The organism is Enterobacter sp. UPMP2052, from assembly GCF_053709675.1.
In genome coordinates, this window is sequence record NZ_JBSKJR010000005.1 from 1 (window position 1) to 57,671 (window position 57,671).

Annotated in this window: 48 protein-coding genes and 1 rRNA gene (1 of these 49 running past the window's edge); 30 read left to right on the top strand and 19 right to left on the bottom strand. The window is 57.4% G+C overall.

All coding sequences use genetic code 11. The annotated features are described in order from the left end of the window. Positions 1-44: 44 nt before the first annotated feature. The 3 genes from rrf (at position 45) to birA (ending at position 2,283) form a co-directional block, all read left to right on the top strand. A 5S ribosomal RNA gene (rrf, locus tag ACWKX3_RS14925) occupies positions 45-160 on the top strand. 135 nt (positions 161-295) lie between these two features. After that, positions 296-1,324, top strand: coding sequence for a UDP-N-acetylmuramate dehydrogenase (gene murB, locus ACWKX3_RS14930; protein WP_337285759.1), 1,029 nt, complete (start codon positions 296-298; stop codon positions 1,322-1,324). Beyond that, positions 1,321-2,283 carry a bifunctional biotin--[acetyl-CoA-carboxylase] ligase/biotin operon repressor BirA gene (birA, locus tag ACWKX3_RS14935; protein ID WP_058609731.1) on the top strand — a complete coding sequence of 321 codons (963 nt, stop codon included), beginning with the start codon at positions 1,321-1,323 and terminating at the stop codon, positions 2,281-2,283. The genes murB and birA overlap by 4 nt, the downstream gene beginning before the upstream one ends. 40 nt (positions 2,284-2,323) lie before the next feature. Here the strand turns inward: birA and bcsG are convergent, their stop codons facing one another. Genes bcsG through bcsE form a run of 3 tightly spaced genes read right to left on the bottom strand, consistent with a single transcriptional unit; the run spans position 2,324 to position 5,746 of the window. Next, positions 2,324-4,003: a cellulose biosynthesis protein BcsG gene (bcsG, locus tag ACWKX3_RS14940; RefSeq protein ID WP_006178033.1), complete on the bottom strand. Its 1,680-nt coding sequence runs from the start codon at positions 4,001-4,003 to the stop codon at positions 2,324-2,326. Next, on the bottom strand, positions 3,996-4,190 hold the full coding sequence (gene bcsF / locus ACWKX3_RS14945) for a cellulose biosynthesis protein BcsF (RefSeq protein ID WP_006178032.1): 195 nt from the start codon (positions 4,188-4,190) through the stop codon (positions 3,996-3,998). The genes bcsG and bcsF overlap by 8 nt, the downstream gene beginning before the upstream one ends. Further along, on the bottom strand, positions 4,187-5,746 hold the full coding sequence (gene bcsE, locus ACWKX3_RS14950) for a cellulose biosynthesis c-di-GMP-binding protein BcsE (protein ID WP_454542031.1): 1,560 nt from the start codon (positions 5,744-5,746) through the stop codon (positions 4,187-4,189). Before bcsE ends, bcsF begins: the two co-directional genes overlap by 4 nt. A gap of 172 nt (positions 5,747-5,918) precedes the next feature. Here bcsE and bcsR point away from each other — a divergent pair, with 172 nt between their 5' ends. The 9 genes from bcsR (at position 5,919) to ACWKX3_RS14995 (ending at position 21,807) form a co-directional block, all read left to right on the top strand. Next, on the top strand, positions 5,919-6,107 hold the full coding sequence (gene bcsR / locus ACWKX3_RS14955) for a cellulose biosynthesis protein BcsR (protein WP_006178030.1): 189 nt from the start codon (positions 5,919-5,921) through the stop codon (positions 6,105-6,107). A gap of 11 nt (positions 6,108-6,118) precedes the next feature. Beyond that, a complete protein-coding gene (gene bcsQ / locus ACWKX3_RS14960) occupies positions 6,119-6,871 on the top strand; it encodes a cellulose biosynthesis protein BcsQ (RefSeq protein ID WP_058609734.1) in 753 nt (250 codons plus the stop codon). After that, complete coding sequence (gene bcsA, locus ACWKX3_RS14965; RefSeq protein ID WP_006178028.1) at positions 6,868-9,483, top strand: UDP-forming cellulose synthase catalytic subunit; 2,616 nt, start codon at positions 6,868-6,870, stop codon at positions 9,481-9,483. Before bcsQ ends, bcsA begins: the two co-directional genes overlap by 4 nt. Positions 9,484-9,493: 10 nt before the next feature. Then, positions 9,494-11,938 (top strand): cellulose biosynthesis cyclic di-GMP-binding regulatory protein BcsB, encoded by a 2,445-nt coding sequence (gene bcsB, locus ACWKX3_RS14970; RefSeq protein ID WP_454542032.1) that lies wholly within the window; start codon positions 9,494-9,496, stop codon positions 11,936-11,938. Between the two features lie 6 nt (positions 11,939-11,944). Continuing rightward, positions 11,945-13,051 carry a cellulose synthase complex periplasmic endoglucanase BcsZ gene (bcsZ, locus tag ACWKX3_RS14975; RefSeq protein ID WP_058609737.1) on the top strand — a complete coding sequence of 369 codons (1,107 nt, stop codon included), beginning with the start codon at positions 11,945-11,947 and terminating at the stop codon, positions 13,049-13,051. Then, positions 13,033-16,515, top strand: a complete 3,483-nt coding sequence (gene bcsC, locus ACWKX3_RS14980) for a cellulose synthase complex outer membrane protein BcsC (protein ID WP_454542033.1) — start codon at positions 13,033-13,035, stop codon at positions 16,513-16,515. Before bcsZ ends, bcsC begins: the two co-directional genes overlap by 19 nt. A 119-nt stretch (positions 16,516-16,634) precedes the next feature. Beyond that, positions 16,635-18,641: a biofilm formation regulator HmsP gene (hmsP, locus tag ACWKX3_RS14985; RefSeq protein WP_454542034.1), complete on the top strand. Its 2,007-nt coding sequence runs from the start codon at positions 16,635-16,637 to the stop codon at positions 18,639-18,641. Positions 18,642-18,799: 158 nt separating this feature from the next. Continuing rightward, positions 18,800-20,086 (top strand): dicarboxylate/amino acid:cation symporter, encoded by a 1,287-nt coding sequence (locus ACWKX3_RS14990; protein WP_454542035.1) that lies wholly within the window; start codon positions 18,800-18,802, stop codon positions 20,084-20,086. 227 nt (positions 20,087-20,313) lie between these two features. Continuing rightward, a complete protein-coding gene (locus ACWKX3_RS14995; protein ID WP_454542036.1) occupies positions 20,314-21,807 on the top strand; it encodes a M16 family metallopeptidase in 1,494 nt (497 codons plus the stop codon). A gap of 42 nt (positions 21,808-21,849) precedes the next feature. Here ACWKX3_RS14995 and kdgK read toward each other — a convergent pair whose 3' ends face one another. Beyond that, entirely contained in the window at positions 21,850-22,779 is a 930-nt protein-coding gene (gene kdgK, locus ACWKX3_RS15000) for a 2-dehydro-3-deoxygluconokinase (RefSeq protein ID WP_454542037.1), read from the bottom strand. A 230-nt stretch (positions 22,780-23,009) separates the two neighbouring features. On the opposite strand from kdgK, the gene pdeH reads away from it, so the two are divergent. Beyond that, positions 23,010-23,783 carry a cyclic-guanylate-specific phosphodiesterase gene (gene pdeH, locus ACWKX3_RS15005; RefSeq protein ID WP_006178019.1) on the top strand — a complete coding sequence of 258 codons (774 nt, stop codon included), beginning with the start codon at positions 23,010-23,012 and terminating at the stop codon, positions 23,781-23,783. Positions 23,784-23,849: 66 nt separating this feature from the next. Continuing rightward, entirely contained in the window at positions 23,850-25,892 is a 2,043-nt protein-coding gene (locus ACWKX3_RS15010) for an AsmA family protein (RefSeq protein WP_006178018.1), read from the top strand. Between the two features lie 67 nt (positions 25,893-25,959). Here the strand turns inward: ACWKX3_RS15010 and ACWKX3_RS15015 are convergent, their stop codons facing one another. The 3 genes from ACWKX3_RS15015 to ACWKX3_RS15025 form a co-directional block, all read right to left on the bottom strand. Continuing rightward, positions 25,960-27,282, bottom strand: a complete 1,323-nt coding sequence (locus ACWKX3_RS15015) for an MFS transporter (RefSeq protein WP_454542038.1) — start codon at positions 27,280-27,282, stop codon at positions 25,960-25,962. Between the two features lie 261 nt (positions 27,283-27,543). Next, positions 27,544-28,569, bottom strand: a complete 1,026-nt coding sequence (yhjD, locus tag ACWKX3_RS15020) for an inner membrane protein YhjD (RefSeq protein ID WP_042322260.1) — start codon at positions 28,567-28,569, stop codon at positions 27,544-27,546. Between the two features lie 51 nt (positions 28,570-28,620). Beyond that, entirely contained in the window at positions 28,621-29,520 is a 900-nt protein-coding gene (locus tag ACWKX3_RS15025) for a LysR family transcriptional regulator (protein ID WP_006178014.1), read from the bottom strand. 119 nt (positions 29,521-29,639) lie between these two features. On the opposite strand from ACWKX3_RS15025, the gene ACWKX3_RS15030 reads away from it, so the two are divergent. Beyond that, positions 29,640-30,398, top strand: coding sequence for an SDR family NAD(P)-dependent oxidoreductase (locus ACWKX3_RS15030; protein ID WP_454542039.1), 759 nt, complete (start codon positions 29,640-29,642; stop codon positions 30,396-30,398). A gap of 163 nt (positions 30,399-30,561) precedes the next feature. Continuing rightward, the gene (locus ACWKX3_RS15035) at positions 30,562-31,161 is read left to right on the top strand and encodes a response regulator transcription factor (RefSeq protein ID WP_454542040.1); all 600 of its coding nucleotides are present in this window, start codon (positions 30,562-30,564) and stop codon (positions 31,159-31,161) included. Here ACWKX3_RS15035 and ACWKX3_RS15040 read toward each other — a convergent pair. Together ACWKX3_RS15040 and ACWKX3_RS15045 are read right to left on the bottom strand one after the other, a co-directional pair. Then, a complete protein-coding gene (locus tag ACWKX3_RS15040; protein WP_058609745.1) occupies positions 31,140-31,478 on the bottom strand; it encodes a lysozyme in 339 nt (112 codons plus the stop codon). The two genes, ACWKX3_RS15035 and ACWKX3_RS15040, sit on opposite strands and share 22 nt — an antisense overlap. A 71-nt stretch (positions 31,479-31,549) precedes the next feature. Next, positions 31,550-32,089: a GNAT family N-acetyltransferase gene (locus ACWKX3_RS15045; protein WP_454542041.1), complete on the bottom strand. Its 540-nt coding sequence runs from the start codon at positions 32,087-32,089 to the stop codon at positions 31,550-31,552. A 150-nt stretch (positions 32,090-32,239) separates the two neighbouring features. On the opposite strand from ACWKX3_RS15045, the gene ACWKX3_RS15050 reads away from it, so the two are divergent. Then, positions 32,240-33,829: an STY4199 family HEPN domain-containing protein gene (locus tag ACWKX3_RS15050; RefSeq protein ID WP_454542042.1), complete on the top strand. Its 1,590-nt coding sequence runs from the start codon at positions 32,240-32,242 to the stop codon at positions 33,827-33,829. Positions 33,830-33,886: 57 nt separating this feature from the next. On the opposite strand, the gene ACWKX3_RS15055 is transcribed toward ACWKX3_RS15050, so the two are convergent. The 4 genes from ACWKX3_RS15055 to ACWKX3_RS15070 all read right to left on the bottom strand — a co-directional run bounded on the left by ACWKX3_RS15055 (position 33,887) and on the right by ACWKX3_RS15070 (position 38,555). Beyond that, a complete protein-coding gene (locus ACWKX3_RS15055; protein ID WP_042322257.1) occupies positions 33,887-35,536 on the bottom strand; it encodes an alpha,alpha-trehalase in 1,650 nt (549 codons plus the stop codon). Positions 35,537-35,828: 292 nt separating this feature from the next. After that, a complete protein-coding gene (locus tag ACWKX3_RS15060; RefSeq protein WP_006178000.1) occupies positions 35,829-36,116 on the bottom strand; it encodes a hypothetical protein in 288 nt (95 codons plus the stop codon). Positions 36,117-36,288: 172 nt separating this feature from the next. After that, on the bottom strand, positions 36,289-37,641 hold the full coding sequence (gene gorA, locus ACWKX3_RS15065; protein ID WP_006177997.1) for a glutathione-disulfide reductase: 1,353 nt from the start codon (positions 37,639-37,641) through the stop codon (positions 36,289-36,291). Between the two features lie 71 nt (positions 37,642-37,712). Beyond that, positions 37,713-38,555: a 23S rRNA (adenine(2030)-N(6))-methyltransferase RlmJ gene (locus ACWKX3_RS15070; RefSeq protein WP_006177995.1), complete on the bottom strand. Its 843-nt coding sequence runs from the start codon at positions 38,553-38,555 to the stop codon at positions 37,713-37,715. Here ACWKX3_RS15070 and ACWKX3_RS15075 point away from each other — a divergent pair. From ACWKX3_RS15075 to rsmJ, 3 genes are all read left to right on the top strand, one after another. Further along, positions 38,554-38,676: a hypothetical protein gene (locus tag ACWKX3_RS15075; protein WP_006177994.1), complete on the top strand. Its 123-nt coding sequence runs from the start codon at positions 38,554-38,556 to the stop codon at positions 38,674-38,676. The two genes, ACWKX3_RS15070 and ACWKX3_RS15075, sit on opposite strands and share 2 nt — an antisense overlap. Positions 38,677-38,763: 87 nt before the next feature. Beyond that, positions 38,764-40,806 carry an oligopeptidase A gene (gene prlC / locus ACWKX3_RS15080; RefSeq protein ID WP_454542043.1) on the top strand — a complete coding sequence of 681 codons (2,043 nt, stop codon included), beginning with the start codon at positions 38,764-38,766 and terminating at the stop codon, positions 40,804-40,806. A gap of 7 nt (positions 40,807-40,813) precedes the next feature. Next, positions 40,814-41,566: a 16S rRNA (guanine(1516)-N(2))-methyltransferase RsmJ gene (rsmJ, locus tag ACWKX3_RS15085; protein WP_006177991.1), complete on the top strand. Its 753-nt coding sequence runs from the start codon at positions 40,814-40,816 to the stop codon at positions 41,564-41,566. 90 nt (positions 41,567-41,656) lie between these two features. Here the strand turns inward: rsmJ and uspA are convergent, their stop codons facing one another. Next, positions 41,657-42,094 carry a universal stress protein UspA gene (gene uspA / locus ACWKX3_RS15090; protein ID WP_003861223.1) on the bottom strand — a complete coding sequence of 146 codons (438 nt, stop codon included), beginning with the start codon at positions 42,092-42,094 and terminating at the stop codon, positions 41,657-41,659. Between the two features lie 283 nt (positions 42,095-42,377). On the opposite strand from uspA, the gene uspB reads away from it, so the two are divergent. After that, positions 42,378-42,713: a universal stress protein UspB gene (gene uspB / locus ACWKX3_RS15095; protein WP_006177990.1), complete on the top strand. Its 336-nt coding sequence runs from the start codon at positions 42,378-42,380 to the stop codon at positions 42,711-42,713. A 42-nt stretch (positions 42,714-42,755) separates the two neighbouring features. Here the strand turns inward: uspB and ACWKX3_RS15100 are convergent, their stop codons facing one another. Then, on the bottom strand, positions 42,756-43,193 hold the full coding sequence (locus tag ACWKX3_RS15100; protein WP_400407868.1) for a hypothetical protein: 438 nt from the start codon (positions 43,191-43,193) through the stop codon (positions 42,756-42,758). Positions 43,194-43,365: 172 nt separating this feature from the next. Continuing rightward, positions 43,366-44,865 carry an inorganic phosphate transporter PitA gene (pitA, locus tag ACWKX3_RS15105; protein ID WP_006177986.1) on the bottom strand — a complete coding sequence of 500 codons (1,500 nt, stop codon included), beginning with the start codon at positions 44,863-44,865 and terminating at the stop codon, positions 43,366-43,368. 229 nt (positions 44,866-45,094) lie between these two features. On the opposite strand from pitA, the gene ACWKX3_RS15110 reads away from it, so the two are divergent. Both ACWKX3_RS15110 and ACWKX3_RS15115 read left to right on the top strand, forming a co-directional pair. Next, the gene (locus tag ACWKX3_RS15110; RefSeq protein WP_088209256.1) at positions 45,095-46,288 is read left to right on the top strand and encodes a BaiN/RdsA family NAD(P)/FAD-dependent oxidoreductase; all 1,194 of its coding nucleotides are present in this window, start codon (positions 45,095-45,097) and stop codon (positions 46,286-46,288) included. Between the two features lie 19 nt (positions 46,289-46,307). Continuing rightward, positions 46,308-47,333, top strand: coding sequence for a TerC/Alx family metal homeostasis membrane protein (locus tag ACWKX3_RS15115; RefSeq protein WP_006177983.1), 1,026 nt, complete (start codon positions 46,308-46,310; stop codon positions 47,331-47,333). A 69-nt stretch (positions 47,334-47,402) separates the two neighbouring features. Here ACWKX3_RS15115 and ACWKX3_RS15120 read toward each other — a convergent pair whose 3' ends face one another. After that, positions 47,403-48,062, bottom strand: coding sequence for an HAD family hydrolase (locus tag ACWKX3_RS15120; RefSeq protein WP_006177982.1), 660 nt, complete (start codon positions 48,060-48,062; stop codon positions 47,403-47,405). 240 nt (positions 48,063-48,302) lie between these two features. Here ACWKX3_RS15120 and ACWKX3_RS15125 point away from each other — a divergent pair, with 240 nt between their 5' ends. Then, positions 48,303-48,830, top strand: a complete 528-nt coding sequence (locus tag ACWKX3_RS15125; RefSeq protein ID WP_006177980.1) for an NlpC/P60 family protein — start codon at positions 48,303-48,305, stop codon at positions 48,828-48,830. 5 nt (positions 48,831-48,835) lie between these two features. Here the strand turns inward: ACWKX3_RS15125 and ACWKX3_RS15130 are convergent, their stop codons facing one another. Beyond that, positions 48,836-49,630, bottom strand: coding sequence for an SDR family NAD(P)-dependent oxidoreductase (locus tag ACWKX3_RS15130; RefSeq protein ID WP_101738441.1), 795 nt, complete (start codon positions 49,628-49,630; stop codon positions 48,836-48,838). Between the two features lie 54 nt (positions 49,631-49,684). Further along, a complete protein-coding gene (locus tag ACWKX3_RS15135; RefSeq protein WP_006177977.1) occupies positions 49,685-50,545 on the bottom strand; it encodes a LysR family transcriptional regulator in 861 nt (286 codons plus the stop codon). A 99-nt stretch (positions 50,546-50,644) separates the two neighbouring features. Here ACWKX3_RS15135 and ACWKX3_RS15140 point away from each other — a divergent pair, with 99 nt between their 5' ends. The 6 genes from ACWKX3_RS15140 to arnT all read left to right on the top strand — a co-directional run. Beyond that, entirely contained in the window at positions 50,645-51,151 is a 507-nt protein-coding gene (locus tag ACWKX3_RS15140; RefSeq protein ID WP_006177976.1) for a phenolic acid decarboxylase, read from the top strand. Between the two features lie 324 nt (positions 51,152-51,475). Continuing rightward, the gene (gene arnB / locus ACWKX3_RS15145; RefSeq protein WP_454542044.1) at positions 51,476-52,615 is read left to right on the top strand and encodes a UDP-4-amino-4-deoxy-L-arabinose aminotransferase; all 1,140 of its coding nucleotides are present in this window, start codon (positions 51,476-51,478) and stop codon (positions 52,613-52,615) included. A 1-nt stretch (position 52,616) separates the two neighbouring features. After that, entirely contained in the window at positions 52,617-53,600 is a 984-nt protein-coding gene (gene arnC, locus ACWKX3_RS15150) for an undecaprenyl-phosphate 4-deoxy-4-formamido-L-arabinose transferase (protein ID WP_337285805.1), read from the top strand. Further along, positions 53,597-55,579 (top strand): bifunctional UDP-4-amino-4-deoxy-L-arabinose formyltransferase/UDP-glucuronic acid oxidase ArnA, encoded by a 1,983-nt coding sequence (gene arnA, locus ACWKX3_RS15155; protein WP_040078205.1) that lies wholly within the window; start codon positions 53,597-53,599, stop codon positions 55,577-55,579. Before arnC ends, arnA begins: the two co-directional genes overlap by 4 nt. After that, positions 55,576-56,478, top strand: a complete 903-nt coding sequence (gene arnD / locus ACWKX3_RS15160) for a 4-deoxy-4-formamido-L-arabinose-phosphoundecaprenol deformylase (protein WP_088209253.1) — start codon at positions 55,576-55,578, stop codon at positions 56,476-56,478. The genes arnA and arnD overlap by 4 nt, the downstream gene beginning before the upstream one ends. Next, positions 56,475-57,671, top strand: the 5' portion of a protein-coding gene (gene arnT / locus ACWKX3_RS15165) for a lipid IV(A) 4-amino-4-deoxy-L-arabinosyltransferase (RefSeq protein ID WP_454542045.1). The gene runs 459 nt beyond the window's last position; the window shows 1,197 of its 1,656 coding nt (coding positions 1-1,197); it begins with the start codon at positions 56,475-56,477; its stop codon lies beyond the right edge, outside the window. The genes arnD and arnT overlap by 4 nt, the downstream gene beginning before the upstream one ends.

Below are 57,671 nucleotides of genomic sequence, written 5' to 3' on the forward strand. Positions count from 1 at the left end.
TGAGAGAGACACGATTTTCAGCCTGATACAGATTACAGAATTTGCCTGGCGGCTTTAGCGCGGTGGTCCCACCTGACCCCATGCCGAACTCAGAAGTGAAACGCCGTAGCGCCGATGGTAGTGTGGGGTCTCCCCATGTGAGAGTAGGGAACTGCCAGGCATCAAACAAGTAAAGAGGCCATCCGGAAGGATGGCCTTTTTGCGTTTTTGTACCCCAAAACCTCTCCACAAACTAATCCCCCAATTTCCTGCATATACGGTAAACTATCACCGTTTTTGCATCAGGATAGCGTCTATGAACCACTCCCTTAAGCCCTGGAATACCTTTGGCATTCAACGCAATGCTAATCAAATTGTACGTGCCGAGAGTGCTCAGCAACTGCTGGAAGCATGGCAAAACGCAGCAGAAAACGGTGAACCCGTACTTATTCTGGGCGAAGGAAGTAATGTCCTGTTTCTCGATGATTTTGCGGGAACGGTTATCGTCAATCGCATCATGGGAATTGATGTTAAAGAGTGCGTCGACAGCTGGCATCTGCACGTCGGGGCCGGCGAAAACTGGCACCATCTGGTGCAATACACCCTTGAACAAGGCATGCCGGGTCTCGAAAACCTTGCGCTCATCCCCGGTTGTGCCGGATCGTCACCGATTCAAAATATTGGTGCGTACGGTATCGAGCTAAAACACGTCTGCGAATATGTCGACTGCCTCGAGCTGGCGACCGGAAACGCCCTGCGTTTGACCGCAGAGCAGTGCCGTTTTGGCTATCGGGACAGTATTTTCAAGCATGAATACCAGGATCGCTACGTGATTGTGGCCGTAGGTCTTCGTCTGGCGAAAGCGTGGACACCTGTTCTGACCTACGGTGATTTAACCCGTCTCGATCCCGCGACCGTCACCGCTCGTGAAGTCTTTGATTCAGTCTGCCATATGCGGATGACAAAACTGCCTGACCCGAAAGTGAACGGTAATGCGGGCAGTTTCTTCAAAAACCCGGTTATCAGCGGTGAAACGGCGAAAGCTTTCCTGGCAGGCTGGCCAACGGCACCCCATTATCCACAGGCGGATGGCAGCGTGAAGCTGGCTGCTGGCTGGCTTATCGATCAATGTGAACTAAAAGGCACGTCGGTGGGCGGTGCTGCCGTTCATCGTCAGCAGGCGCTGGTACTGATCAATCAAAGCAATGCGACCAGTGAAGACGTGGTCAAGCTTGCACATCATGTTCGCCAGCGTGTGGGCGAGAAATTCAACGTCTGGCTCGAGCCCGAAGTGCGCTTTATTGGTCGCACGGGCGAAGTCAGTGCCGTGGAGACAATTGCGTGAAGGATAATACCGTTCCCTTAACCCTGATCGGCATTCTGGCTGACGGAGAGTTTCACTCTGGCGAGCAGCTGGGCGAGCAGTTGGGCATGAGCCGCGCCGGTATTAATAAACATATCCAGACGCTCCGCGACTGGGGGGTCGATGTGTTCACCGTGCCCGGCAAAGGCTACAGCCTGCCGGAGCCTATCCAGCTCCTCAATGAAGAGGCGATCCGTAGCCAGATTGGTCAGGGAAAGGTGGCCGTCCTGCCGGTAATCGATTCCACTAACCAGTATCTGCTGGATCGCCTGGGCGATCTCGATTCGGGTGATGCCTGCGTGGCGGAATATCAGCAGGCCGGGCGGGGCCGCCGTGGGCGCAAATGGTTCTCTCCTTTTGGTGCCAACCTCTACCTGTCAATGTACTGGCGTCTTGAGCAAGGGCCTGCCGCCGCTGTCGGCCTGAGCCTGGTGATAGGGATTGTGATGGCCGAAGTGCTTCACGAGCTGGGTGCCGATAAAGTGCGGGTCAAATGGCCGAACGATCTCTATCTCGACGATCGTAAACTGGCGGGTATCCTGGTTGAATTAACCGGTAAAACCGGCGATGCCGCGCAGATTGTGATTGGCGCTGGCCTGAATATGGTCATGCGTAACGTGCAGAGTGATGTGGTGAATCAGGCCTGGACCAACCTGCAGGAAGCGGGGATCACCATCGATCGTAATACTCTCGCCGTACGCATGATAAAAGAGCTGCGCAGTTCCCTGACGCTCTTTGAGCAGGAAGGGTTAACGCCGTTCCTGTCGCGTTGGGAAAAGCTGGATAACTTTATCAACCGTCCGGTCAAACTGCTGATTGGCGAACGCGAGATCGTCGGAATTTCCCGGGGTATCAATGCACAGGGCGCGCTGCTCCTCGAACAAGACGGCGCGATCAAGCCCTGGGTGGGCGGTGAAATCTCGCTGCGAAGCGCAGAATAAAAAAAGGGAGCCGGTTGGCTCCCTTTTTAGTTTTACGTCGTTATTGCGGATAAGGGACCCAGTCCCCGCCGTTGAGACGAACATACGGTTTTTTCTGGTACTGGATCACCACCGCGTTGGCGTTCTCCGATACCTCAGCCGTCTGCGGCAGATTGCTGGTAAGCTGATCCCAGTTCACGCTATCTTCCACAAACAGCTTGCCGTCAACCGCGCGGGCAACGATTTCTGAGATCGCCAGGTAGCTGCTTGGCTGGGTGATCTCAACCGGTGCACCCTGGTGCGGTGCCTTCATGCCGATGAACTTAATCCCGGCAGGCACGTTGGTGATGGACGGGCTTGGGATATCGCGCAGGCCGGACACCTGCATTCTGTCGCCCTTCAGCGCACCGCCGTGTTCTGGCACCACAACCACCATCACCTTACGGCCTGATTTTTCCAGCTCGGTTAAGAACGCGTCCAGCTCGTCAAAGAGCTTCTGCGCACGCACTTTATAATCCGCCGTTTTGCTCACGCCCGGGAAGTGGTTCCCGTCGTGCAGCGGCAGGGTATTGTAGAACGTGGCGCTGCGTGGGTTTGTGTCTTTATCGATGGTCTGTAGCCAGCGCTGCAGCACGGCGGCGTCGTCGTATACCGGCGAACCGTCAAAGCCCAGCAGTTGCACCGGCAGGCCGGTTTGATCCATCAGCGGGGCCTGCATTCCCCCTTGCTCACGAATCTCTTTCAGGAAGTTACCAAACTGACCGTTATGGCCGAGCATCAGGTGCTGCGTGAAGCCCAGCTTAGCCAGATTATCAAACAGGTAACACTGGTTGCCCGCTGGCTGGTAAAGGTTTTTGTGCGATGGCTGACCGCAGCTCGCACGCAGCAGACGAATGGCTGCCGGGCCGCTGTACGACGTGGCAGAGTTAAAATCTTTAAACTGGATGTCAAAGTGTGACCACAGCGGGTGCGACATCAACCCGGCGGCATCCACGTCGGCCCAGGACAGGGAACAGATGTTGATCACCAGCAGTTCAAACGGCTGAGCATCGGCAGGCAGTGCGTCCGGGAATTTGGTCTGACGCTTGTCTTCAGCCGTATAGAAACTTGAAAGCCAGTTATTCAGGTTCGCCGAGGTCGGCGGTGCCGTTTGCGCAGGGATATCACCTACCACCGGCGTGTCGCCCGCTGTCGCCACGGTAGCCGCCGCAGAGCCGCCAGTGGTGGTGACCGTGGTGGTTGGCTGACCGGCTGGCCACAGGGAGAAGCTCGGGCCTGTCAGCGTCAACACGTTAAGCCAGACCATAATCGCGACCACAAACACCGTGACGCGGATCCATTGTGACAGGAACAGCCAGGCGACCAGCAGCACGAACACTGCCCCAATCATCTCCCAGTTAATGAAACGCTCGGTCAGATCGAGAATATAGTCGGAACTAAAGCCCGCAACCTGCGAGCCCTGACTCATGATGCTTTCCGGGCCAGGCAGCCAGGTGTCATGCCAGAACAGACCAAACCCTATCGGAATAGCGATCCAGTGGCGTATACGGTGCAGCCTGACGTTCGGAATGGGCATCAGCAGGAATGCCATAAACACCAGGTTCAGCAGAGGGTGGAAATTAAGATAGCCTGCCCACAGCAGACCAAATTTCACCAGAAAGTAGAAGTTCCAGCCGGAAAGGCCGCGCCAGTATTGCCAGAGCGGCGATGGCGCCGACGTGGTATAGGTAGAATTAGTCATGTTTTCGGGTTGCCTTGACGTTCGGAGCTCGTGTCAGTGTTCCGGCGGGTTTAACGTAGCGAGGTTTTACAAACAGTATTCTGGCCGTATCGCGCATCCGACGCAGCGAATGACGCGCATAGTAGCCAAGCGGGAAAAATATCAGCGCACAGAGTATGACCAGCTGAAGGATATCGCTGATGCTCATTTTGATCCCTCCGTCTGCTCAGACAACAGACGCAGGGGTTCGGGAACCCGACGCCAGGTATGTCCGTCATGCTGCGCATTGAGGATCGGTTTGACACTCTTCGTCATCGGGAGCGGTTTTGACCATTGTTCCGGTTTCAGGGTACGCATCTGCACCAGTTCTGCGTTGATAAGATTATCTTCGAACCAAATCATGCGGTTAGAGAAAATATCCCCGGTTGGTAGCGGGAAGATGTGGTTAAGGGCCGTATCGAGATCGTTCACCCGACAGAAGGATAAAAACAGCACCAGGCGGTTATCCCCAATCGTCATGATGTCCCCCGTGCGGTTGGGCCGGCACAGGGTCAGCGCCTGTTCAACACGAATACCCGGCACCGGGCGCAGCGCGACCATCACGCCTTTGCCATCTGCCGGAAGCAGCGTGTTGCTCATCATATTGCTGACCGCATCGCAGAAGGTATCCCACTTTTGATAGCCACGCAGTTTCATCGGCTGGGTCATGGAAAGCAGGGTGCTGATATCTTCCGGAACGTGGCGGTTAAACTGCTGGCCCTGAATGCTTTCGATAAGCGTCAGGCAGCGTGAGAGCGGCGCATTCCAGGGCACGACCATATTGGCACCGCAGCCCAGAAGCAGCCGCTCATCGGTGGCGCGCAGGCTGGTATTGTTCTCACGTACGACGATTTTCAGTGCGCTTCCGCGCTGGCGACGCAACGTGTGTATGTGTCTCGCCAGCGTTTCAATCTGGTTATTCTGCATTAATGAAAAAACAATGGTCGCTGCCTGCGTCGTGCGGGCTTCATTAAAGACCGCTTCATTTGTATCGTAGAGGGACCAGTTTTCCGAGAGCGCAGGCGCACCTTCTAATACCGCAACATGGCTGAGAATGCGTTTTTCATCGCTGCGCGGCTGCACCACCGCCGTTTCTTGTCGGGAGAGATGCCACTGACCGTCGATCTGTTTCAGGGTAAGTTGTTGGCGGGCGCTCACCCCTTTTTCGTTGCACCAGAACGCAATATCGTAAAGATAACTGTCGGTCTGGTCACGGATACTTGCGAGGCCGAAAAGGGAACGATATTGCGCCATTAAAAATGAAAAAAGCTTGTCGTTATTACTGCCGGGGTTAATGACCAATACTGAACAGTTTCGATTTTTCGCCCATTTGTTGATTTTTTCTATCCACTGCACAATTTTTTGTGGGGATATATTTTGCAGCACGTTATTTGCGCATTTAAGTATCAGTAAATAGTGATCCGGATCAATGGAGCACTGAATATCACGGGGCAGGAAGTTCAGGCTTTCGGTTTCGGATGACATCGTAAATAGCCTTACCGTCTGTGGGCCATTATTTTCATCGAGCCTGATAACCTGTTTAGGATCGTCGCCCATGGTGATAACGGCAACGCGGGAATCCCCGCCCTGTGCGGCTACGGTCTGGTTTACCAGGCTTAAGGCGTCCTCATTGCGCTCCGTATTAATCCACCAGACTCCACCGACTGGCATGTGGCTCAATTCGTCCCATAATGACTGGATGCCAATAGAAAATATGGAGTCCACGGTGTCCCTCTATCATCGAATTTATCTGTATCTCAGTTTACTAGCGAAAGCGTAGAAATAAACCTAACATTGAAATTAAAGAACATCAGATTTAGCATGTAAATGAAAATTCGCAGGTAGGAGGCTTCGCTTCATCTGATCCCGCGACTTTAATCAACGTGATGGAATAAAAATGCATAATAATGAACCCGGAACGCCGGTCGACAGTAGCCTGGGTTACACATTCCAAAATGATTTTCTGGCGCTCTCGCAGGCTTTTTCTTTGCCTGAAATTGATTACACCGATATTTCCCAGCGGGAACAACTGGCAGCGGCGATTAAACGCTGGCCGTTGCTGGCTGAGTTTGCCCAACAACAATAAGGGAGCCATTGATGGCCATACTCGGATTACAGGGCGTCCGTGGCGGTGTGGGTACAACATCCGTCACCGCGGCGCTGGCGTGGTCATTGCAACTACTGGGTGAATCGGTGTTGGTCATTGATGCCTGCCCCGACAATTTGCTGCGCATGTCGTTCAACGTCGACTTCCGCCATCAAGACGGCTGGGCGCGGGCATTCCTCGACGGTAAAGAGTGGCAGGACGCGGGCCTGCGTTACACCTCCCTGCTGGATTTGCTCCCCTACGGGCAACTGACCGTTGCAGAACGCGAGAACGAAAATGCGCATCAGCCCCTGCTTGCGCAGTTCAGCAACGCTTTGCAGCGTTTGAAAGAGCAGGGCCATTACCGCTGGATAGTGCTCGATCTGCCGCACGGTAGCGATCCGCTGACGCGCCAACTTATTACCCAGTGCGATCACGTGCTCTCCATTGTTAACGTTGATGCGAATTGCCATATCCGCCTGCATCAGCAGGCTCTGCCGGCGAATGCCCACATTCTGATTAACGATCTGCGCCTCAGCAGCCAGATCCAGGACGATCTGTACCAGATTTGGCTGCAAAGCCAGCGACGCCTTTTGCCGATGGTCATCCATCGTGATGAAGCCATGGCGGAGTGCCTTGCTTCCAAACAGCCGCTTGGCGAATACCGGAGCGATTCACTGGCGGCGGAAGAGATCCTGACGCTGGCGAACTGGTGCTTGCTGCACTACGCCGGGCGCGGGGAATCTGCCGGGAGTCCTGCATGATCCGCGTGTCCACTTGGCTACTTATACCGCCGGTCAGCGCGCGGTTGAGCGAGCGCTATCGTCATTATCGTCACCACGGCGCGTCGTCGCTAAGCGCTGCGCTGGGCTGTTTCTGGACGATCCTGGCCTGGCTGTTCATTCCGCTGGAACACCCCCGCTGGCAGCGCATTCGCGCGCGGCACGGGGAGCTTTATCCGCACATTAATCCTGACAGGCCGCGCCCCCTGGACCCGGCGCGTTACGCCATTCAGGCGCTCTGGCTGGTGGCAACTTCGCCCGTATCAGATAAGAAAACGCCGCACTGGCGCAGCTTTAGCCGGGTGCAGAATTTCCGCGAGCGCTATCACCGCTGGCTGGACAGGCTGCCCGAGCGCGTGGGCGACAGGACCAGCCATCTGGACGATCATAAAGAGCTCGGGCATCTGCATCCGGGCTTGCGTCGTTTTATCCTCGGCTTAATTGTCGTCTTCTCGCTGATTCTGGCACTGGTCTGTATTACGCAGCCCTTTAACCCGCTGGCGCAGTTTACCTTCCTGATCCTGCTCTGGGGCGTGGCGCTGCTGGTCCGGCGTATTCCGGGGCGGTTCTCGGCCCTGATGCTGATCGTGCTGTCGCTGACCGTCTCCTGCCGCTACATCTGGTGGCGCTACACCTCAACGCTTAACTGGGATGACCCGGTAAGCCTGGTGTGCGGCCTGGTGCTGCTGTTTGCTGAAACCTATGCGTGGATTGTGCTGGTGCTGGGGTATTTCCAGGTGGTCTGGCCGCTGAATCGTCAGCCGGTACCGCTGCCGAAAGACACGACCCAGTGGCCATCGGTCGATCTCTTCGTGCCGACCTATAACGAAGACCTGAGCGTGGTAAAAAATACTATCTACGCCGCGCTGGGTATCGACTGGCCGAAGGACAAGCTCAAAATATGGATCCTTGATGACGGCGGCCGGGCGGAGTTTCGTCAGTTTGCGGAAGAGGTGGGGGTGGAATACATCGCCCGTACTACGCACGAACACGCCAAAGCCGGGAACATCAACAATGCGCTGAAATATGCCAAAGGGGAGTTTGTCTCCATCTTTGACTGCGACCACGTCCCGACGCGCTCGTTCCTGCAGATGACCATGGGCTGGTTCCTGAAAGAGAAAGAGCTGGCGATGATGCAGACGCCGCACCACTTCTTCTCGCCGGATCCGTTTGAACGCAACCTCGGGCGCTTCCGTAAAACCCCGAACGAAGGCACCCTGTTCTACGGCCTGGTGCAGGACGGGAACGATATGTGGGACGCCACCTTCTTCTGCGGCTCGTGCGCGGTTATCCGCCGCAAGCCGCTGGATGAAATTGGCGGCATTGCCGTTGAGACGGTCACCGAAGATGCTCACACCTCGCTGCGCCTGCACCGTCGCGGCTATACCTCGGCCTACATGCGTATTCCGCAGGCGGCCGGCCTGGCAACGGAGTCGCTTTCTGCGCATATCGGCCAGCGTATCCGTTGGGCGCGCGGCATGGTGCAGATTTTCCGCCTTGATAACCCGCTAACGGGGAAAGGGCTGAAGCTGGCGCAGCGCCTGTGCTACGTCAACGCCATGTTCCACTTCTTATCCGGCATTCCGCGGCTCATCTTCCTGACCGCGCCGCTGGCGTTCCTGCTCTTGCACGCCTATATCATCTACGCGCCTGCGCTGATGATCGCGCTCTTTGTGCTGCCGCATATGATCCACGCCAGCCTGACCAACTCGAAGATTCAGGGCAAATACCGCCACTCGTTCTGGAGTGAAATCTACGAAACGGTGCTGGCCTGGTATATCGCGCCGCCCACCATGGTGGCGCTGATTAACCCGCACAAAGGCAAGTTTAACGTCACCGCCAAAGGCGGGCTGGTGGAAGAGGAGTACGTCGACTGGGTGATCTCCCGTCCGTATATCTTCCTGGTGCTGCTCAACATCGTTGGCGTGATTGCCGGTATCTGGCGTTACTACTACGGCCCGGAAAACGAAATCCTGACGGTGTTCGTCAGCGTGGCATGGGTGTTCTACAACCTGATTATCCTTGGCGGCGCGGTGGCCGTTTCGGTCGAGAGCAAGCAGGTCCGTCGCGCGCACCGCGTCGAGATCAGCATGCCGGCAGCCATTGCCCGTGAAGATGGTCACCTCTTCTCCTGTACCGTGCATGACTTCTCTGACGGGGGACTCGGGATCAAGATCAACGGGCAGGCGAAAGTGCTGGAGGGGCAGAAGGTCAACCTGCTGCTCAAACGCGGCCAGCAAGAGTATGTCTTCCCGACGCAGGTAGCGCGTGTGTCAGGAAATGAAGTCGGTCTGCAGCTGATGCCGCTGACCAAGAAGCAACACATCGATTTTGTGCAGTGTACGTTTGCTCGCGCGGATACGTGGGCGCTCTGGCAGGACAGCTTCCCGGAAGATAAACCTCTGGAAAGCCTGCTGGATATTCTGAAGCTGGGGTTCCGTGGCTATCGTCACCTTGCAGAATTTGCCCCGTCGTCGGTGAAATTAATTTTCCGGTCACTTACTTCGCTGATTTCCTGGGTCGTGTCGTTCATTCCGCGTCGACCCGAGCGAAATGAAGCGAAGCAGGCGGACCCGGTTATGGCTCAACAATGATGATAACGCGATGAAAACTAAACTTTCCTGGTTATGTGCAGTGGCAATGGGGATGAGTGCGCTTCCCGCAACAGTGGCTAACGCCGCGCCGGATAATGCTGCGGCGACGCCGGCTCCCACGGTTCCCGTCGTCGCGCAGGCGACCGACCCCGTCGTGACCGCGGCGCCAGGGCAAACGGAAAACGTTGTCCCGAATCAACCGACCGAGGGGAACACCCTGCCGGTAAACCAGAACGGGGCGCAGGCTGCAACGCCGGTGGTCGGGCAGGTGATGCCGGGCGTACCGGGTGCCAACGCGCCCGTCGTGGCGGATAACGTTCCGTCACGTGACGTGAAGCTGACCTTTGCGCAAATTGCGCCGCCTCCGGGCAGCATGGTGCTTCGTGGCACCAACCCTAAGGGTGGCGTTGAGTTCGGCATGCGCAGCGATGAAGTGGTCTCTCAGGCGGTGCTGAACCTTGAGTACACGCCGTCGCCCTCGCTGCTGCCGGTACAGTCACAGCTGAAAGTTTATCTGAATGACGAGCTGATGGACGTTCTGCCGGTCACCAAAGAGCAGTTGGGTAAGAAAACCCAGGCTCAGGTGCCGATCAACCCGCTGTTCATCACCGATTTCAACCGCGTGCGTCTGGAGTTTGTCGGCCACTACCGCGACGTCTGTGAAAACCCCTCCAGCAGTACCCTGTGGATGGACGTGGGGCGGAACTCATCGCTGCAGATGACCTACCAGTCACTGGCGCTGAAAAACGATCTTTCTGCTTTCCCGGTCCCGTTCTTCGATCCGCGCGACAACCGTCAGCTAACGCTGCCGATAGTCTTTGCCGGTTCCCCGGACGTGACGGAACAGCTGGCGGCGACCATTGTGGCCTCGTGGTTTGGTTCCCGCTCCGGCTGGCGCGGTCAGAGCTTCCCGGTCATGTACGATAAAATGCCGGACAAAAACGCCATCGTGTTTGCCACTAACGCTAAACGCCCGGCCTTCCTGCGTGACCACCCGGACGTAAAAGCCCCGACGGTTGAGATGATGAACCACCCGGATAACCCTTACGTGAAGCTGCTGGTGGTGTTTGGTCGTGATGACAAAGACCTGGTGCAGGCAGCCAAAGGGATTGCCCAGGGGAACATCCTGTTCCGTGGCAGCAGCGTAGTGGTGGATGAGGTGAAGCCGCTGCTGGCGCGTAAGCCATACGATGCGCCGAACTGGGTGCGTACCGATCGCGCCATCACCTTCGGCGAGCTGAAAACCTATGAAGAGCAGCTGCAGTCCTCCGGGCTGGAGCCGTCGCCGGTCAATCTGTCGCTGAACCTGCCGCCGGATCTCTATCTGCTGCGCACCAACGGTATTGATATCAATCTGAAATACCGCTACACCGCGCCCGCGACCAAAGACAGCTCGCGCATGGACATCAGCCTGAACAACCAGTTCCTGCAGTCCTTCAGCCTGGCCAGTAACCAGGAGACCAACCAGCTGATGCTGCGCCTGCCGGTGCTGCAGGGGCTGTTGGATGGCAAAACCGACGTCTCGATTCCGGCTCTGAAGCTGGGCGCGATCAACCAGCTGCGCTTTGACTTCCAGTACGTGAACCCGATGCCTGGCGGCTCGGTGGAGAACTGCATTTCCTTCCAGCCGGTGGAGAATCATGTGGTGATTGGCGACGAGTCAACCATCGACTTCTCGACGTTCTATCACTTCCTCGCCATGCCGGACCTGCGGGCCTTCGCCAACGCCAGCTTCCCGTTCAGCCGGATGGCCGATCTCTCTGAATCCATTGTCGTTGTGCCAAAAACGCCAAACGAAGCGCAGGTCTCCACGCTGCTGGACGCCATGGCGACCGTGGGCGCACAGACCGGCTTACCGGCGATAAACGTCACCCTGACCGACGATGGCAGCCAGCTGCAGAACAAAGATGCTGACATCATGGTGATCGGCACCATCCCGGACAAGCTGAAGGATGACAAACGCGTCGACCTGCTGGTGCAGGCCACCCAGTCCTGGGTGAACACCCCGCTGCGTCAGACCGACTTCCCGAGCATTATGCCGGATGACAATGGCCGTCAGGCTGGGGCGCAGACCGCCATTACGTCGCAAGGCCCGATGGCGGCAATTGTGGGCTTCCAGTCGCCGTATCACGACCAGCGTAGCGTGATTGCGCTGCTGGCGGACAGCCCGCGCGGGTATGAGCTGCTCAACAACGCCATGAACGACAGCGGTAAACGTGCTGCGATGTTTGGCTCGGTGGCCGTCATTCGTGAGTCCGGCGTCAACAGCCTGCGCGTCGGGGATATTTACTATGTCGGGCATCTGCCGTGGTTTGAGCGTCTGTGGTATGCGCTGTCGAACCATCCGGTGCTGCTGGCCATTCTGGCCGCCGTCAGCGTCGTGCTGCTGGCGTGGGTGCTGTGGCGTCTGCTGCGTATCATCAGCCGTCGTCGCCTGAACCCGGATCGTGAGTAAGTTGTGATGAAAGCCTTACGCTGGTACGTATTCGCCGCGATGATGCTGGCGGTGACGGATCTCCGTGCCGCCTGCACCTGGCCCGCCTGGGAGCAGTTCAAACAGGACTACATGAGCGAAGGCGGGCGCGTCATTGATCCCAGTGACGCGCGCAAAATCACCACCTCGGAGGGGCAAAGCTACGGATTATTCTTTGCCCTTGTCGCCAACGACCGTAAAGCGTTCGACCAGCTGCTGGCGTGGACGCGCGACAACCTGGCCGAAGGCGATTTAACGCAGCACCTGCCCGCCTGGCTGTGGGGGCAGAAGAACAAAGAGACCTGGGCGGTCATCGACGATAACTCCGCGTCGGACGCCGATATCTGGATCGCCTGGTCGCTGCTGGAGGCGGGGCGGTTGTGGAAAAATCCTGACTATACCCGCACCGGCAACGCGCTGCTTGAGCGCATCGCCCGTGAGGAAGTGGTGAAAGTGCCGGGGCTTGGCTCCATGCTGCTGCCGGGAAAAGTCGGCTTTGCCGAAGAGAACGCCTGGCGTTTTAACCCCAGCTATCTCCCGCCGCAGCTGGCAAGCTACTTCACCCGTTTTGGCACCCCCTGGACGACACTACGTGAAACCAACCTGCGCCTGCTGCTGGAGACAGCACCCAAAGGCTTCTCCCCGGACTGGGTGCAGTACCAGAAAAGCAAAGGCTGGCAGCTAAAACAGAGCACCTCCCTTGTGGGGAGCTATGATGCGATTCGCGTTTACCTGTGGGCAGGCATGATGAACGATAAAGACCCGCAGAAAGCCCGGCTGCTGGCGCGCTTCCAGCCGATGGCGGCGACAACCGCTAAACAGGGTTTGCCCCCGGAAAAAGTCGACATCGCGACGGGGAAACGAACGAATGACGGCCCGGTCGGGTTTTCGGCCGCGCTGCTGCCCTTTTTGCAAAATCGCGATGCGCAAGCGGTTCAACGTCAGCGCGTGGCCGATCATTTTCCCGATAACAACGCCTATTACAGCTATGTACTGACCCTCTTCGGACAAGGGTGGGATCAGCACCGTTTTCGCTTCACCGCACAGGGTGAATTAATACCGGATTGGGGCCAGGAATGCGCAAGTTCACAGTAAATCTACTCAGTTTATCGCTTGGCCTGGCGCTCATGCCGATGGCCCAGGCCGCCAACTCGCCGCAGCAGCAGTTGCTGCTGGAGCAGGTGCGCCTGGGTGAATCGATGCAACGTGAGGATCTGGTCCGCCAGTCGCTGTATCGCCTCGAGCTTATCGATCCCAACAATCCGGATGTCATTGCCGCCCGCTTGCGTTACCTGCTGCGACAGGGTGATACCGGCGCTGCGCAAAAAGCGCTGGACCGCCTGAAGGAGATCGCCCCCGGCTCCGGCGCCTACCAGTCTTCCCGCAATGCGATCCTGCTCTCCACGCCGGACGGGCGTCAGGCACTCCAGCAGGCCCGTCTGCTGGCCTCGACCGGCCATACGCAGGAGGCGATTGCTGCCTATGACAAACTCTTTTCCGGTAACCCGCCGGGCGCCGAGCTGGCTTCCGAATACTGGAACGTGGTGGCGAAAGATCCGGCCCGCCGCAATGCGGCCATTAACCAGTTGAAAAAAATCAATACCGATAATCCGGGGAATACCCAGCTTCAGGCCACGCTGGCGCAGCTGCTTTTCCAGACTGAACGCCGGGACGAAGGTTTCGCGGTCCTCCAGGAGATGGCGAAATCCAACAGCGGTCGCGGCCAGGCGTCGGATATGTGGTATGAGCAGATCAAAGATCGGCCCACCAGCGCGGCCAGCGTCAGCGAGCTACAGAAATACCTGAGCGTGTTTAGCGACGGCGACAGCGTCACGGCTGCGCGTTCTCAGCTGGAAGCCCAGCAAAAACAGCTCGCGGACCCGACCTTCCGTGCCAAAGCCGAAGGGCTGGCCGCCGTAGATGCCGGGCAGGGCAGTAAAGCTGTTGCCGAACTGCAAAAGGCCGTCAGCGCGAATCATACTGACAGCGAAGCCATTGGCGCGCTGGGGCAGGCCTATTCCCAGAAAGGCGATCGCGCCCGCGCGGTGGCGCAGTTCGAAAAAGCGATTGCGCTCGACCCGCAGAGTGATAACCGGGGCAAATGGGACAGCCTGCTGAAAGTCAACCGCTACTGGCTGCTGATCCAGCAGGGCGATGCCGCCCTGAAAGCTAACGATACCGCGCAGGCGGAGCGCTTTTACCAGCAGGCGCGTAACATCGACAATACCGACAGCTATGCGGTGCTGGGCCTGGGCGATGCCGCCACGGCGCGTAACGATAACGCAGCGGCTGAGCGTTACTATCGCCAGGCGTTGCGCATGGACAGCGGGAACAGCAACGCGGTGCGCGGTCTTGCCAGGCTCTATCGCGCGCAGTCCCCGGAAAAGGCGGCGGAATTTATTCAGTCTCTCTCTGCCAGCCAGCGTCGCAGTATTGATGATATCGAGCGCGGGCTGACCAATGACCGTTTGTCCGCCCAGGCGGAGCAGCTGGAAAACGAAGGGAAATTCGCGCAGGCTGCGGACATTCAGCGCCGTCGTCTGGCGCTCTCGCCGGGCGACGTGTGGATCACCTATCGTCTCTCACGCGATCTCTACAGCGCCGGGCAGCGCGGCCAGGCGGATAACCTGATGCGCCAGCTCGCCAGCCAGAAACCGGGCGACCCGGAGCAGGTGTACGCCTACGGCCTGTACCTCTCCGGTAACAATCAAGATCGCGCCGCGCTGGCCCATCTCGACACGCTGCCGCGTGATAAATGGAACGGAAACATTCAGGAGCTGGCGGATCGCCTGCAAAGCGATCAGGTGCTGGAAACGGCAAACCGCCTGCGCGACAGCAGAAAAGAGCAGGAGGCCGAGACCCTGCTTCGCCAGCAGCCGACCTCCACGCGTATCGATCTTACGCTGGCAGACTGGGCGCAGCAGCGCGGCGACAACGCTACAGCAAAAACCGCCTACGGCACCGTTTTACAACGCGAGCCGCAAAACGAGGACGCACTTCTGGGGTTGACCGAAGTGTATATTGCCGAAGGCGATCGGCAGGCAGCGCGCGCCGAACTGGCAAAACTGCCTGCCACAGAAAACGGCCAGCCGCGCTCGCTTAACGTGCAGCGTCGGGTCGCTATGGCGCAGGCAGGGCTGGGTGACACCGCGGCGGCAGACCAGACCTTCAGCAAATTGATCCCGCAGGCGACGTCTCAGCCGCCGTCAATGGAGAACGCGCTGGTGTTACGTGATGCCGCGCGTTTTCAGGCGCAGAACGGCCAGCCTCAGCAGGCGCTGGAAACCTATAAAGATGCGATGGTCTCATCCGGCGTAACCACCACGCGCCCGGCGGACAACGACAGCTTTACCCGCCTCACGCGTAACGACGAAAAAGATGACTGGCTGAAGCGCGGCGTGCGCAGCGATGCCGGTGATTTATACCGTCAGCAGGATCTTAACGTGACGCTGCAGCACGACTACTGGGGCTCCAGCGGTACGGGAGGCTATTCCGATCTGAAAGCGCATACCTCCATGTTGCAGGTTGATGCGCCGTTGTCAGACGGCCGGATGTTCTTCCGAAGCGATCTGGTCAACATGGACGCCGGTTCATTTGCCACCACTAACGGCACCTACGATCCCAAATGGGGTACCTGTGCCGAAACGCCGTGCAGCGGCAATACCAACCAGTCGGCAAACGGGGCCAGCGTGGCCGTGGGCTGGCAGAATAAAACCTGGGCGTGGGACATCGGCACCACCCCGATGGGCTTCGACGTGGTAGACGTGGTCGGCGGCCTGAGCTACAGCAGCGATCTGGGGCCGATTGGCTACACCCTGAATGCCCATCGTCGCCCGATCTCCAGCTCGATGCTGGCCTTTGCCGGGCAGAAAGATACCAACACCGGCACCACCTGGGGCGGCGTTCGCTCAACCGGCGGCGGCGTTAGCATTAGCTATGACAAAGGCGAGGCGAACGGCGTCTGGTCGAGCCTGAACGTCGACAGCCTGACCGGCAAAAACGTTGAAGATAACTGGCGCGTGCGCTGGATGACCGGCTATTACTACAAATTAATCAACGAAAACAACGAGCGCCTGACGGTTGGCGTCTCTAACATGGTATGGCATTACGATAAAGATCTGAGTGCCTATACGCTGGGACAGGGCGGTTACTATAGCCCGCAGGAGTATGTCTCGTTCGCGCTGCCGGTGACCTGGCGTAAGCGCACCGAGAACTGGTCCTGGGAGCTGGGCGGCTCTGTCTCCTGGTCGCATTCGAAAACGGATGATGTGATGCGTTATCCGCAGCAGGGGTTAATCCCCACCAATGAGCCGGGCCGCTATACTGACCGGGGCGAGATGGAAACCGGGAGCAGCTCCTCCGGCACGGGTTATACCGCTCGCGCCATTATTGAGCGCCGCGTCACGTCCAACTGGTTCGTCGGTATGGGCGTGGATATTCAGGAAGCGAAAGACTATACCCCGAGTCATGCACTGCTTTACGTGCGCTATTCTGCCGCAGGCTGGCAGGGCGATATGGACTTACCGCCTCAGCCGCTCACGCCGTATGCGGACTGGTAATCGGATTTTACTTAATCCATTTGTAAGTCTCTCTTAAAAGCATAGCAATCGGGTATACTCAGGCGCACCGGGTTCACTCCCTGGTGCGCCCTGCGCTTCGAGTTTTGTGGAGAGTCATTTTGCGTGTCAGCCGTTCACTAACGATCAAACAGATGGCGATGGTTTCTGCCGTCACATTGCTGTTTGTCTTCCTTTTTTGCGTCATTTTGCTGTTTCATTCCGTACAGCAGAATCGCTATAACACGGCTTCGCAATTAGAAAGCATCGCCCGCTCGGTACGCGGCCCGCTCTCCTCGTCGATTCTGAAAGGGGATATCCCCGAAGCGGAAACCATTTTAAAACGCATTCAGCCTGCCGGTATCGTCAGCCGGGCGGATGTGGTCTTGCCGAACCAGTTCCAGGCGCTGCGGATGAGCTTTATCCCTGAACGTCCCGTCCCGATGATGGTGATGCGCATGTTTGAGCTGCCGGTCCAAATCTCGCTGCCGATTTACTCTCTCGAACGCCCGGCCAACCCCCAGCCGTTAGCCTATCTGGTACTGCAGGCGGACTCCTACCGCATGTATAAGTTCGTCATGAGCTGGGTCGCTACGTTAGTAACTACTTACTTACTTTTGACGCTGATGCTGAGTGTGGCGCTGACCTGGTGCATCAACCGGCTGATTGTGCACCCGCTACGCCGCATTGCCCGCGAGCTTAACGATTTATCCCCACAGGAGCAGGTCGGGCACCAGCTTGAGCTGCCGCGTCTTCACCATGACGACGAGATTGGCATGCTGGTGCGCAGCTACAACATCAACCAGCAGCGCGTGATGCGCCACCAGGCCGAGCTGAACAGCAGTGCTACTCGCTTCCCGGTCTCTGATCTGCCGAACAAAGCCTTCCTGATGGCGATGTTAGAGCAGACGGTGGCGCGCCAGCAGACGAACGCGCTAATGGTCGTGGCCTGTGAAACGTTGCAGGACACCGCGGGCGTGCTCAAAGAGAGCCAGCGTGAAATGCTGTTGCTGACGCTGGTGGAGAAGGTGAAATCGGTGCTCTCGCCGCGCATGGTGCTGACGCAGGTAAGCGGCTATGACCTGGTGATCATCGCCCACGGCGTGAAAGAGCCGTGGCACGCCGTTACGCTAGGTCAGCAAGTACTCACTGTTATTAATGAGCGGCTGCCGATTCAGGGCATTCAGCTGCGCCCAAGCGCGAGCATCGGGATTGCGATGTTCTATGGCGACCTGACGGCGGAACAGCTTTACCGTCGCGCCGTGTCGGCGGCCTTTACCGCCCGCCGTAAAGGCAAAAACCAGATCCAGTTCTTCGACCCGGAACAGATGGAAAAAGCCCAGCAGCGCCTGACGGAAGAGAGCGACATTCTGACGGCGCTGGATAACCGCCAGTTTGCCGTCTGGCTACAGCCGCAGGTGAATTTGCTCACGGGCGAGGTGAAAAGCGCCGAAGCGCTGTTACGCGTCCAGCAGCCGGACGGCGCATGGGAGCTGCCGGAGGGGCTGATCGAGCGTATCGAGTCCTGCGGGCTGATGGTCACGGTCGGTTACTGGGTACTGGAAGAGTCGTGTCGCCAGTTGGCGGCGTGGCAGGAGCGGGGCATTACCTTGCCGCTGTCGGTGAATGTCTCGGCGTTACAGCTGATGCACCCGACCATGGTCTCGGAGGTGCTGGAGCTGATCCACCGCTACCGGATCCAGCCTGACACCCTGATTCTGGAAGTGACCGAGAGCCGCCGCATTGACGATCCTAACGAAGCGGTCGCTATCCTCAAGCCGTTGCGTAATGCCGGTGTCCGCATCGCGCTGGACGATTTTGGCATGGGCTACGCCGGGCTGCGCCAGCTTCAGCACATGAAAACGCTGCCGGTAGACGTCCTGAAGATCGACAAAACCTTTGTCGACGGGCTGCCAAACGACAGCAGCATGGTGCAGGCTATCATTCAGATGGCGCGCAGCCTCAATCTGCATGTGATTGCCGAGGGCATCGAGACCGAGGCCCAGCGTCGCTGGCTGGCAGACGCGGGTGTAGAGGGTGGACAAGGCTTCCTGTTTGGCCGCGCCGTGCCGTCCGACGCCTTCGAAGAACGCTATCTTTCTGACGCTGACCGCCCCGCAAACCTGTAATTTGTTGCTGGCTTGTGCGAGCCAGCTCAAATTTCTTAACATTTGTGTTTCAAATTTGAACCTGGTTTATTTCTGTCCTGTTATGTGGGTGTTATTTTAAAGCCGCAGGTTAACCATAACCTTACAAAGCCTGTGGTTTTTCTTCCCAAGGACACCCTATGAAAACCTCGATCTTCAAGAGCCTTTACTTTCAGGTCCTGACGGCCATCGCAGTCGGTATTCTGCTTGGTCACTACTGCCCTGAACTCGGCGCACAAATGAAACCGCTTGGCGACGCGTTCGTTAAGCTCATCAAAATGATCATCGCCCCGGTCATATTCTGTACGGTGGTAACCGGCATCGCTGGCATGGAGAGCATGAAGGCGGTTGGCCGTACTGGCGCCGTGGCGTTACTCTATTTCGAAGTGGTCAGTACCATTGCTCTGATCATTGGTCTGATTATTGTGAACGTGGTGCAGCCCGGCGCAGGCATGAACGTTGACCCGGCCACGCTGGATGCCAAAGCGGTGGCGATTTACGCCGAGCAGGCGAAGGATCAGGGTGTGGTCGCCTTCCTGCTGGACGTGATCCCGAGCAGCGTCATCGGCGCGTTCGCCAGCGGCAATATCCTCCAGGTTCTGCTGTTTGCCGTGCTGTTTGGCTTTGCCCTGCATCGCCTGGGCAGCAAAGGCCAAATCATCTTCAACGTGATTGAAAGCTTCTCGCAGGTCATCTTCGGCATTATCAACATGATCATGCGTCTGGCACCCATCGGGGCCTTTGGTGCCATGGCCTTTACCATCGGTAAATACGGTGTCGGCACGCTGGTGCAGCTTGGCCAGCTGATTATCTGCTTCTACATCACCTGTATTCTGTTCGTGGTGGTGGTGCTGGGGTCAATCGCGCGGGCGGCGGGCTTTAATATCTTCAAGTTTATCCGCTACATCCGCGAAGAGCTGCTGATTGTGCTGGGCACCTCCTCGTCCGAATCGGCGCTGCCGCGCATGCTGGATAAGATGGAAAAACTGGGCTGCCGGAAGTCGGTGGTGGGGCTGGTGATCCCGACGGGTTACTCCTTCAACCTGGATGGCACGTCCATTTACCTGACGATGGCCGCGGTGTTTATCGCCCAGGCAACCAACAGCCACATGGATATCTTCCATCAGATCACCCTGCTGGTGGTGCTCCTGCTGTCTTCAAAAGGGGCGGCAGGCGTGACGGGCAGCGGGTTTATCGTGCTGGCGGCGACCATCTCTGCGGTGGGTCACCTGCCGGTGGCGGGTCTGGCGCTCATCCTCGGTATCGACCGCTTTATGTCTGAAGCCCGCGCCTTAACCAACCTGGTGGGCAACGGTGTCGCGACCGTCGTGGTGGCGAAGTGGGTGAAAGAGCTGGATCACAAAAAGCTCGACGATACGTTAAATAATCGTCCTGTCGAAGACAAAACCCCCGGTTTATCCTCCTGATATCTTAGCAATTGCCCGCATTCCCTTGTCGGAATGCGGGCGTCTGCGCATAATACCCCCTACATACCTGTCATAATTCGACAAAATTTTTTTTGGGTATATTTCACTTCGAACCGTGACGTTTCGAAGAACACGCGGTCTAATCCTCGTGTTTTCATCGTCATCTTTAAAGAGTGCTCACGTCACGAGATGCTCGTTTTAACCAGGAATGTTGATCAGGGGTTCACATGCAGGGCACAAAAATTCGACTCTTAACCGGCGGTTTGCTGATGATGGCAGCAGCCAGTTATGTGCAGGCAGATGCGCTCCAGCCAGACCCGGCCTGGCAACAAGGAACGTTAGCGAATGGGTTTCAGTGGCAGGTGCTCGCCACGCCACAACGCCCCAGCGATCGCGTTGAAATCCGTCTGTCGGTGAATACCGGCTCCCTCACAGAAAGCACCCAGCAGACCGGTTTCAGCCATTTTATTCCCCGACTGGCGCTCACCCAGAGCGGCAGTTTACAAGCGGTTCAGGTGCGTTCAATGTGGCAGCAAGCCATTGATCCCAAACGCCCGCTTCCACCGGCCGTGGTCTCTTATGACTACACCATGTTTAACCTGAGCCTGCCTAATAACCGTAACGATCTGCTGAAAGAATCGCTTACCTGGCTTGCGGATGCTACCGGCAAGCTGGCAATCACGCCTGAGACCATTAACTACGCGCTGAGCAACAGCGACATGGTCGCCACCTGGCCTGCGGATACCAAAGAGGGCTGGTGGCGCTATCGCCTGAAAGGCTCAACGCTGCTGGGCCATGACCCGGCCGAGCCGCTCAAGCAGCCAGTTGATATTGGGCAGGTTAAATCCTTCTACCAGCAGTGGTATACCCCGGACGCGATGACCCTCATTGTGGTCGGCAACGTTGACAGCCGCGCGGTAGTGGAGCAGATCAACAAGGCCTTTGGCGATCTGAAAGGCAAACGCGAAACCCCTGCGCCGGTGCCTACGCTCTCGCCGCTGCGGGCCGCGCCGGTCAGCATTATGACGGATACCGTGCGTCAGGACCGCCTGTCAATCATGTGGGATACCGCCTGGCAGCCTATCCGCGAATCCGCCGCGCTGCTGCGCTACTGGCGTGCCGATCTGGCCCGTGAGGCGCTGTTCTGGCATGTTCAGCAGACGCTCAGCAAAAACAACGTGAAGAACATCGGCCTGGGCTTTGATTGCCGCGTGCTGTTCCAGCGCGCGCAGTGCGCCATCAACGTCGAATCACCGGGTGACAAGCTGAACGCCAATCTGGCCGTGGTGGCGAAGGAACTGGAGAAAGTGCGCAAAGATGGGCTGCCGGAAGAGGAGTTCAACGCTCTGGTCGCGCAGAAATCCCTTGAGTTGCAGAAGCTGTTTGCCACCTACGCCCGCGCGGATACCGACATCCTGATCAGCCAGCGTATTCGCTCGCTGCAAAACCAGGTGGTGGATATCGCGCCGGAGCAGTACCAGAAGCTGCGTCAGGACTTCCTCAGCGGGCTTACCGTCGATATGTTGAACCAGGATCTGCGCCAGCAGCTATCGCAGGATATGGCGTTAATTCTGATGCAGCCGAAAGGCGAGCCGGAGTATGACATGAAGGAGTTGCAGGCGACCTGGAATGGCATTATGGCCCCTGTGGCCCCGACCGCACAGCCTGTGCCAGCGGACGATCTCCATCAGGATGCTACGGACATCCCGCAAGGGCAGTAACGCAGCAGAAGGAAAGGGTGCGGGCGTTCGCCCGCACCGTTGTTATGCAGGCATCGCCTCGCGTGGAATGATGGCGCCACGATACTGAATCACCGTGCTTGCCGTCAGGTGTCCGCGCCGGGCAGCCGCTTCCGGCGTACCGCCCGTCAGACGTACCGCCAGATACCCCGCGCTAAATGAATCTCCCGCGGCGGTGGTGTCGATCACTTTCTCTTTATCTAATTTCACTGCCGGCACCTCAACCACGGCGTCACCCGCCACCGAGACCAGGCACGCGTCCGCGCCACGTTTAATCACCACTTCGTTCACGCCTGCGGCATGCGTGCGGGTAATCACCTCGTCGACCGGTTTTTCGCCCCACAGAGCATCTTCATCATCCAGCGTCAGGAAGGCGATATCGGTGCATGCCAGCATCTGCTGGTAAACCTGCTGCGTCTCTTCGCGGCTGGCCCACAGGCGAGGGCGATAGTTGTTATCGAAAATCACTTTTCCGCCGTTGGCACGGCATTCGTGCAGCAGGGAAAACAGTTTTTCCCTGCTGGTGGGGCTGAGGATGGCCAGGCTGATGCCGCTCAGGTAGAGGTAGTCATAGGTGGCCAGCTCTTCGCAGATGGCGGCTGCGGCATCGCTCTCCAGCCAGAATTTCGCCGCCGCTTCGTTGCGCCAGTAATAGAACGTGCGCTCGCCGGTGCTGTCGGTTTCGATGTAGTACAGCCCCGGCAGGCGGTTTTCCATGCGCTGGATGAGCGCAGTATCAACATTTTCACTCTGCCAGGCGTCCAGCATTTGCTGGCTGAAGCTGTCCGTACCCAGGGCGGTAACGTAGTTAACGCTGAGCGCGTCTGCAGCAGCCTGACGGGCAATATAGACGGCAGTGTTTAAGGTATCGCCACCAAAACCGCGGCTAACATCCGCTCCTTTTTGTGACAGCTCAATCATGCATTCGCCAATCACGGCAATTTTTTTGGACATAGTCGTGAACCTGAACAGAGTATTTATCAGCAGTGTGCGCTGAGTGGATTATGTGGTCAACTATATTAAAACGTCGTTCCATTAATTTTCATGAGCCAGCGCGTGTTCCTTGAAATTTCTGTCATCTTAATTTCATCTTCCCGGTGCGCTGAACATAAAGTTCTCAATGGCCGCGCCGATAACTCAGTGACGAGTCCAGAAAAGCCATCCCATACAACAGGACATCTGAAATGAAGTCAGAGCAGGTTATCCAGCGGCTGAGCACTACGCCTGAGGCAAGTATCGAGAACTTGCAGGAGCATCGCTACTGGCTGCAATGTGAGCGAACATACACCTATCAGCCCATCTACCGCACCGATGGACGCCTGATGGCGATTGAGATTTTGACGGTGGTCACGCACCCCTCAAATCCGTCGCAACGTATCGCGCCGGACCGCTATTTTGCGGAGGTGGCCGTGCGCCAGCGCATCGACGTGCTGGAAGAGCAGTTGGAAATGCTGGCAACTAAGCAGGCTTTCTTCGAGCGCCACGGCATTCTGGCATCGGTGAACGTGGATGGCCCCACCCTGATGGCGCTGCGCCAGAATAAGACGCTGCAGGAGCTGATTGCCCGCCTGCCGTGGATGCGCTTCGAGCTGGTGGAGCACGTCCGTCTGCCGCAGGACTCCTCGTTTGCTTCAATGTGTGAATTTGGCCCGCTGTGGCTGGATGATTTCGGCACCGGCATGGCAAACTTTTCTGCGCTGAGCGAAGTGCGTTATGACTACATCAAAGTCGCGCGCGACCTCTTTATCATGCTGCGCCAGACGCCGGAAGGGCGAAACCTGTTTACGCTTCTCCTGCAGTTGATGAACCGCTACTGCCAGGGCGTAATTGTCGAAGGTGTTGAGACGCTGGAAGAGTGGCGCGACGTGCAAAATTCCCCGGCTGCCGCAGCGCAAGGTTATTTCCTCTCTCGCCCGGTCCCGATGGATACCCTGGAAAACGTGATTACCCACCTCTGATCCGACCCTTTCCCTTTGTCTGTTCTATAGTTTTAGAGGCAAGGTCATTCAGGAAAGGGGACTAAAATGACAAAAACAACCAGGGTTATCGCCTGGACAGCAGGGATTTTCTTGTTGTTGATCGTGGTCGCAATCATCATTATCGCCACGTTCGACTGGAACCGCCTCAAACCGACCATCAACCAGAAAGTCTCAACCGAGCTGAATCGCCCCTTCGCAATACGCGGCGATCTGGGCGTGGTGTGGGAACGCCAGAAAGAGGAAACCGGCTGGCGAAGCTGGGTTCCCTGGCCGCACGTTCATGCGGATGACATTATCCTGGGTAACCCACCGGATATTCCGGAGGTCACCATGGTTCATCTGCCCCGCGTAGAAGCCACCCTGGCACCGTTAGCGCTCCTGACCAAAACGGTGTATCTGCCGTGGATCAAGCTTCAGCAGCCTGATGCGCGCCTGATCCGTCTCTCTGAAAAAAACAATAACTGGACGTTCAACCTCGCCAGCAGCGAGGAGAAAGATCCCAATGCTCAGCCGTCGGCGTGGTCTTTCCGCCTTGATAATATTCTCTTCGATCGCGGGCGGATCGCCATCGACGATAAGGTCAGCAAAGCGGACGTGGAGATCCTGGTCGATCCGCTGGGCAAACCGCTGCCGTTTAGCGAAGTGACGGGCAGTAAAGCGAAAGGGGACAAGGCGAAGGCGGGCGATTACGTCTTCGGCCTGACCGCGAAAGGGCGCTACAACGGCCAGCCGCTGACGGGTAAAGGGAAAATCGGCGGGATGCTGGCGTTGCGCAGTGAAGGCACACCGTTCCCGGTACAGGCAGACTTCCGCTCCGGGAATACGCGCGTGGCGTTCGTCGGAACGGTTAACGACCCCATGAAGATGGGCGGCGTCGACCTACAGCTGAAGTTCGCTGGCGATTCCCTGGGCGAACTGTATGACCTCACCGGCGTGCTGCTGCCAGATACCCCACCGTTTGAAACCGACGGGCACCTGGTGGCGAAAATCGACACCGAGAAATCGTCGGTCTTCGATTACCGCGACTTCAATGGCCGCATCGGTGACAGCGATATTCACGGTTCTCTCACCTACACCACCGGCAAACCGCGCCCGAAACTCGAGGGCGATATGGAATCCCGCCAGCTGCGTCTGGCCGATCTGGGGCCGCTGATTGGCGTCGATTCCGGCAAAGGCACGAAGTCCAAAGAGGTGAAGAAAGATCTTCAGCCTGCGGGCAAAGTCCTGCCGTACGACCGCTTTGAAACCGATAAGTGGGATGTGATGGACGCGGATGTGCGCTTCAAGGGCAAGAAAATCGAGCACGGCAGCACCCTGCCGATCAGTAATCTCTCCACCCACATCATCCTCAAAAATGCCGATCTGCGCCTGCAGCCGCTGAAGTTCGGCCTGGCGGGCGGGACCATCTCGTCGAACATCCATCTTGAAGGCGATAAAAAGCCGATGCAGGGGCGGGCGGATATTCAGGCGCGCCGGCTGAAGCTGAAAGAGCTGATGCCAAACGTCGAGTTGATGCAGAAAACCCTGGGTGAGATGAACGGTGACGCCGATATCCGCGGCGTGGGGAACTCCGTTGCCGCGCTGCTGGGCAGCAGTAACGGTAACCTGAAACTGCTGATGAACGACGGGCTGGTCAGCCGCAACCTGATGGAGATCCTCGGGCTGAACGTCGGTAACTTCATCATCGGGCAGATTTTCGGCGACGATGAGGTGCGTGTGAACTGCGCGGCGGCGAATCTGGACCTGGTGAACGGCGTGGCGCGTCCGCAGATCTTTGCCTTCGACACCGAGAATGCGGTGATTAACGTGACCGGTACGGCCAGCATGGCCTCTGAGCAGCTGGATTTGACCATCAATCCAGAGAGTAAAGGGTTCCGTATCATCACCCTGCGTTCACCGCTGTACGTACGCGGCACCTTTAAAAACCCGCAGGCGGGGGTGAAAGCCGGGCCGCTGATTGCTCGCGGTGCGGTTGCCGCAGCGCTCGCCACGCTGGTGACGCCTGCCGCGGCGCTGCTGGCATTGATCTCGCCATCAGAAGGGGATGCGAACCAGTGTCGGGCGATACTGTCGCAGATGAAGAAGTAACAACCCCCTCTCCCACAGGGAGAGGGAGCAAACACTAAAAAAGGCAACTTGCGTTGCCTTTTTACGTTTATAACGACTGATGCTTTGTCTCATGCGTCAGCAGCAGCGCTATCAGCGTCAGCGCCGCCATGGCCGCCAGATAGACCCCGACATAGAACAGACCATAATTCGCCTGCAGCCAGGTCGCGATATACGGCGCAACGGATGCCCCCAGAATCGACGAGACGTTATAGGAGAACGAGGCACCGGTGTAACGCACTTCGGTCGGAAACAGCTCCGGCAGCAGCGCGCCCATTGGGCCAAAGGTCAGCCCCATCAGGCTCAGGCCAATCAGCAGATAGGCCATCACCAGCGCAGGGCTGCCTGAACTCAGCAGCGGCGGGAAGACAAACAGGGCAAACAGAATAATCAGCGAGGTGATCACAATCATGCTCGCGCGACGGCCAAACTTGTCGGCCAGCAGGCCCGCAACCGGCACCATCACGCCAAAACCAATGACCGCCATCATCAACATCCACAGCACTTCGTTACGCGGCAGCCCCAGGCCAACTGGCGCAGCGGCGGTGCTGTAGGTCATGGAGTAGACGGTCATGATGTAGAACAGCGTATAGGTCGCCAGCATGATAAAAGTGCCGAGCACGGTTACGCGGACGTGTTTGGTCAGCAGCGTACCCAGCGGCACTTTCACCTGTTTTTTAGCCGCGGCCACTTTGGCGAAGATCGGCGTCTCGTGCAGGGAGACCCGCACGTACAGGCCAATCAGCACCAGCACCGCCGAGAAGATAAACGGAATACGCCAGCCCCAGCTCATGAACTGTTCGTCCGTCAGCAGCCACGAGAGCAGCAGGAAGGTGCCGTTGGCAAAGAAGAAGCCAATCGGCGCGCCCAGTTGCGGGAAGGAGCCATACAGCGCGCGCTTGTGCGCCGGGGCGTTTTCGGTCGCCAGCAGCGCTGCGCCACCCCATTCACCGCCGAGGCCCAACCCCTGACCAAAACGCGCCAGTGCCAGCAGGACCGGTGCCAGAATGCCGATGGTTTCATAGGTCGGCAGCAGGCCAATCGCCACGGTGGAGATGCCCATCGTCAGCAGCGAAGCCACCAGCGTGACCTTGCGACCCACGCGGTCGCCAAAGTGTCCAAACAGCGCCGAGCCTATCGGACGCGCCACGAAGGCGATGGCGAAGGTTGCCAGAGACTGGAGCGTGGCTGCCGTCGGGTCGCCCTGCGGGAAGAAGATATGCGGGAAGACAATAACCGCCGCGGTGGCGTAAATGTAAAAGTCGAAGAACTCAATGGCGGTGCCAATCAGCGAGGCGACGACGACTTTATTGCGCGAGTTTAACGGAACCTGTTCCGCTTCGGAGTCGAGTGTGGTGGCTGTTGCTTGCATAATATTTTCTTATTTTTGGACGAACGAACGGCCATATTAGGCATAGCAAAAGCGACATTTCAATATGTAACAAACCCGCGCGCTGGCGATAAAATCAACAAAAAGCGGATAATATTCAGACCAGCAAAATCCCTTCTATGAAATGCTTCACAGTTTTTAAATATCAGCGGATAAAACTGGTTTTTGGTTAAATAAAAGTTACGGACTGGATTTATATGCTGAAATGATGAATCGGGCTGACATTTCAGCCCGATACGCTGTTTAGCGGTGCGTTTTGCCCGGCATACGCGGGTCATCTTTGTACTCTGCGGTGGCAATCCATGCGGCGCAGAACAGCGTCAGACGGGCAAAGAAGTAGAAGAACGCCATCAGCCCCAGCACCGAACCAAACGCCGCGCCGGACGGCGATTTGACCAGCGAAGGCAGGGTGTAGGTCATCACGATTTTAATCACCTCAAAACCTACTGCCGCAATGAACGTCCCGCGGATCAGCGCCTTCTTGCGCGGGCGGTGGCGCGGCAATCGCCAGAAGATCCAGAAGAACAGCAGGTAGTTAGCAAAGATGGAGATCGCAAGCCCGATGCCGCGCCAGGCGGGCTTCAGCCAGTCGATGTAATCCAGGTAGAGTGCGGAGATAATCATCTGCTGCGCCGACCCTGCGACGGAGGTGATGGAAAGGGTCACCACCAGCGCCACCAGCAGGCCTATCAGCGAGATAAAATCGCGGAAATATTTTACCCAGATTTTCTCCTGATCCTGCGGCGTGCGCTCCCACACATCGCGCGACTGCGCGCGGATGGCTTCGCGCAGGTTGCCCATCCAGTTCACGCCCGAGTAGAGCGCAATCAGCAGGCCGACGATCCCGACGGTGGTACGCTGCTGCACGGCAGTATTTATGGTGCTTTTGAGCGTGGTGGCGAGCGTCTGGTCGCTGACGTTGGTCAAAATTTTATTGAAGATGTCCTGCAAAAGCGTCGGATGCGATGCCAGTACAAAACCGGCGGCGGCAAAAGAGACCATCAGGATCGGGATCATCGACAGGAAGGAGAAGTAGGTTATAGCCGCGCCAAACTGGTTCCCCATACGGTCGTTGAAGCGTTCGGCGGCGCGAATGAGATGCGCAATCATCGGACGGCGCTGAATTTTTTCCGCTGTGCTGGTCACCGCCGCGAGCGCCGAGTTGGGTTTGTCCGGCGTTTTCTCCTCCTCCGGTTGGGTGTCCATCTTTTTGATGGGATCGTAATCTAATTCTTGAGTGGGTCGTTGCGGGTTATTTTCCGGCGTCACGCGCATTTTCCTTTTTCGTTTGGCTGGATGTTATTGAATTATAGCTTGCGGCTAGTCCACGTAAGCTTTTGTGAGTTCAGTGAGCCATTCCATGAACAGATGCACCCGGCGGGAGAGGTTGCGGCGGTGGGGATAAATCAGTGAAACGGGCATCGGCTCAGCGCGATACTGGGGAAGGATCTCCGTGAGCTTCCTGGCGCGGAGCGCATCACGCACCCCGACGCGAGGCACCTGAATAATACCCAGCCCGGCAATGCAGGCGGCCTGGTACGTCTCCGTGCTGTTAACCGTCAGTACTCCGCCCGTTTTAACCCACTGCGTGGTGCTGCCGTTGTAGAACTCAAACCCCTGCGGCCGCGTGCCCAGCGTCGCAGAGTAGTGGATGACCGCATGCGAGGCCAGGTCGTCCAGCGTCTCAGGATAGCCGAAACGCGTCAGATAGTCCGGGCTGGCGCAGTTAATCACCGACAGTTTGCCGAGCGGGCGGGCGATAAGCCCGGAGTCCTTTAGCGCACCCACGCGAACCACGCAGTCGAATCCTTCCCGAATCACATCCACCAGGCGGTCGCTGCTGCTCAGCTCCAGTTCAATACCGGGATATTGCTGCAAGAAAGCCGGCAGTTTCGGGATGACTAAATTTCGAGCAACGCCGACCGGCATATCCACGCGCAGGCGCCCGCTGATGCTTGAGGGGTCGTGCTGGAACATGCCGTCCAGTTCGTCGAGATTGGTGAGCAGATCTTTTGCCCGCTCGTAATAGACCATGCCGTCCTGCGTCAGGCTCACGCGCCGCGTGGTGCGGTGCAACAGCTGGGTGCCCAGCTGGTTTTCCAGCGCCTGAATTTGCCGGGAAACGCTCCCCTTCGGCAGGCTAAGCGTCTCTGCCGCACGGGAAAAACTCTCCAGTTCAGCGACGCGGAGGAAAAGCTGCATTGCGTGAATTTTATCCATAGGCGCGGCTCATTGTTATTCAAAATGAAACAGTGAAGCGTTTTTAGCTCTCTTTATTGATTTTCTATCACCTAATAAGCTCTTACTCAATCTCCATAACAACCGAAACGAGGTTTCTTATGAACGAACGTATTGCATTAGTGACCGGCGGGAGCCGTGGACTGGGTAAAAACGCGGTGTTAAAGCTGGCCGCCGAGGGCGTGGGCATTATCCTGACGTGGAACAGCAGCCAGCAGGAAGCGCTGGACGTCGTGCATGAAATTGAAGCCAACGGCGGTAAAGCGGCAGCATTGCAGCTTAACGTCGGCGATATTGCCAGTTTTGAGGGCTTCGCTCAACGCATGCAGGAGACCCTCCACTCCGTGTGGCAGCGCGACAGGTTTGATTATTTAGTAAACAACGCGGGGACGGGCCTGTACGCTCCCTATACCGAGACGACGGAAGCGCAGTTTGACGAGGCGCTGAACATCCATTTTAAAGGCCCGTTCTTCCTCACCCAACGTCTGCTGCCAATGATGAACGACGGCGGGCGGATCCTGAACGTGTCGAGCGGGCTGGCCCGTTTCACCCAGCCCGGTTCCGGCACCTATGCGGCCATGAAGGGGGCGATGGAGGTATTAACCCGCTATCAGGCGAAAGAGTTGGGCGCGCGCGGTATCGCCGTCAATATCATCGCCCCCGGCGCGATTGAAACCGATTTTGGCGGCGGACGCGTGCGCGACAACGCCGGGCTTAATCAGCAGTTGGCCGCGCAAACGGCGCTGGGGCGCGTGGGCCTGCCTGACGACATTGGCAATGCCATCGTGGCGCTGCTCAGCGACAGGCTGGGCTGGATGAACGCGCAACGGATCGAAGTGTCGGGCGGGATGTTCCTGTAAGCGAAAATCCAACGGACTTAAGAAAATCCTTAAGACAGATGTGTCGAATTCGCGGCAGATTTTACGAACGGCCGGTGATTTGTAACCTGGCCGTTCATTGAGTTTTATCTTAAATTCCTCCCCGCTAGAATCCCCCCTCGCGTTTCTCAGAGGGAGGAAAACAATGCGAGTAATCATGTTTGACAGGCAGTCAATATTTATTCATGGAGCGATGAACAGTCTGCAGCAGTTAATTCCGGAATTAAATATCACAGGTACCCGTCAGGCTGATGAATTTTGGACACTTTTGTCTGCATCACCTTCCGCGATTGTCATGATTGATGGCAACATCATTCAGGATGACGGCATGGCCCTGCTTGAGGAGATCGTGTACCGCTTTCCGGGGGCGCGGGTCGTTATGGTGTTATCCAGGAAAGATCCGCGGTGGGTCGAGCAGTTGATGAAGCGCAACGTCATGGCGATCGTTCCCCGCAACGCCCGCCCGGAAATCTTCAGCGCCGCGCTGGATTCGGTCTGTGCCGGGATGGCATGCATGCCGGGAGAGTGGCTTCAGCCACAGCCGCTGCAGGAGCTGTCTGCTCTGAGCGACCGCCAGCACGACGTGCTCAAGCTGCTGGCCGCCGGGGAGTCGAATAAAGAAATTGGACGCTCGCTGAACATTAGCGCCGCGACGGTAAAAGCCCATCTTGAGACGGTTTTTCGTCGGCTGGACGTCAAAAACCGTACCCAGGCAGCGATGATCTACACCCGCATGACGGCCTGATGCAGCGCCGTTTCTGAAAGGGGGGTATCACCCAGGCTAAATATCCATGCCACCAGCGTATCGTGCTGCCGCTGGGTCAAAGGCCGGGTGATATTTTCCCTTAGCAGCGCCTCGCATATGCGAAGGTCGTTCTCCAGCAGCATGTCTGCATCGTCGGGCGTGATGATGATGTCAAAACGTTCCCACGCGCGAATAACGTGACCATATCCAATGACCCACACACCCTGTGCATCCCGATACTTCTCAAGGGAAAGTCCCTGCTGTTTTTTAATTAACTCTACGGCAGCAAGCGATATTTGAAGCGAGTAACCATTCATATACGTTTCCTCTTTCTGACGCTACTGTAGAGGAAACGATGTACAGGACATATCCGCCAAATGGCTGTGGATCACCGATGGCTGGCGAGAACGTCCTTTTTCAGCAGACCGAACAGCCAGTCGTTATGCCAGCGTCCGGCCAGCTGATAGCTCTCGCGCAGCTCACCTTCCAGCCGGAAACCCGCCTTTTCAAGCAGCCCCCGCGAGGCCAGGTTGCCCGCCGTCACGGTCGCCGTCAGCCGACGAATTTTTCCCTCATCGAAGGCGAAATCCAGCAGCGCCACCAGCGACTCATATCCGTAACCTTTCCCCTGCGCTGACGGGGCGAACAGAAAGCCCACTTCGGCACAATCATCTTCACGATGAATGTACCCCGTCACCCCCAGCGGCGTCTGGGTGGCGGTATCACGCACCACCAGACAGAGCCAGTGCGGGCTGCCGGGTTCCCACGGAGTAAGTCGGGAATCAAATGCGACGCGGATCTCCGCCTCCGGGCGCGCTTCTGCGATAAAACGCATCACGTCCGGGTGCTGCTGCAGGGCCAGAAAAAAGGGCCAGTCCTGTTCCTGCAGCGGCGAGCAGGTGAGGCGTGATGTGGTAAAACCAACCATGGGGCTTCTCCGGAGACATTTATCAGGATTATAGAGTTGTCACTTTATTTCAACAAAAAGTCAGGTATGTTTATAACGTCGTATAAATAAAAAGAAAAACGACCTGCGCGTGGTCCACTTTGGTGTATTCGTTGCCTCTCAAGGAAAATAATGACACTCAGCACATCACATCATATTCGTGAGCAGTTTGAACACTGCCTGGCGGTTATTCGTCAGGCGTCGGTGGAAATATTACTTCTCCTGAATGTGCATGTCTCTGAAGGTAAAGATCCGCGCTGGTTTCTTGAGCAGCTGGACAGCGCCCGCCTGGCCCAGGGGGGATGGACGGGCGTGGCGAAGCAGCTCAACCTGAACGACGCTGAAATGTCGGAATTTACGCTCCAGCTGCGCCTTCTGCAGCAGCGCGTTCCGCAGTACGAAAGCGGTCAGGACGTCAGCGAAAATCAGCTGATTGCCGCGATGCGCTTCGTCACCACGCTGGAGCACCTGCGCCTGCAACAGCCGCTGCTGACCTACAGTACCGACCTGATGCCCGGTAGCGAGCAGCAACAGCAGCAGGCGCACAAGCAGGTTCGGGCGATTGAGCTGATGATTAAAGGGCTGATCCAGCAGGCGTGGCCCGATCCGGCCCGGCTGAACAACCATCTTAAAACTCTGTTCAACGCCGACCGCGTGCGCCGCTGGCTGAAAATGGGGGAAATTAACGACGTCCTGAGCGGCATGATGTTCAGCGAACTGGCGCAAATGCTGGTAGATAAACGCGAATTTAGCCGCTATTACGCGTCATTGTTTAACGACCCGATGATGCTGACCTTGCTGGTCGAGCCGCGTAAAACCCTGCAAACCTTCCTCGAAGATATTCGGCAAATCCGCAATAACATTACGGTGCAGCAGGCGCTGAGCCCGGCGCAAATTCAGCTGCTGGATAACTACTATTCCCAGATTACCCGCCCCGTACAGCGCGCGTTTGAAGAGGGGCGAACCCGTATCAACCCGGCAGGGCTGATGTCGGTAGATGCCGCCGGGCTGCATGCCTTCTGGGAAAATGCGCAGAAGATGGACCGTATCACCGGCGGCGATCTCTTTGAAGTGCGCGATACCATTGAAAAACCGACCCAGCGCGCGCCGCGTTCGCCTGAACAGCGCGAGCAGCTTATCTCGGGCGCGCTGTGGGGCGCCGTGGGGGTGATGGTGATTGCCATTGTCGTCGGAGGATTTTGGCTGGTCACCAGCAGCAAACCTCAGCAGGCCACGGCACGCGCCGCCGAGCCGTCCCCGCCGCAGGAAATGCGCGAAACCCCGTCCTCGCGCGAGACGCTGACGCGGATGGGCGTCACCTGGGACGAGAGTAACTTCCGTTCCGCCATCAACCGTAACGATACCCGCGTTGCGCTGCTGTTCCTGCAGGGCGGGATGGACTGGAAGGTGTCGTGGACAGAGCAGGCGCTGTCAGCGGATTATGATGACGTGCTGGAGCTGTTGCTGCGCTATCACCAGCAGATGGTCGAGCAGAAGCCGTGCCGCCGCTTTATCAATACCCTTAGCCACGCTATGTCGAACGGTGAACCGCTGACATCAATGCGTAAGCAATTTTTAAAAGCGTTCTGCACCGTCCCGGCGGTGGTGAAGCGCCAGCAGCACGACGCGGACATGGCGAAGCGCCGGGCGCTGGCACAACCGGATGCGACAACGAAAAAATGGCAGTCTATTCAGACCGCCATTTATGATGTGATTCGTTGATTTCCTCCCTCTCCCAGTGGGAGAGGGCCGGGGTGAGGGCATCAGACCGCACCCCACTCACGGCTCTCCGTACAACCCAATCAATCGGCGCACCACGCCGTTGGTCCAGCCGAATCCGTCCTGCAGAGGATATTCCCCCCCGCCACCTTCGCGCGGGGTGCTGCTGGCGATGTGGTACTTCTCAATCATCTTGTGATGCGTTTTATAGAAGACGTTGACCGTCTGCAGCCAGCTCCACGCAATCTCATCGCCCAGCGAATCATTGCCGTATTGTTTGAAGCCCTGGATCGCCATCCACTGCAGCGGTGCCCAGCCATTCGGCTTATCCCACTGCTCGCCGGTCTCATACTCGGTTGCCATAATGCCGCCCGGAGTCAGCAGGCGCGCTTTCACCGTGTCCGACAGCCGCTCGGCCTGCTCGTGCGTGGCCATCCCGACGTAAAGCGGCACAATGCTTGCCGCAGAGAACAGCGCCATCTCCTCGCGTCGCCAGTCGTAATCGCGATAACAGCCGTTTTCTTCATCCCACAGATAGCGGTTCACCGCGGCACGGCGGTCGCTGGCCTTCTGGCGGAACTGTTCGGCGGTCTCTTTATCCCCTTTCGATGCCGAAATATTGGCGATCGCGCTTTCCAGTTTGAACAGGAAGGCGTTCAAATCGATCGGGATAAACTGGGTGGTCCGGATGCTGGCAAGCCGACCCGGATCCCGCAGCCAGCGAGAGGAGTAGTCCCAGCCGGAGGCCGCGCCCGCGCGCAGGTCACGATAGACTTCATTTGGCGGGCGGCCAGAATGTCGGGCCGTTTCCACATCCTCAATCCAGGATTCGTCACGCGGCGTGTCACGGTCGTCCCAGTAGCGGTTCAGCAACGAGCCGTCCGGCATACGCACCGCGCTGCGATATGCCTGGTTGAGCAGCAGCGACTCCGCGCCGTCCATCCAGAAGGCATATTCCATTTTCAGGTGATCAAGATAACGCTTTGCACCGCGCACGCCGTCCTCTTCGAACAGCTCCACCATCAGTGCAAACACCGGCGGCTGAGAGCGGCTGAGATAGTAGGTACGGTTGCCGTTGGGAATATGCCCGTAACGTTCAATCAGCCAGGCGAAGTTATCCGCCATGCATTTCAGCAGGTCGTTACGGCCACTCTCCGCCAGACCCAGCATGGAGAAATAGGAGTCCCAGTAGTAGGTCTCGCTGAAGCGTCCGCCGGGCACGATATAGGCCTGGGGCAGCGCCAGCAGAGATGACCAGGGAATGTGATCCTGCGGCTCGCGCGTTAGCACCGGCCACAGGTTATCAATGTGCTCTTTCAGGGACAGGCCGGGGTCCGAAATATACTCTTTGCTGTAGTCCTCCGGCATCCAGAAATGATTTTCCACGAACCGCGCCAGGTCAAAATCACGATGGCGACGCACCTTACGGTAGCGGATCAGAATATCCAGCGGATCCATTTTGGGCGCACAGTCAGGGAAGGTTTTGCTGTCCGCAAACAGTCGCGACGACTGGACGTGTTCAAACAGTTCAAGGTAGCGGTCTGCGGGCGTCAGGGCATCGGACGCCGGCAGCCCTTCAATCATTTCCGGTTCCGGCTCTGCCTCGATCATCTCATCCAGTTTTAACTCACAGGGATCGGTTTCGTAGCGCAGCTCTTCTGCAATGTCGAACTCGATATCCTCAACAATCTGTAGTTTCTGGTTGAACATGGTGTTCAGGACCTCCGGTTTTTGTCGTAACAAATACGGGTTTTTCCCGGTCATCTTTTAAGCGTAGACATTCGCTTCGGTTAATGCGGTGCGAAGTGTGCGGTTGATCACGCTTTCATAACGGTTGTCAATACGCTGAAAATTCAATATCTCATTGATTAGTAAATCGTTAATGGTGAATTTTCGGGAACAGGGCAGGAATAAAATTCAGAGCATTCAGTATTCCGCCTTCACGGTAAATGCCCTTGTCGCCAGCGCTATTCTCAGCGTTTTTTACGCTTTCATACAGGGCTTAATGCGCCTGTCGCGCATCGCCTGAAAGGCTGGTAGCGGCTTGGTGTGCTTTCTGGTTGGCACCTTCACTTTTTTCCATCGCCTTGCTGGCGGCTTTTTCCGCATGGGCGGCGCTATACGCGGCCAGATGGGAAATAACGATGGCATAAATACTCATTAATGAGACCCACAGAATACTGTTTTTCCACCACAGCAGTGTCGGAATAGTCAGTATCGCCCATACCAGGGCGAGGACGAGGTGCATTTTGGCCATCAGTTTGGCGGTGATCTTAACGTGCATTTTCATATCTCTAATCTTTATCCGTAATAACAGGCAAGCGCGTAGCGCCTTCTAAGATTAGTTAATTCCACCGCGCGCCGCGGTTAAATTTGTTACCGTTTGTACACCCGCTGGGTTTACTCGCCCCAGGCATAAAAAAACCGGCCCGCGGGCCGGTTTTTGTCGCGGTAAAGTCCGATCATCGCATGGTGACAAACTCTTCCGCTGCCGTCGGGTGGATTGCCACGGTGTTGTCGAAATCTTTCTTCGTTGCGCCCATTTTCAGCGCCACCGCAAAGCCCTGCAGGATCTCGTCCATACCAAAGCCAATGCCGTGAATACCGACAATCTTCTCGTCCGCGCCAACGCAGACCAGCTTCATGCGGCACGGTTGACGGTGAGAGGTAACGGCGGTGTACATCGCCGTAAAGGACGATTTATACACTTTCACCTGGTCATCGCCGTACTGCTCGCGCGCCTGCGGTTCGGTTAAGCCCACGGTGCCAATTGGCGGGTGGCTGAAGACCACGGTCGGGATGTTGCTGTAGTCCAGATGCTCGTCCGGCTTGTTGTTAAACAGACGCTCGGAGAGACGGCGGCCTGCTGCCACGGCAACCGGCGTCAGTTCAACCGCACCGGTGTTGTCGCCTACCGCATAAATGCCCGGTACGCTGGTGTTCTGGAATTTATCGACGACGATGTAACCTTTTTCATCGGTTTTCACGCCGGTAACCGCCAGGTTAAAGGTATCGTTCGCCGGTTCGCGACCAATCGCCCAGATCAGGCAGTCCACGGTCTGACTGCGGCCGTCTTCCAGCGTCAGGGTCAGGCTGCCGTCGTCATTTTTCACCACGGCTTTCGGTACGGCATGGGTGTGCAGCGCTGGACCTTCGGCGTTCATCACTTCCACCAGCGTTTCGACGATCAGCGGGTCAAAGCTGCGCAGCGGTGCGTGTTTACGGACGAACAGATGCGCTTCAGCACCCAGGCCGTTGATCACGCCCGCCAGCTCAACCGCGATATACCCCGCGCCGACCACCGCAACGCGTTTTGGCAGGGCAGGCAGCTCGAAGAAGCCGTCAGAATCAATGCCGTATTCCGCGCCCGGAATGTCCGGGTGGCTCGGACGGCCGCCGGTGGCGATCAGGATATGATCGGCGGTGATCGTCTCGCCGTTCACTTCGATCGTTTTCGCATCGACGAAACGGGCGAAACCGCGGATCACGTCAACGTTGTTCTTGCCCAGCACGTTATCGTACGAGGTATGGATCCGGTCGATGTAAGCGGTACGGCTGGCGATCAGCTTGTCCCAGTCAAAGCTATTGAGGGTGGTATCGAAGCCGTAGTCCGGGCCATACATATGGATAGCTTCACGGATTTGCGCCGCATGCCACATCACTTTTTTCGGTACACAGCCCACGTTCACGCAGGTGCCGCCCAGCGCTTTGGCTTCAATCAGCGCACACTTCTGGCCGTACATGGCCGCACGGTTGATCGAGGCGATGCCGCCGCTGCCGCCGCCGATTGCGATGTAGTCATAATGCTTAGTCATAGCTTTTATCCTTAATCGTGAATTGCCGCGATTGTATACCTGAAATCAATTGGTTCCACCAATGACTGCGATTACTCAGGCACGATCCAGCTGACGGTGGCGTGGCCTGTACCCGCGGGCACCAGCGTTTTGTGCAGCCAGGGCAGCACGTTGTTCATTTGCGCTTCGAGCTTCCACGGCGGGTTAATTACAATCATGCCGGAGGCGGTCATGCCGCGCTGGTCGCTGTCCGGGCGCACCGCCAGTTCAATCTGCAGGATTTTGCGGATGCCGGTAGCTTCCAGATCTTTAATCATGCGCTTGATTTGCGCGCGCAGCACCACCGGGTACCACAGGGCGTAGGTGCCGGTCGCAAAGCGTTTATAGCCTTCGTGAATGCCGGTCACTACCGCCTGATAGTCGGTTTTGATTTCGTACGGCGGGTCGATCAGCACCAGGCCACGGCGCGAAACCGGTGGCAATTTGGCTTTCAGCTGCTGGTAGCCATCGGCTTTATCGACGCGGGCGCGGTTATCTTTCTGAAATTCAGCGCGCAGCAGCGGGAAGTCGCTCGGGTGCAGTTCGGTCAGTTGAATGCTGTCCTGCTCGCGCAGCAGCTGGCGGGCAATCAGCGGTGAACCCGGGTAGTAACGCAGCTGGCCGCTGCGGTTGAAGTGATTCACCACGCCGATGTATGGCTCCAGCTCGGCGGGCAGATCGTCCTGCTGCCAGACGCGGGCAATGCCTTCCAGATATTCACCGGTACGCTCGGCGTGTTCGCCGCTTAGCTGATAACGGCCCGCGCCGGCGTGGGTGTCCAGATAGAGAAACGGCTTATCTTTCTCTTTGAGCGACTCGATGATCAGGCTCTGAACGGTATGTTTAAGAACGTCGGCGTGGTTGCCTGCGTGAAAGCTGTGGCGATAACTGAGCATGGATAGTGATATTCCGCTGAAAATGACGATTTGCCACAGTTTACAGCAGATCGGAACAGATTACCCGCAGGCCCGCGAAGCGCAGCGTCACCGGGCGCTTTTCCGCTACGGCTGGCATTGAAATCCTCTACACTTATCCCCATTACACAAACAATATGCACAGCGCCGGATGCGCGCTTCATTCACTCATTTCAACAGGACAGCGTTTATGACCAATCCATTACTGACGCCTTTTTCGTTGCCACCGTTTTCTAAAATTCTGCCCGAGCATGTGGTTCCAGCCGTTACCCAATCGCTGGAAAACTGCCGCGCGGCGGTAGAGAGCGTGGTAGCGCAGGGCGCGCCGTACACCTGGGAAAATCTGTGTCAGCCGCTGGCCGAAGTGGACGACGTGCTGGGACGTATTTTCTCCCCGGTCAGCCACCTGAACTCGGTGAAAAACAGCCCGGAACTGCGCGAAGCCTATGAACAAACCCTGCCGCTGCTCTCGGAGTACAGCACCTGGGTTGGTCAGCACGAAGGACTGTACAAAGCGTACCGCGACCTGCGCGACGGCGATCATTACGCATCGCTCAATACCGCGCAGAAAAAATCGGTTGATAACGCGCTGCGTGATTTCGAGCTATCCGGGATTGGCCTGCCAAAAGAGAAGCAGAAGCGCTACGGCGAAATCGCCGCGCGTCTGTCCGAGCTGGGCAACCAGTACAGCAACAACGTGCTCGATGCCACCATGGGCTGGACAAAGCTGATTACCGACGAAGCCGAGCTTGCCGGGATGCCGGAAAGCGCGCTGGCGGCGGCGAAAGCACAGGCCGAAGCCAAAGAGCAGGACGGTTTCCTGCTGACGCTGGATATCCCGAGCTATCTGCCGGTGATGACCTACTGCGACAACCAGGCGTTGCGTGAAGAGATGTACCGCGCCTACAGCACCCGCGCGTCCGACCAGGGGCCAAACGCGGGCAAATGGGACAACAGCCCGGTCATGGCCGAGATCCTCGCCCTGCGTCACGAACTGGCGCAGCTGCTGGGCTTTGAAAACTATGCCGACAAGTCTCTCGCGACCAAAATGGCGGAGAACCCGCAGCAGGTGCTCGACTTCCTGACGGATCTCGCGAAACGCGCCCGTCCACAGGGTGAGAAAGAGCTGGCCCAGCTGCGCGCCTTCGCGAAGGCCGAGTTTGGCGTAGACGAACTGCTGCCGTGGGACATCGCTTACTACAGCGAAAAACAGAAACAGCACCTTTACAGCATCAGCGACGAGCAGCTGCGCCCGTACTTCCCGGAAAACAAAGCCGTAAACGGCCTGTTCGAAGTGGTGCAACGCATCTACGGCATCACCGCCAAAGAGCGTAAAGATATCGACGTCTGGCATCCGGACGTGCGTTTCTTCGAGCTGTATGACGAGAAAAACGAACTGCGCGGCAGTTTCTACCTGGACCTTTACGCGCGTGAGAACAAGCGCGGCGGGGCGTGGATGGATGACTGCGTGGGCCAGATGCGTAAAGCGGACGGTACTCTGCAAAAGCCGGTTGCCTACCTGACCTGTAACTTCAACCGTCCGGTGAGCGGCAAACCTGCGCTGTTTACCCACGACGAAGTGATCACCCTGTTCCACGAGTTCGGTCACGGTCTGCACCACATGCTGACCCGCATCGAAACCGCGGGCGTTGCCGGTATCAGCGGTGTACCGTGGGATGCGGTCGAGCTGCCGAGCCAGTTTATGGAAAACTGGTGCTGGGAGCCGGACGCGCTGGCGTTTATCTCCGGCCACTATGAGACCGGCGAACCGCTGCCAAAAGAACTGCTGGATAAAATGCTGGCGGCGAAAAACTACCAGGCGGCAATGTTTATTCTGCGCCAGCTGGAGTTCGGCCTGTTCGACTTCCGCCTGCACGCCGAGTTCAGCCCGGAGCAAGGGGCGAAAATCCTTGAAACGCTGGCCGAGATTAAGAAACAGGTCGCCGTTATTCCGGGGCCAACCTGGGGCCGCTTCCCGCACGCGTTCAGCCACATCTTTGCGGGCGGCTACGCGGCGGGTTACTACAGTTACCTGTGGGCCGACGTGCTGGCTGCAGACGCATACTCTCGCTTCGAAGAGGAAGGCATTTTCAACCGCGAAACCGGTCAGTCGTTCCTCGATAACATCCTGACGCGCGGCGGGTCTGAAGAGCCGATGGCGCTGTTCAAACGCTTCCGTGGCCGTGAGCCGAAGCTGGATGCCATGCTGGAGCATTACGGGATCAAAGGCTGATTGTTACGTGAAGATCTGCTTAGTAGATGAATCAGGCGCCGGAGACGGCGCCTTATCTGTTCTGGCGGCCCGCTGGGGGCTGGAGCACGATGAAGAGAACCTGATGGCGCTGGTGATGACGCCTGCGCATCTTGAACTGCGCAAGCGCGACGAGCCGAAGCTCGGCGGGATTTTTGTCGATTTTGTCGGCGGGGCAATGGCGCACCGGCGCAAGTTTGGCGGCGGTCGCGGCGAGGCGGTGGCGAAAGCGGTCGGCATTAAGGGCAGTTATCTGCCGGACGTGGTGGATGCCACGGCGGGACTGGGGCGCGACGCCTTTGTGCTGGCCTCGGTCGGGTGCCGCGTGCGGATGCTGGAACGCAATCCGGTGGTGGCCGCGCTTCTGGACGATGGCCTGGCGCGCGGTTATGCCGACCCGGAGATTGGTCCGTGGCTGCAGGAGCGCCTGCAGCTGATTCACGCCTCAAGCCTGACTGCGCTCACCGACATCACGCCACGCCCGCAGGTAGTCTATCTTGACCCCATGTTCCCGCATAAGCAGAAAAGTGCGCTGGTGAAGAAAGAGATGCGGGTGTTTCAGTCGCTGGTGGGGCCGGATTTGGATGCGGATGGCCTGCTGGCGCCTGCTCGTCTGCTGGCGACAAAGCGTGTGGTGGTAAAACGCCCGGACTACGCGCCGCCGCTGGCGGATGTCGCGACCACCAACGCGGTGACCACGAAAGGCCACCGGTTCGATATTTATTCCGGTACGCCGGAGTAAAAAAGCCGGGTGGCGGCTGCGCCTTACCCGGCCTACGTTCAATGCCGCTTGTAGGCCCGGTAAGCGTGAGCGCCACCGGGCGTTATGCATTTACTCGTCTTCTTCGTCACGCAGTGGAACAATCAACATATCCACGTGAACGGTGTTGATCAGCTGGCGCGCGGAGGACATCAGCTTGCTCCAGAAGTCCTGGTGATGACCGCATACCACCAGGTCCATATCGTATTTCTTAATCGCATCGACCAGCACCTGGCCCAGATCGCCGCTACCGCTTAAGGTTTCGGTGATAGGGTAACCTGCGTTGGTGGACAGCTCGCTCAGGGCATGGTGTGTCTCTTCGGAGATGCGTTTTTGCATATCACCGAGATTCACGTCAATCAGGCCGGTATAGAGATCGGAGTAATTCACGTCAACGTGAATCAGGGAAACTTTCGCGTTGTAAGGGCGTGCCATGGATACCGCTTTATCAACCAGCACTTTGCTCTCAGGTGAGAGGTCTACCGCGATGAGAATGTGTTTGTAAGCCATAGTGTTACTCCTTCCTTAAGTTATCGATGACTAAAAGAGAAAGCCGTCGTCTGATGCCTTCATTACGGCCCAGTTAAACAAAATTATCAAGCTTTGGTGTTGATAACGATTAACCTTGTGGCAAAAAAATTAACGGATCTCCTACACTATTTAATGAGCCGTTCGGATATTAAAACGCGAACCGGATCGACTTTTAGTCATTCTTTCACTGAACTGTCTGTCAGGGCATTGGGGTGCGGTAGCTCAGAAGGCTTTCTTCGTGGGCGGGCGCCGGGGAGGATGTATGATTAGCACCGTCGCATTGTTTTGGGCGTTATGCGTGGTTTGCATAGTGAATATGGCGCGCTACTTCTCATCGTTACGTGCGCTATTAGTGGTACTTCGTGGTTGCGATCCGTTGCTTTATCAGTATGTGGACGGGGGAGGATTCTTCACCTCGCATGGACAGCCCAGCAAACAGATGCGTCTGGTGGGGTATATCTATTACCAGCGCTATCGCGACCATCATGATGACGAATTTATCCGTCGCTGCGAACGCCTGCGTCGTCAGTTCATCCTGACCAGCGCCCTGTGCGGCCTGGTTGTAGTGAGTATGGTTGCACTGATGATTTGGCACTGAGCGCAGGAAAGGCGGGGGGTTCCCTCGCCTTTATTCCAGTGATCACGGTTTTATCGTGAACCGAAGGTCAGATACGTTTTCATGCAGAGAAAACACGTTACCACTGTAGGTAATGGCTACCTCGCCTTTATCGTTTATCCGTGCTTCAGAAATGCTGCCTGTTCCCTCCAGAACTGGCGATTTTGTCGCTAGCTCCTGGACAATGTCAGCGTTTTTACCCTGTAACGGCTGCGACAAATAATATCGATAAATCGTAGGTACGGTTGCGCCTCCCTGGTTGTTCACGGTCATATAAAGCCAGACGCTATTTGAAATTTGATATGTACGGAGAAGTTCATCGCTTGCTCGCGGATTGGGCTGATGGTTTAGCCATGCGAATCCGATGACCATAATGAGCAGCGCCAGTGTGGTAAATCGATGAAGCCATTTAATAGCCGCTCTGGATGGTTCTTTATTGAGTGATCCTGGAACAGAAGCCATACACTCTCCGATATGCAGTATTTATCCTGATCGGAATGATAGTGACTCGTCACAGGCAATGATGTGCAAAAAATGTTCAGGTTTTTCTTAGGGTTGTAAGGTTTTCTGTAAACCGACAGCCATAAAAAAAGCGGGTCAGTATCCTGACCCGCTTTTTGTCGCTCTAAGCCGATTACAGCAGCTTGAGCGAAAGCCAGTACAAACCGCCGGACAGCAGGATAGAGGCCGGCAGGGTGAATACCCAGGCCATCAGAATGTTGGTCACGGTTTTGCGCTGCAGACCGCCGCCGTCAACAATCATGGTACCTGCCACGGACGAGGAGAGTACGTGGGTAGTTGAAACCGGCATACCGGTGTAGCTTGCCAGACCGATAGAAACTGCCGCCGTCATCTGCGCGGACATCCCCTGCGCATAGGTCATGCCTTTCTTACCGATTTTCTCGCCGATGGTGGTCGCCACACGACGCCAGCCAATCATCGTACCGATACCCAGCGCCAGCGCGACAGCCATGATGATCCAGATTGGCGCGTACTCGATGGTGCTGAGCATATCGCCTTTCAGTTTCTTCAGCAGACGCTGGTCGTCAGCATTCACTTCCGGCAGCTTCGCCACTTTATCGGTGATGTCGGAGATGCAGAGCATGATACGGCGCAGCTGACCACGTTGTTCTACCGGCAGTTTGTCGTAACTTTCGATATCGCCCAGCATAACTTTTGCACGTTCCAGCGCGTTAATTGCGTTTGCCGGATGGCAGTGGAACTCGCCAGGTGCCGTGGTTGCGCCCGCTTCCGGAGAAGGGATCAGCTGGTCAACGCCGGTCGCTTTCTTCAACAGCTGTGGGTGCTGCTGGAAGTAAACTTCAACGTTGTTGACCGCATCACGGGTACGGGTGATTTCGTAGCCGGAGGCATTCATGTTCACCACGAAACCTGCCGGGGCCACGCCAATCAGGACCAGCATCACCAGACCAATGCCTTTCTGACCGTCGTTCGCACCGTGTGAAAATGCCACGCCGATAGCGGAAATGATCAGGGCAATACGCGTCCAGAACGGCGGCTTTTTCTTGCCGTCTTTCTTTTCACGCTCTGCTGGCGTCAGGTGGATACGTGCGCGCTTCTTCGTGTTGCTCCAGTAGCGACGCAGGATGAAAATTAATCCCCCCGCAACCACCAGACCGACAATCGGGGAAACGATCAGCGAGGCAAAAATCCCCAGTACTTTCGGGATATTCAACGCATCAACGACGGAGGTACCGGTCATCAGGGCATTGGTTAACCCGATACCGATAATCGCGCCGATGAGGGTGTGAGAACTGGATGCAGGCAGGCCGAAATACCAGGTACCGAGGTTCCAGATAATTGCAGCAAGCAGCATTGAGAACACCATGGCAAGACCATGGCCAGAACTAACGTTAAGAAGCAGATCCGTTGGCAGCATGTGCACGATGGCATACGCAACGCTCAGTCCGCCCAGGAGGACACCAAAAAAGTTAAATACCGCCGCCATAACAACCGCCAGTTGCGATCGCATTGCGCGAGTGTAGATAACCGTTGCTACTGCGTTTGCAGTGTCGTGGAAGCCGTTGATCGCTTCGTAAAACAGTACAAAAACCAGAGCAAGCAAGAGTAAAAGCCCGGTATGTAAATCCAGGCCAGCAAACAAATGTAGCATAGGACGTTACGCCATTTTGGAGGACATGAACGCGGCGCATTATCCAGGACAAATGCGCAACGGGCAAAGTGAAATATAGACTTTTTTTGACATACCACCTGTTTTGAGAAATGTGCCAGAAAGGTTATTCGTTAAATTTCAATGGAATGGCTTTGTAATATCTTTTTACGCTGGTGTGACCACATAGGAAACTTTACAATCCGCGGCAGTTAACGATGAGGATTTAGACGTGGAAAGGTTTGATGCCGTAGTAATTGGCGCCGGTGCGGCGGGTATGTTTTGTGCGGCAATGGCCGGACAGGCGGGTCGTCGCGTGTTGCTGCTGGATAACGGTAAAAAACCAGGCCGTAAGATCCTGATGTCGGGCGGCGGGCGCTGCAACTTTACCAACCTGTACGTTGAACCCGCGGCCTATCTGAGCCAAAACCGTCATTTTTGCAAATCGGCGCTGGCGCGGTACACCCAGTGGGATTTTATCGACCTGGTGGGCAAGCACGGCATCGCCTGGCACGAAAAGACGCTGGGACAGCTGTTCTGCGATGACTCCGCGCAGCAGATTGTCGATATGCTGGTGGCCGAGTGTGAGAAGGGCGGCGTGGTGACGCGTCTGCGCACCGAGGTGCTGGCGGTGTCCCGTGACGAGCAGGGCTATACGCTGCAGCTCAACGGTGAAACGGTTAGCGCTGACAATCTGGTGATCGCCAGCGGCGGCCTGTCGATGCCCGGTCTGGGCGCATCGCCGTTTGGCTACAAGGTGGCCGAGCAGTTCGGCCTGAAGGTACTGCCCACGCGCGCCGGGCTGGTTCCGTTCACCCTGCATAAACCCTTGCTGGAGCAACTTCAGACGCTGTCTGGCGTCTCGGTGCCTTCGATTGTTACCGCAGAAAACGGCACGATGTTCCGCGAGAATCTACTCTTTACCCATCGCGGGTTATCAGGCCCGGCGGTGTTGCAGATCTCCAGCTACTGGCAGCCGGGTGAGTTCGTGACCGTCAATCTGCTGCCGGACTGCGATCTCGACAGCTTCCTCAGCGAGCAGCGCGCCGCGCATCCGAACCAGAGCCTGAAAAACACCCTGGCGATGCAGCTACCGAAGCGTCTGGTCGAGTGCCTGCAGCTTTTGGGGCAAATCCCGGATGTGTCGCTCAAGCAGCTTAATGGCCGCGAGCAGCAGGCGCTGGTCGACACGCTGACCCACTGGCGCGTTCAGCCTAACGGTACCGAAGGCTACCGCACGGCAGAAGTGACGCTTGGCGGCGTGGATACGGACGGGTTATCGTCCCGCACCATGGAGGCGCGTGACGTGAAGGGCCTCTACTTTATCGGCGAAGTGGTGGATGTCACCGGCTGGCTGGGTGGCTATAACTTCCAGTGGGCATGGTCAAGTGCCTGGGCCTGCGCGCAGGCGCTGGCCGCAGAATAATTTTTTTAAGGAAAGACGTATGTCCTCTGCTCATCTCGGTTTCCCAACGGAAACCGTTGTTGTCTTTGTGGTGATGGCCGTTGGGGCGATGTTTATCGACCTCTTTATGCACCGTCACGATAAACCTGTCTCACTGAAAAGCGCCGCGATGTGGTCCATCTTCTGGGTCATGATGGCGATGGCGTTCGCCGGGTTCCTGTATGTGCATCACGGTGCGGAGATGGCGAGCCTGTTCCTGACCGGTTACGCGCTGGAAGAGGTGCTCTCCGTCGATAACCTGTTTGTGATGATGGCGATTTTTGCCTGGTTCGGCGTGCCGGATAAATACCGTCACCGCGTGCTCTACTGGGGCGTGCTGGGGGCGATTGTGTTCCGCGGGATCTTCGTTGCCATCGGCACCAGCCTGCTGAGCCTGGGGCCATACGTAGAGGTGATTTTCGCGCTGGTTGTCGGCTGGACGGCGGTCATGATGCTCAGACGCAACGAAGAGAGCGATGAGGTCGAGGACTACTCCGGCCATCTGGCCTATCGGCTGGTGAAGCGTTTTTATCCGGTCTGGCCGAAAATCAGCAGCAACAAATTTATCCTGACGCAGAAAGAGGTGGATGCGGAGCTGGAAAAACCGGAAAACCGCGACGTCATGGTCGGGCGCGTGAAAAAGGCGAAGCGCTACGCCACGCCGCTGCTGCTCTGCGTGGCGGTGGTTGAGCTGTCCGACGTGATGTTCGCGTTTGACTCCGTTCCGGCGATCATCGCCGTGAGCCGTGAGCCGCTGATTATCTACAGCGCGATGATGTTCGCCATTCTGGGCCTGCGTACGCTCTACTTCGTGCTCGAGGCGCTGAAGCAGTACCTGGTTCATCTGGAGAAAGCGGTTGTCCTGCTGCTGTTCTTTGTGGCGTTTAAGCTGGGGCTGAATGCCACCGACCACTTCTGGCACCACGGCTACAGCATTGGCGCGACGGCCAGCCTGTTCGTGGTATTGGGCGTGCTGGCGCTGGGGATTATTGCGAGCGTGATGTTCCCGGGGAAACGTGAAGCCTGATGTTCGCTTACCCGGCCTGCGATGCTAACGTAGGCCGGGTAAGGCGCAGCCGCCACCCGGCGACAAAGATTACTTGATCGGCGAATTGCGACGCTTGCGCGGGTGATGGAAATGCCGCCAGTGCGGGTCCTGGGCGGCCGCCAGCAGTTCGTGGTCGCCACGGGTATCGCCCCAGGCTCGCAGGTGGTAGTCGCTCAGGTTGCCATACACTTTTTCCAGGCGCGCGACCTTCTGCGCACAGCGGCAGTTATGCCCGGTGATCCGCCCGGTCAGCTTGCCGTCTTTCACTTCAAGCTGAGTACCAATCAGCTTAATGCCGAGCTTGTCCGCCCACGGCTGCAGCACCAGGGCCGGAGACGCCGAGCAAATGGTCACTTCCGCACCCGAATTGACCTCTGCTGCCACGGCCATCACCCCTTCCGGGCGCATCAGCTTGTTCCAGTATTTTTCGCAAAACGCCTCCGCCTGCTGGCGTAACCAGCGCTCATCCACCCCCGTCAGGAACGTCCTGATGAGCACCTCTTTCAGCTCATCACGCGTTAACCTGCGGCGCACACAGTGAAGCGTAGGAAGCGCCATCCGTACCAGGCGGCCCGCAAAGTAACGCTTACCAAACGCGAAACGCAGGAAGGGGATAAAGCTGTCGTGGTGCGTCAATGTTCCATCAAAGTCAAAGACTGAGAGGACGCTGGACTTGGCTACGGCCTCGTCGGCAATCATATTGGTCATAAATACGTCTTAACTGAAATACACATTCTGCTCATTAGTTTACCTGTTTTAACGCCACAGTCCGTAAACCGCATACCTTTTTTTCTCGATCTTGCGACAGGGTTAGCCTGTCCGAAATTGGATCCAATAATCGTTGGGTAAAAAGTGAGCTGTCTATATTATCGCCGCATCGAAAGATATTTTCAGGGGGTCGTTGGCCTCCACGCGTAAGGAAAAAATCACTCACTGCTGCTTTTGGTTATGAATTTTAAACATCTTATTTCAGTACTCTCGTTAACCTTTGCTTCGTTTTCGGCCTTCAGTTTTCAGTTGCCTGCGTCAATGCTCTTGCCGCACAGCCCGTTTGCGGCGTCATCCGCCCGTGCGGCGCTGGTTCATCAGGCGTCAGGGCCGCTACGTTCCCGAATTATCGATCAATACCAGAAATGGAAAGGGACACAGTATCGGTGGGGGGGCACGACGCATCGCGGGGTGGATTGCTCGGCACTGATGCAGCATCTGTTCAGCGACGCGGCGCATCTCACGCTGCCGCGCACGACCGGGGAACAGATCCAGCGTGGCGTGCAGGTGGCGCAATACCGCCTGAAAGCCGGCGATCTGGTTTTCTTCCAGACCGGGCCGCACCGCCGACACGTTGGGGTATACATTGGCAACAGCCAGTTTATTCACGCCTCAAGCAGCCAGGGGGTGACAGTTTCCACCCTGACCGACAACTACTGGCAGGATCGCTACATTACCGCCCGCCGGGTGGCGGGCAGCCTGTCCTGACGGCTTTAGAGGATGTCATCCACCACGCCACCATCCACGCGCAGCGCGGCGCCGGAGGTGGCGGAGGCCTGCTCTGAACAGACGTAGATCACCATACTGGCGACTTCCTCAACCGTTGCTGCGCGCTGGATAACCGAGCTGGGGCGGTTCGCCATCACGAACTCTTTTGCCAGCTGCTCCAGCGATTTGCCCGTTTTTTCCATTTCGTCTTTCATCATGGCGGCAAAGCCGTCCGACATCGTCGGGCCAGGCAGAACGCTGTTTACCGTCACGCCGCTTCCCGCAACAAATTTTGCCAGCCCGCGCGCCAGCGAGAGCTGCGCCGTTTTGGTTACGCCATAGTGGATCATGTCTGCCGGAATATTGCGGGCGGATTCCGATGAGATAAACACCACGCGGCCCCAGCCTTTCTGCACCATGCCCGGCAGCAGGGCACGCGCAAGGCGCACGCCGGACATCACGTTGGTTTGCCAGTAGCGTTCCCAGGTATCGTCGTCGGTGGAATAAAAATCCTGCGGCCCGTAAATGCCCGCGTTATTCACCAGAATATCGACGCTCGGGGCCACCTTCAGAAGGCTATCGACGCCTTCCTGCGTGCTGAGGTCGGCAATCGCCGCGCGAACCTGTACGCCCGGCACCACCTGCTGGAGCGCCTGAATTCCCTGGTTGACCGACTCGGTGCTCCGGCCGTTAACGATCACCTCTGCGCCGCTTTCAGCCAGCCCCCGGGCGATGGCAAACCCAATTCCACCCGTTGAGGCGGTGACCAGCGCCACTTTCCCCGCAAAATCGATTTTCATTATCGGCTCCTTATCGTTATCAACATTCAGACCTTAAAGCGTAGCAGGTGCAATTTACGGAGCCGGGCTAAAAAGGCGCAGCAGCGTCTCGACCTGCTCGTCCAGCGGCGTGAGCGTGCGTTTCACAATCAGATGCAGCGGCGTGGCGCGACGCACGCCGTGGCTAAGCGGCAGCGTTTTAAGCACCCCCTGTTCAAGCTGGGTCTGGATGCGCTCCTCCGGCAGCCAGCCGTAGCCCACCTGCGAAATCACCGCTTCGATGGCGGCATCGATAGTGGAGAAGGTCCAGGAGCCGCCCGTGTCCCGCGCCGCCGTGTGGCTATCGGCAATCTGGATCAGCGGCCACGGGCGCAGCATGTCATCGTTCAGCGGTGCGTCGAGGGTAAACAGCGGATGGTCACGATGGGCGACGGCGACAAAATCGATGTTCATCAGCCATTCGCCCAGCCCGGTGATGTCCTGACGACGTGTTAACACCATGATGTCGGCTTCACTGGCGGCCACGTCAATGCTGGCATTTTCCAGCACCTCGGTCAGCCGGACCTGCGTGTGCGGATAGCGCTGCTGGAACTGACGCAAAATGGCAAACAGGCGGCGGCGGGGGAAAATACTGTCTACCATTAAGTCGATGCGGGTGCGCATTCCGCTACGCAGGGTGGCCGCGCGCGTCTCCAGGTAGGTAAAGCCTTTAAGCAGGGGTTTCACCTGGCTCAGCAGCTGCTCCCCGGCGGGCGTCAATACGGCCCGTCTCCCTTCCGCCACCAGCAGCGCCACGCCGATGCGCTCCTGCAGTAAAGAGAGGTTGTAGCTGACGGATGACTGGCTGCGGTTTGTCAGCTCTGCCGCTTTGGCAAAGCTGCCGGCTTCCACCACTTTTTCCAGTAATGACCACTGTTCAAGCGTTGTCTTGTGCATAACTCATCTAAATTTTGAATTAATTTGATTCAAACATAGCGTTATTCATTTAATTTTTAAAGGGGTACGATACGTTCATCAAAACAAAGGAGACACATTATGAGCAACTTCGACAAACACGACTTAAGCGGCTTTGTGGGTAAACACCTGGTCTATACCTACGATAACGGCTGGAACTACGAAATTTACGTCAAAAACGAAAATACCCTCGACTACCGTATCCACAGCGGTCTGGTGGGCAACCGCTGGGTTAAAGATCAGCAGGCGTATATCGTCCGTGTTGGGGAAAGCATCTACAAAATCTCCTGGACCGAACCTACCGGTACCGACGTCAGCCTGATTGCGAACCTGGGCGACAAATTGTTCCACGGCACCATCTTCTTCCCACGCTGGGTGATGAATAATCCGGAAAAAACCGTCTGCTTCCAGAACGATCACATTCCAGAGATGAATGCCTACCGTGATGCCGGCCCGGCCTATCCGACCGAGGTTATCGATGAATTTGCGACCATCACCTTTGTGCGAGACTGTGGTCCAAATGATGACAGCGTTATTGCCTGCGCGGCCAGCGAGCTGCCAGAAAACTTTCCCGCTAATTTAAACTAAGCGCGACAATTAACGTAAATGAAAAGTTCCCGGCGCATTTGTTATTTATTCAAATGGCCGGGATTTTCTTTTATTGGTTGACCTTCGGTTTAGGAAAATATTTTCAAATGTTAACGCAGCGCACAAATTAAATAATTCATATTAATACTAAGTTATTGTTTACTAGTGGTTTAAATTGAATTCCCGCCTTTAAATAACGCCCTTCTTAATTTTTTCCTAAGAAATCAGCATTACCTTGAGATGAGTTTATGGTTCGTTGAAATAAACGGACCGGCTTTTGGTTAATATCCAAAAAAAGCTTTTCACATCTCAAGGAAATTAAAGATGAGTGATTTCTTGCCTTTTTCCCGCCCGTCGATGGGGCCGGAGGAATTAGCGGCGCTGCAGGAGGTATTAACCTCTGGCTGGATCACCACAGGCCCCAAAAACCAGGCGCTTGAAGAGGCATTTTGCACGCTGACGGGCAACCGCCACGCTATCGCCGTCAGCTCCGCCACCGCCGGGATGCACGTTACGCTGATGGCGCTGGGCATTGGCCCCGGCGACGAGGTGATCACCCCTTCGCTGACCTGGGTGTCGACGCTGAACATGATCGTTCTGCTGGGCGCGACGCCAGTGATGATCGATGTCGACCGGGATACGCTGATGGTCACGCCGCAGGCGGTCGAGGCGGCGATAACGCCCCGTACCAAAGCGATTGTGCCGGTCCATTATGCCGGCGCGCCGTGTGATATCGACGGGATCCGTGCCATCGCTGAACGCCACGGTATTCCGGTGGTGGAAGACGCCGCACACGCCGCAGGAACCTACTACAAAAGCCAGCACGTCGGCCATCAGGGCACGGCGATCTTCTCCTTCCACGCCATCAAAAACATGACCTGCGCCGAGGGCGGATTGGTGGTCACGGACGATGAACAGCTGGCGCAGAGCATCCGCAGCCTGAAGTTTCACGGCCTGGGCGTGGATGCCTATGACCGGCAGACCCATGGCCGCGCGCCGCAGGCGGAGGTCATTACCCCCGGCTTCAAATACAACCTGGCGGATATCAACGCCGCGCTGGCGCTGGTGCAGCTGGGCAAGCTCGGGGAGGCTAACCGACGTCGCCGCGACATTGCCGACCGCTACCTGCATGAACTCTCTGATACGCCCTTCCAGCCGCTGCGCATTCCGGCGTGGCAGCACTTGCATGCCTGGCACCTGTTTATCATTCGCGTGGATGAAGCGCGCTGTGGGATATCCCGCGATGGCCTGATGGCCGCGCTGAAAGAGAAGGGCATTGGCACCGGCCTGCACTTTCGCGCGGCACACACGCAAAAATACTACCGCGAGCGTTTCCCGGATGTCTCACTGCCGAACGCCGAATGGAATAGCGCGCGCATTTGTTCCCTCCCTCTTTTCCCGGACATGACCCATGACGACACAACCCGCGTCATTACCGCGCTCCATCAGCTTGCAGGACATTGATATGTTCAGCGCCCCGACCGTACAGAAAGTTTCCGTGGTGATCCCGGTCTATAACGAACAGGAGAGCCTGCCTGAGCTTCTGCGCCGCACCACGGCTGCCTGCGAGACGCTGGGCAAGGCATACGAAATTTTACTGGTGGATGACGGCAGCAGCGACGACTCCGCCCACATGCTCTCCGACGCCGCGAACGAGCCGGGGAGCCACATTGTCGCCGTGCTGCTGAACCGTAACTACGGCCAGCACTCGGCGATCATGGCCGGCTTCAGCCACGTGACGGGCGATCTGGTCATCACTCTGGATGCCGACCTGCAAAACCCGCCGGAGGAGATCCCGCGCCTGGTTGCCAAAGCCGATGAAGGTTATGACGTGGTTGGCACCGTGCGGCAGAACCGCCAGGACAGTCTTTTCCGCAAGCTGGCGTCACGCACCATCAACCGCCTGATCCAGCGCACCACCGGCAAGGCGATGGGCGATTACGGCTGCATGCTGCGCGCCTATCGCCGCCATATTGTCGACGCCATGCTGCACTGCCACGAGCGCAGCACGTTCATTCCCATTCTGGCGAACACCTTTGCCCGTAAGGCCACGGAGATCCCGGTGCTGCACGCCGAGCGCGAGCACGGGGAGTCGAAGTACAGCTTCATGCGTCTGATCAACCTGATGTACGACCTGATCACCTGCCTGACCACCACGCCGCTGCGTCTGCTGAGCGTCTTCGGCAGCGTGATTGCGCTCGCCGGGTTTGCGCTTTCCGTGTTGCTGGTCGTTCTGCGTCTGGTCTTTGGCCCGCAGTGGGCAGCGGAAGGGGTCTTTATGCTATTTGCCGTGCTGTTTACGTTCATCGGCGCCCAGTTTATCGGTATGGGGCTGCTGGGTGAGTATATCGGCCGAATCTACAACGATGTTCGCGCGCGTCCGCGCTACTTTATTCAACGTGTTGTCCGTCAGGAACACAAAGCGTCTCAAGAGGAAAAACACCCATGAAAGCTGTCGTCTTTGCCTATCACGATATGGGGTGCACGGGCACACTGGCCCTGCTGGAAGCAGGCTATGACATTGCTGCCATTTTTACGCATCCGGATACCGTCGGTGAAAACACCTTCTTCGGGTCGGTGGCGCGTATTGCGGCCGAGCGCGGCATCCCGGTTTACGCCCCGGATGACGTAAACCATCCGCTGTGGGTTGACCGCATCCGCAAGATCGCCCCGGAGATGATCTTCTCGTTCTACTACCGCAGCCTGCTGTGCGACGAGATCCTGAGCGTGGCGACAAACGGGGCGTTTAATCTTCACGGCTCCCTGCTGCCTGCCTATCGCGGCCGCGCACCCCTGAACTGGGTGCTGGTTAACGGCGAAACGGAAACCGGCGTGACCCTGCACCGCATGGTCAACCGCGCCGATGCCGGGGCGATCGTCGCGCAGCAGCGTGTGGCCATTGGCCCTGACGATACCGCCCTGGAACTCCATCATAAGCTCTGTGCTGCGGCGCAAACGCTGTTGCGTGATACGTTACCGACGCTTCTGAACGGCTCCTTCAGCGAAATCGCCCAGGACGAGAGCAAGGCCAGCTGCTTTGGCCGCCGCACCCCGGAAGACGGGCGTCTGGACTGGCATAAACCGGCGCGACAGCTGCACAACCTGGTGCGCGCCGTGACCGACCCGTGGCCGGGGGCGTACAGCTTCGCCGGGGTCAGCAAATTTATCGTCTGGAAATCCCGGGTGCGTGACGATATTCCTGCCGCCAGGCCGGGCACCGTTGTCTCCGCCTCGCCGCTGATCATCAGCTGCGGCGAGCAGGCGCTGGAGATCGTCACCGGGCAAACCGACAGCGGCCTGTACGTGCAGGGCGCGCAGCTGGCGCAGTCGCTCGGTCTGGTTGCCGGGGCACTGATCACCAGCGCGCCGGTTGTCGCTATTAAGCGCCGCACGCGCGTGTTAATCCTTGGGGTGAACGGTTTTATCGGCAACCACCTGACCGAGCGCCTGCTCAGGGACGACAATTACGAGATCTACGGTCTGGACATTGGATCCGATGCGATCGGCCGCTTCCTCGACAACCCGCGTTTTCACTTCGTCGAGGGGGATATCAGTATCCACTCCGAGTGGATCGAATATCACATTAAGAAATGCGACGTGGTGCTGCCGCTGGTGGCGATTGCGACCCCGATCGAGTACACCCGTAACCCGCTGCGCGTGTTCGAGCTGGACTTCGAAGAAAACCTGAAGATTATCCGCGACTGCGTGAAATACGATAAACGCATCATCTTCCCGTCGACCTCGGAAGTGTACGGCATGTGCACCGACAACAACTTCGACGAAGACACCTCGAACCTCGTGGTCGGGCCGATCAACAAGCAGCGCTGGATCTACTCGGTGTCCAAACAGCTGCTGGACCGCGTGATCTGGGCCTACGGCGAAAAAGCGGGGCTGCGCTTTACCCTGTTCCGTCCGTTTAACTGGATGGGGCCGCGTCTGGACAATCTCAACGCGGCGCGCATCGGCAGCTCGCGCGCCATCACCCAGCTGATCCTTAACCTGGTGGAAGGGTCGCCTATCAAGCTGATTGAAGGCGGTAAGCAGAAGCGCTGCTTCACCGATATCAGCGACGGCATCGAGGCGCTGTTCCGCATCATTGAAAACAAAGATAACCGCTGCAACGGCGAGATCATCAACATCGGTAATCCGGATAACGAAGCGAGCATTCGTGAGCTGGCCGAGATGCTGCTGGCGAGCTTTGAGCGCCACCCGCTGCGCGATCGCTTCCCGCCGTTTGCAGGCTTCCGCGAAGTGGAAAGCAGCAGCTATTACGGCAAAGGCTATCAGGACGTTGAGCACCGCAAGCCCAGCATCCGCAATGCGAAGCGTTGTCTGAACTGGACGCCGACCATTCAGATGGAACAAACCATTGATGAAACGCTCGATTTCTTCCTGCGCACCGTGGAGCTATCGGAACAGGCCTCATGAAAAAAGTCGGTTTACGCATTGATGTCGACACCTTTCGCGGCACGCGTGACGGCGTGCCACGGCTGCTGGCGCTGTTGAACAAGCACGGCGTGCAGGCCAGCTTTTTCTTCAGCGTCGGGCCAGACAACATGGGGCGTCACCTGTGGCGCCTGGTTAAACCGGCCTTTCTGTTCAAAATGCTGCGTTCGCGCGCGGCCTCTCTCTACGGCTGGGATATTTTACTGGCCGGCACCGCCTGGCCCGGCAGACGTATCGGGGCAGGCAATGAAGCGGTTATCCGCGACGCCGCGCGCGATCATGAGGTGGGGCTTCACGCCTGGGATCACCACGCCTGGCAGGCATGGGCCGGGGTCTGGGACATACCGCGTCTGACGCGCGAGGTGGATCGCGGCATGCTGGAGCTGGAAGCGATTACCGGCCAGCCTGTTCGCTGCTCGGCGGTGGCCGGGTGGCGGGCCGATCAGCGGGTGGTGAAAGCCAAAGAACCGTTCGCCTTTCACTACAACAGCGACTGCCGGGGCACCGGGCCGTTTTTGCCGCTGTTAGGCGAGAACCGCTTCGGCACCGTGCAAATCCCGGTCACGCTTCCCACCTGGGACGAGGTGGTCGGGCGCGAGGTCAGTGCCGACGGCTTTAATCGCTTCATTCTGGACGCCATGCATCGCGATGCCGGGACGCCGGTCTACACCATTCACGCTGAGGTCGAAGGCATTGCGTATCAGCAGGATTTCGATGCGCTCCTGACGATGGCGGCGCGGGAGGGCATTCAGTTTTGCCCGCTGAGCGCGCTGTTACCGGACGACCTCCAGAGCCTGCCGCCCGGCAAAATCGTTCGTCGTGAAATGGCTGGCCGGGAAGGCTGGCTTGGCTATCAACAAACCGTGAGTTCGGGACTATGAAAACAGCCCGTTATGGCGCAGCACTTCTTGCCCTGTTTATCGTTTACTACCTCATTCCGGTCGATCTGCGCCTGCTGTGGCAGCCAGACGAAACGCGCTACGCGGAAATCAGCCGCGAAATGCTGGCCTCGGGCGACTGGGTGGTGCCGCATTTTCTGGGGCTTCGCTACTTCGAAAAACCGATTGCCGGATACTGGATCAACAGCATCGGGCAGTGGCTGTTTGGCGACGGTAACTTTGCCGTTCGCGCCGGATCGATTTTCTCCACCGGGCTGACGTCGCTGCTGGTGATGTGGCTGGCCTGGCATCTCTGGCGCGATAAGCGCGTCGCCTTGTTATCCGGCGTGATTTTTTTAACCCTGCTGCTGGTCTACGGTATCGGGACCTATGCCGTGCTGGACCCGATGATTACCCTCTGGCTGGTGGCCGCGATGTGCAGCTTCTGGCTGGCCGCGCAGGCAAAAAGCCCCGGCGGGAAAGCGGCGGGCTATCTGCTGCTGGGGCTGGCCTGCGGCATGGGCGTGATGACCAAGGGCTTTCTCGCCCTGGCGGTACCGGTCATCGGCGTGCTGCCGTGGGTGATTGTGCACAAACGCTGGAAAGAGGTGCTGCTGTTTGGCTGGCTCGCCGTTCTGAGCTGCGTGCTGATTGTCCTGCCCTGGGGGCTGGCGATTGCGCACCGTGAACCTGACTTCTGGCGCTACTTCTTCTGGGTGGAACATATCCAGCGCTTTGCGCAGAGCGATGCCCAGCATAAAGCGCCGTTCTGGTATTACCTGCCGTTCCTGATTGCCGGTAGCCTGCCGTGGCTGGCGCTGCTGCCCGGCGCGCTGCGTCTGGGCTGGCGCGACAGGCAAGAGGCGGGGCAGGGGTGGTATTTACTGGGCTGGGTGGTGATGCCGCTGCTGTTCTTCAGCATCGCTAAAGGCAAGCTGCCGACCTACATTCTGCCATGCTTCGCGCCTCTGGCGATCCTGATGGCACGCTATGCCTGCACCGTGGCGGAAAAAAGCGTCCGGGTGCTGCGCGTCAACGCGGGCATTAACCTGGCGTTCGGCGCGCTTGGCGTGGTGGCCGCGCTGGTGGTGTCACCGTGGGGGCCGACAGCGCATCCCGTCTGGGCTCCCGTTGAGCTGTATAAAATTTTCTGTGCGGTCATGGCGTTCCTCGTCTGGGTGGCGGTGGGCATGTAC

Excerpts from the sequence above, each read along its gene's own strand:
- prlC (WP_454542043.1), top strand. The coding sequence starts at position 38,764 with ATGACCAATCCATTACTGACGCCTTTTTCGTTGCCACCGTTTTCTAAA.
- ACWKX3_RS15025 (WP_006178014.1), bottom strand. The coding sequence starts at position 29,520 with ATGGATAAAATTCACGCAATGCAGCTTTTCCTCCGCGTCGCTGAACTG.
- ACWKX3_RS15075 (WP_006177994.1), top strand. The coding sequence starts at position 38,554 with ATGGATAGTGATATTCCGCTGAAAATGACGATTTGCCACAGTTTACAG.
- ACWKX3_RS15135 (WP_006177977.1), bottom strand. The coding sequence starts at position 50,545 with ATGCACAAGACAACGCTTGAACAGTGGTCATTACTGGAAAAAGTGGTG.
- arnD (WP_088209253.1), top strand. The coding sequence starts at position 55,576 with ATGAAAAAAGTCGGTTTACGCATTGATGTCGACACCTTTCGCGGCACG.
- bcsB (WP_454542032.1), top strand. The coding sequence starts at position 9,494 with ATGAAAACTAAACTTTCCTGGTTATGTGCAGTGGCAATGGGGATGAGT.
- ACWKX3_RS15100 (WP_400407868.1), bottom strand. The coding sequence starts at position 43,193 with ATGGCTTCTGTTCCAGGATCACTCAATAAAGAACCATCCAGAGCGGCT.
- bcsF (WP_006178032.1), bottom strand. The coding sequence starts at position 4,190 with ATGAGCATCAGCGATATCCTTCAGCTGGTCATACTCTGTGCGCTGATA.
- ACWKX3_RS15060 (WP_006178000.1), bottom strand. The coding sequence starts at position 36,116 with ATGAAAATGCACGTTAAGATCACCGCCAAACTGATGGCCAAAATGCAC.
- pitA (WP_006177986.1), bottom strand. The coding sequence starts at position 44,865 with ATGCTACATTTGTTTGCTGGCCTGGATTTACATACCGGGCTTTTACTC.
- ACWKX3_RS14995 (WP_454542036.1), top strand. The coding sequence starts at position 20,314 with ATGCAGGGCACAAAAATTCGACTCTTAACCGGCGGTTTGCTGATGATG.
- arnC (WP_337285805.1), top strand. The coding sequence starts at position 52,617 with ATGTTCAGCGCCCCGACCGTACAGAAAGTTTCCGTGGTGATCCCGGTC.
- ACWKX3_RS15015 (WP_454542038.1), bottom strand. The coding sequence starts at position 27,282 with ATGCAAGCAACAGCCACCACACTCGACTCCGAAGCGGAACAGGTTCCG.
- bcsG (WP_006178033.1), bottom strand. The coding sequence starts at position 4,003 with ATGACTAATTCTACCTATACCACGTCGGCGCCATCGCCGCTCTGGCAA.
- ACWKX3_RS15130 (WP_101738441.1), bottom strand. The coding sequence starts at position 49,630 with ATGAAAATCGATTTTGCGGGGAAAGTGGCGCTGGTCACCGCCTCAACG.
- murB (WP_337285759.1), top strand. The coding sequence starts at position 296 with ATGAACCACTCCCTTAAGCCCTGGAATACCTTTGGCATTCAACGCAAT.
- ACWKX3_RS15040 (WP_058609745.1), bottom strand. The coding sequence starts at position 31,478 with ATGAATGGTTACTCGCTTCAAATATCGCTTGCTGCCGTAGAGTTAATT.
- ACWKX3_RS15120 (WP_006177982.1), bottom strand. The coding sequence starts at position 48,062 with ATGACCAATATGATTGCCGACGAGGCCGTAGCCAAGTCCAGCGTCCTC.
- pdeH (WP_006178019.1), top strand. The coding sequence starts at position 23,010 with ATGAAGTCAGAGCAGGTTATCCAGCGGCTGAGCACTACGCCTGAGGCA.
- arnB (WP_454542044.1), top strand. The coding sequence starts at position 51,476 with ATGAGTGATTTCTTGCCTTTTTCCCGCCCGTCGATGGGGCCGGAGGAA.
- ACWKX3_RS15140 (WP_006177976.1), top strand. The coding sequence starts at position 50,645 with ATGAGCAACTTCGACAAACACGACTTAAGCGGCTTTGTGGGTAAACAC.
- ACWKX3_RS15045 (WP_454542041.1), bottom strand. The coding sequence starts at position 32,089 with ATGGTTGGTTTTACCACATCACGCCTCACCTGCTCGCCGCTGCAGGAA.
- bcsQ (WP_058609734.1), top strand. The coding sequence starts at position 6,119 with ATGGCCATACTCGGATTACAGGGCGTCCGTGGCGGTGTGGGTACAACA.
- ACWKX3_RS15070 (WP_006177995.1), bottom strand. The coding sequence starts at position 38,555 with ATGCTCAGTTATCGCCACAGCTTTCACGCAGGCAACCACGCCGACGTT.
- bcsZ (WP_058609737.1), top strand. The coding sequence starts at position 11,945 with ATGAAAGCCTTACGCTGGTACGTATTCGCCGCGATGATGCTGGCGGTG.
- ACWKX3_RS15030 (WP_454542039.1), top strand. The coding sequence starts at position 29,640 with ATGAACGAACGTATTGCATTAGTGACCGGCGGGAGCCGTGGACTGGGT.
- bcsR (WP_006178030.1), top strand. The coding sequence starts at position 5,919 with ATGCATAATAATGAACCCGGAACGCCGGTCGACAGTAGCCTGGGTTAC.
- gorA (WP_006177997.1), bottom strand. The coding sequence starts at position 37,641 with ATGACTAAGCATTATGACTACATCGCAATCGGCGGCGGCAGCGGCGGC.
- uspA (WP_003861223.1), bottom strand. The coding sequence starts at position 42,094 with ATGGCTTACAAACACATTCTCATCGCGGTAGACCTCTCACCTGAGAGC.
- ACWKX3_RS14990 (WP_454542035.1), top strand. The coding sequence starts at position 18,800 with ATGAAAACCTCGATCTTCAAGAGCCTTTACTTTCAGGTCCTGACGGCC.
- arnA (WP_040078205.1), top strand. The coding sequence starts at position 53,597 with ATGAAAGCTGTCGTCTTTGCCTATCACGATATGGGGTGCACGGGCACA.
- bcsA (WP_006178028.1), top strand. The coding sequence starts at position 6,868 with ATGATCCGCGTGTCCACTTGGCTACTTATACCGCCGGTCAGCGCGCGG.
- ACWKX3_RS15050 (WP_454542042.1), top strand. The coding sequence starts at position 32,240 with ATGACACTCAGCACATCACATCATATTCGTGAGCAGTTTGAACACTGC.
- ACWKX3_RS15115 (WP_006177983.1), top strand. The coding sequence starts at position 46,308 with ATGTCCTCTGCTCATCTCGGTTTCCCAACGGAAACCGTTGTTGTCTTT.
- ACWKX3_RS15125 (WP_006177980.1), top strand. The coding sequence starts at position 48,303 with ATGAATTTTAAACATCTTATTTCAGTACTCTCGTTAACCTTTGCTTCG.
- ACWKX3_RS15035 (WP_454542040.1), top strand. The coding sequence starts at position 30,562 with ATGCGAGTAATCATGTTTGACAGGCAGTCAATATTTATTCATGGAGCG.
- ACWKX3_RS15010 (WP_006178018.1), top strand. The coding sequence starts at position 23,850 with ATGACAAAAACAACCAGGGTTATCGCCTGGACAGCAGGGATTTTCTTG.
- kdgK (WP_454542037.1), bottom strand. The coding sequence starts at position 22,779 with ATGTCCAAAAAAATTGCCGTGATTGGCGAATGCATGATTGAGCTGTCA.
- bcsC (WP_454542033.1), top strand. The coding sequence starts at position 13,033 with ATGCGCAAGTTCACAGTAAATCTACTCAGTTTATCGCTTGGCCTGGCG.
- uspB (WP_006177990.1), top strand. The coding sequence starts at position 42,378 with ATGATTAGCACCGTCGCATTGTTTTGGGCGTTATGCGTGGTTTGCATA.
- ACWKX3_RS15055 (WP_042322257.1), bottom strand. The coding sequence starts at position 35,536 with ATGTTCAACCAGAAACTACAGATTGTTGAGGATATCGAGTTCGACATT.